This is a genomic window from Streptomyces shenzhenensis, from assembly GCF_021462265.1.
Classification (GTDB): Bacteria; Actinomycetota; Actinomycetes; order Streptomycetales; family Streptomycetaceae; genus Streptomyces; species Streptomyces shenzhenensis.
In genome coordinates this window covers 1-55647 of sequence record NZ_JAJONF010000044.1, presented here as the reverse complement: position 1 = coordinate 55647, position 55647 = coordinate 1, and the positions used below count along the sequence as shown (strand labels likewise).

The following is a 55647-nucleotide window of genomic DNA, read 5'->3' as shown; positions in this document are numbered from 1 at the left end:
GGTGCCAAGTGGCGCACGCACCCGATGCGTACGCCTGCGTATCGGTCCCCGACCCTCCCAGCGCCGGTGGGCAGTGGTCTCGCATCGACCCTCCCGCCACCCGAAGGAGTGAACATCGGAGGGGAGTTGGCGGGCAAGTTCCGGCGGCTCGCGCGGGGCCCTTTTCCGGCTGGCCGGTTGGACGCGGACGGCAGGCTTTGGCAGGATTCGCCACCGCACCTTCCCGGACTGTGCCATTCCACCCCAAAACAGTCGGCTGACCTGCAGGGCCATGGCAATTCCGGGGTGGTTGCCAGCCTTTGGCGAAGCCTGTGAAGGGGTCGTGCAGACTGGCCGAATGCGTACTGAAGTCGTTTCGGAACCCGGCGCCCCCGACCGCCCCAACGAGGACTTCGCCGGCATCGGACTTCCGGCCTCGGGACAGGGGGGCTGCGTGATCGTCCTGGACGGGGTCACCCCACCGCGGGGCGGCACCGGGTGTCTGCATTCCGTCCCCTGGTTCACCGCGCGGCTGGGCGGCGCCCTGACCGAACTGACCGTTTCGCGAGGAGATCTGACGCTCCGGGAGGTGCTCGAACGGGCGATCGGCCGCACAGCTGACGCACATGCGGACACCTGTGACCTTTCTCACCCGCGCACGCCCCAGGCGACGGTCGTGCTGAGCCGCTGGTCCGAGGACACCGTGGAGTTCCTGGTCCTGTCCGACTCGGCGCTGCTCCTGAGGGCCCCCGACGGCACGGTCACCCCGGTCCTGGACGACCGGCTGGACCGCGTGCCCCGCGCCTTTCTGGCCTCGGACGCGATCGCCGACGCGACGGTGCGCAACAAGGAGGGCGGCTTCTTCACGGCCGCCGCCGACCCGTCGGTGGCGGCCCGCGCGGTCACCGGCACCGTGCCGCGCGCCGAGGTCGGCGCGCTGGCCGCCCTCACGGACGGGGCGGCCCGCTGGACGGAGAAGTTCCGCGCGGGCGACTGGACGGCCCTCCTCGACGTCATACGCAAGGAGGGCGCGCGGGCGCTGGTCGACCGGGTGCGGGAGCTGGAGGCGGCCGACCGGCAGGAGCGGGTGTTCCTGCGGCGGAGCAAAACGCACGACGACGCGACGGTGGTCTACGTCGAGCTGTGAGGTCATGGCGCCCGGCGGCGGCTACTTCTCCATGACGCCGTTCAACTGGTGCAGCAGCCGGGCCAGTTCCGCGACCTCGGTGCGCTCCCAGTGGGCGAGCTGGCGGACGTAGCGGCCCCGGCGGGCCTCGCGGACCGTGCCGACCCGGCCCCGGCCCTCGTCGGTGAGGGCGACCAGCCAGGCCCGTCCGTCGGCCGGGTCGGGCTCCCGGGCGACCAGGCCGAGCTCCTCCAGGGCGCGCAGCTGGCGGGACATGGTGGCCTTGCCGACGCCGATGTAGGCGGCCAGTTCGGTGGCGCGCTGGCCGCCGCACTCGTCGAGCCGTACGAGCAGTCCGTACGCGGCCGACTCCAGGTCGGGGTGGACCTCCCGGGCCATCTCGCCCTGGCTGGCCCGGGCACGGCGCAGCAGCACCGTCAGCTCGCGTTCCAGGGCGAGGAATTCCTGGTCCGCGCCACTTGGCGTCAACGCGGTGGCGGCGCCCTGTCCGTCGCCCTTGTCGTCCTCGTGCACGTCAGCACCCCTGATCGGTTTCGCAGTCCTGAAAGTTTCCGTCAATCCCCGTCATCGCCGCAGCTCGCCAAGTATTCCGCAGGCTTAGACCAACGGCGGCCCCCGGACCCCCTTCCCCGGGGTCCGCCCCCTGCGTAGCGTCTGCACCCATGAATGGCATGCTCACGCCAATGACGGGCGTCGCGCCGTGTGACACGGCGTCGTGTCGCAGCGCGTAACGCTGCCGCCTCTGGCATATCTGGGACCCCACCTCACCCCACGGAGGCACGTCATGCCCGTGCACAGACCCGCCCCCACCCTCGTCACCGCCCTGCTGGCGCTGCTGCTCGCGGCACTCGCCCCGGTCCCGGCCCACGCCGACCCGGGCGGACCCACCGTCCCGGCCCACGCCGACCCGGGCGGACCCACCCTCCCGGCCCGCGGCTCGGCCTACATGGGCATGGGCGTGCCGTCCCACGACGGCCAGAGCGGCACGCCCAGAACCGGCCTCGCCACCCAGACCGAGGGCGTCGACGTCGCCAGCTACCAGGGCGACGTCTCCTGGTCGACCCTGCTGAGCAGCGGGGTCAGATGGGCGTACACCAAGGCGACCGAAGGCACGTACTACACGAACCCCTACTTCACCCAGCAGTACAACGGCTCCTACGACGTCGGCATGATCCGCGGCGCCTACCACTTCGCGACCCCGGACACCACCGGCGGCGCCGCCCAGGCCGACTACTTCGTCGACCACGGCGGCGGCTGGTCCAAGGACGGCCGGACCCTCCCCGGCGTCCTCGACATCGAGTGGAACCCGTACGGCGCGGCGTGCTACGGCAAGTCCACGAGCGGGATGGTCACCTGGATCACCGACTTCCTGAACAGGTACAAGGCCCGGACCGGCCGCGCCGCCGTCATCTACACGGCGACCAGCTGGTGGACCGACTGCACCGGCGACTACGGCGGCTTCGCCGCCACCAACCCGCTGTGGATCGCCCGCTACGCCGCGGACGTGGGCACCCTGCCGGCCGGCTGGTCGGCCTACACGATGTGGCAGTACACCTCGACCGGCCCGACGGTCGGCGACCACGACAAGTTCAACGGGGCACTGGACCGGGTCGTCGCACTCGCCAACGGCTAGTGCTGCGACCGGAAAGGTTCACCGGCTCGCGACGCCCGGCACGGCACCTCGCCGCGTTGTCGCATCACCCGAGTACATCCAGTACGCGGGCGATGCTCCGCCTTGCGATGCACCGCACCGGACGCCGCGAGCTTTCCGGCAAACCTTCCCGGCCACAGCACTAGCGCGGCGCCCGTGCGGCGGGGCCGGGGGTTGCCCCGGACAGACACGCGGGTTGTGCGGTTCGTCCACCGCGGGCCGGTGGGGCCGGTCGCGCCCACGCGGCGAAGCCGCACATCGACACAGCCCCGCCCCCCTTCGGGGCTCGGGTACGCGGCCGTAGGGCGAAGGCCCGGGGCTCCTCGCGGGGCCCCGGGCCTTCTGTCATCCGGCAGCGTCCGTCACGCCGCTACCGGAACCTCCGGCGCCGCGCCGTTCGTGGCGGGCGCGAGCGCCAGTTCCAGGACCTGGCGGACGTCGGTCACGGCGTGGACGTCGAGCTTGTCCAGCACCTCGGCCGGAACGTCGTCCAGGTCGGCCTCGTTGCGCTTGGGGATGATGACGGTCGTCACCCCGGCGCGCTGGGCGGCGAGCAGCTTCTGCTTCACGCCGCCGATCGGCAGCACCCGGCCGGTCAGCGAGACCTCGCCGGTCATCGCCACGTCCGTGCGGACCAGTCGCCCGGAGAGCAGCGACGCGAGGGCCGTCGTCATCGTGACGCCCGCGCTCGGGCCGTCCTTCGGGACCGCGCCCGCCGGGAAGTGGATGTGCACACCCCGGTCCTTCAGGTCACCGACCGGAAGCTCCAGTTCGGCGCCGTGGGAGCGCAGGAAGGACAGGGCGATCTGCGCCGACTCCTTCATCACGTCACCCAGCTGGCCGGTGAGGGTCAGCCCCGCCGCGCCCGTCTCCGGGTCGGCCAGGGACGCCTCGACGAACAGCACGTCGCCGCCCGCGCCGGTGACCGCGAGACCCGTCGCCACGCCCGGGACGGCCGTGCGGCGCTCCGCCGGGTCCTGGGCGGACTCGGGCACGTGGTGCGGCCGGCCGATCAGGGCCCGCAGGTCCTCGTCCCTGATGGTGAACGGCAGCTCGCGCTGGCCGAGTTCGTGCTGCGCGGCCACCTTGCGCAGCAGCCGTGCGATCGAGCGCTCCAGGGTACGGACGCCCGCCTCACGCGTGTACTCGCCGGCGAGCTTGCGCAGCGCACTCTCGTCGAGGATCACCTCGTCCTTGCCCAGGCCCGCCCGGTCCAGCTGACGCGGGAGCAGGTGGTCACGGGCGATGACGACCTTCTCGTCCTCGGTGTAGCCGTCCAGGCGGACCAGCTCCATCCGGTCGAGCAGGGCCTCCGGGATCGCCTCCAGGACGTTGGCGGTGGCGAGGAAGACGACGTCGGACAGGTCGAGTTCGACTTCCAGGTAGTGGTCGCGGAAGGTGTGGTTCTGCGCCGGGTCCAGGACCTCCAGGAGGGCGGCCGCGGGGTCGCCGCGGAAGTCGGAGCCCACCTTGTCGATCTCGTCGAGCAGGACGACCGGGTTCATCGAACCGGCCTCCTTGATCGCGCGCACGATCCGGCCGGGCAGCGCGCCGACGTAGGTACGGCGGTGACCGCGGATCTCGGCCTCGTCGCGGACGCCGCCGAGGGCGACCCGGACGAACTTGCGGCCCATGGCGTGCGCGACGGACTCACCGAGCGAGGTCTTGCCGACCCCGGGCGGCCCGACGAGGGCGAGGACGGCACCGCCGCGGCGGCCGCCGATGACCCCGAGCCCCCGGTCGTTGCGGCGCTTGCGCACCGCCAGGTACTCGGTGATCCGCTCCTTCACGTCCTCCAGGCCGGCGTGCTCGGCGTCCAGGATCGCCTTGGCGCCCTGGATGTCGTAAGAGTCCTCGGTCCGCTCGTTCCACGGCAGTTCCAGCACCGTGTCCAGCCAGGTGCGGATCCACGAGCCCTCGGGCGACTGGTCGCTGGACCGCTCCAGCTTGTCGACCTCCTTGAGGGCGGCCTCACGGACCTTCTCCGGCAGGTCGGCGGCCTCCACGCGGGCGCGGTAGTCGTCGGACTCCTCGCCGTCCTTCGCGGCGTCGCCGTTCAGCTCGCGCAGTTCCTTGCGGACCGCCTCCAGCTGACGGCGGAGCAGGAACTCGCGCTGCTGCTTGTCGACGCCCTCCTGGACGTCCTTGGCGATGGTCTCCGCCACGTCCTGCTCGGCGAGGTGGTCGCGCAGCTGCTGGGTGGCCAGCTTCAGCCGGGCGACCGCGTCGACGGTCTCCAGGAGTTCGATCTTCTGCTCGGTGGTCAGGAAGGGCGAGTAACCGGAGTTGTCGGCGAGCTGGGAGACGTCGTCGATGGCCTGCACCCGGTCCACGACCTGCCAGGCGCCGCGCTTGCGCAGCCAGGCGGTGGCGAGGGCCTTGTACTCCTTGACCAGTTCGGTGACATGACCGGGCACCGGGTCCGGGACGTTCTCGTCGATGCGGGTGCCCTCCACCCACAGGGCGGCACCCGGGCCGGTGGTACCGGCGCCGATGCGCACCCGGTAGCGGCCGCGGATCAGCGCGCCCGGGTCGCCGTCGGCCAGGCGGCCGACCTGCTCCACGGTGCCGAGCACACCCGTGCCCGGGTAGCTCCCGTCGACCCGCGGCACCAGCAGCACCTTGGGCTTGCCGGGCTCGGTACGGGCGGCGGCCTGCGCAGCCTCCACGGCGGCGCGTACATCAGGGTCCTTCAAGTCCAGCGGGACCACCATCCCGGGCAGCACGACCTCGCCGTCGAGAGGCAGCACAGGGAGGGTGAGTGATGCGGACGTCGAAGCCATGATCTCCCCTTCGGCAGTCAACTTGAGTTATGCCGACTCAATGCATGTGAGCCGCTGAATGTTCCCAGGGCCGCGTTCGCTGTCAGCGATCGGCTGCTGACCTGGAGATACCGGGCGTACGGCGGTTGCCCTCGCCCGCAAAAACAGTTGATCGGTCCGGGCTCATTCCCCGTACGGTCGGCCGGTGACCGACACCGACCGCACCGCGGCCCTGCTGGCCGCCTACGACGCCCAGATGCGCGCCGTCCAGCCCGTCCCCTCCCCCGGGATCACCTACGAGCACGACGGTCCCGTCCTCAGGGTCGTGGGCCAGCACCGCGGTTTCGTGACCGGGCCGCGCGACTGGGGCGGTGTGCGCGGCCCCGAGCTGGACGCACTGATCGCCCGGCAGCGGGACTTCTTCGCGGCGCGCGGGGAGGCCGTGGAATGGAAGACGCGCGGGCACGACGCCCCGGCGGACCTCCCCGACCGGCTGCGCGCGGCGGGCTTCGTGCCCGAGGACCGGGAGACGGTGGTGATCGCCGAGGTCGGCGACCTGGCCGTGGCTCCGCCTGCCCTCCCGCCCGGCGTGACCCTGCGCCGGGTCACCGCCGACGCGGACCTGGACCGCGTCGCCGCGCTGGAGACGGCGGTGTGGGGCGCCGACATGGCGTGGATCGCCGGCCACCTGAGGGGCCTGCTCGCGGTCGCCCCCGAGGACAACGAGGTGTACGTGGCCGAGGCAGCGGGACAGGTCGTCTCCGCGGCCTGGGTGGCCTTCCGGCCCGGCACGGACTTCGCCATGCTGCTTGGCGGCTCCACGCTGGCCGGGTGGCGCGGCAAGGGCGTCTACCGCGCCCTGGTGGCCCTGCGAGCGAGCCGGGCGGCGGCCCGGAACGCGCCCTACCTCCTGGTGGAGGCCTCGGACGACAGTGCCCCGATCCTGCGGCGACTGGGCTTCACAGCGGTCACGACGACCACGCCGTACGTCTGGACCCCGGCCCGCTGACGCATGCGCGACGCCCGGACAAGCGGCTTCCGTTCACCCCGTCGAGCGACGCCCCGGCCCACCGCCGCCGGCAACCGGATCAGCGGGCGGCCACCCACCTCGACGGGCAGGGCCGGCCCCGCAAGGCGAAGGCGAGGTCCGCTTCCCGACGTTCCCCGGCCTGTCCGCCGGCCGCCGGCCCGTACCGGCCGGCCGACCGACCGCACGGCGCGACGGCCGGGCGGGAAGGGGCTCTCGGCGTGCCGGAGTTGACGAAGGGGCCGGCGGCGGCGCGGGGCGCCTGAGTGCTCAGGAGGCGGCCGCGCGGGCGTCGGCCGGGGCCTGGGCCCGCTCCCGGTACCAGCGTCGCACCACCGGCCACAGGCCGGTGCCGATGGCCAGCGAGATCAGGTGGCCCCAGTTGGTCATCGGGTCCTGGAAGGCGATGAGGTCGGTGACGAGGCAGTAGCCGGCCAGGGCGAGCAGCGGCCAGCGCAGCCAGGGGGCGAGGAGGCCGGAGAGCGCGCCGACGCTGGCGGCCACGCCGAAGCTGATGCCGTAGTCGAGGCGGTGCAGCGAGGTCTCGGGGAGGTGGCCGGCCAGCACCGCGAGGCCGACCGGGACCTCGGTCGCGAGGGTGGCCAGGACGTGGCCCGCCAGGAAGACGAGGATCGCGCGGGCACCGCCTATCCGCCGCTCCAGCGCGGTCACGACGAGTACGAAGGCCAGGGCGTACGGCGAGAGCAGCCCGCCCGCGATCCACAGCGCGCTGGCCAGCAGGACGAAGACGGGGGTGCGCAGCAGGTGGGCGACGTCGGTGCTGGAGTCCTGGTAGACCGCGCGCACCAGGCCGGGGCTGGCGTGGCTCGCGAAGAGCGAGGTGAGGGCCAGGAGCGCCGTGTAGGCGAAGGTGACCGGCGTCCCGGTGGGGCTGGGCAGCAGACGCCAGGGGCGCGGACGCCGCAGGTACGCAGGGAGGACGGCGCCCGGTGTCCGCGGGACGGGCACCGCGACCTGGCCGCGCTGGCGGGGCACGCCGTCGAGCAGTGCGGCGACGTCCCCCGCGGGAAGGGGCTCGGGCGTGGGCGTCGATGCGACCCTCGCGGTCCGTTCCACGGTGAGGGGCTCCTTCCGTTTCACCCCACCCTTCGCCGTCCCACGGGACGCTGTCTGTGACCGAGGCCACCCGGCGCACGATTCACAGGATTTTCCGAAGAACCGAAGAACCAAGGACCGAGAGGGGACAGGAGGAACCATAGGAGCCGCAGCCGGTCCCCCCTGGGCGCGAAGCGCCGGACGGACCCTCGAACGGGTGACACCCGTGCGGCTGCCCGGCACCCGTAATTCGCGTGGCGGCAAAGCGCTGTTGGGGAAAGATGGCGGTCATGACGAACCCGGTTCCCGCGCCCCCTCCGGCCGCCACCGCCGACAGCGCCCCCGTGGTCCTGGACCGGCGCGACGGACCGTACGGCGAGGTGGTGCTGCGCAGGCACGGTGAGCTTCTGCAGATCATCGCCAACGGGTGCTTCCTGATGGACACCTCCGACGGGCGTTCGGAACGGCTGCTCGTGGACGCCGCGTTCGAGGCGCTGGACGGGCGCAGCAAGCCCGCGGTGCTGATCGGCGGGCTGGGCGTCGGGTTCTCGCTCGCCCATGCCGCGCGGGGCCCCCGCTGGGGGCGGATCACGGTCGTGGAGCGGGAGCCGGCGGTCATCGACTGGCACCGGGGCGGCCCGCTCGCCATGCTTTCCGCGGACGCCTTCGCCGATCCGCGCACGACCGTCGTCGAGAGCGATCTCGTCGCCTACGTCAATGAGACATCCGACACGTTCGACGCGCTGTGCCTGGACATCGACAACGGCCCTGACTGGACCGTCGACAAGGGCAACGAGGGGCTCTACTCACAGGCCGGACTCGCGGGCTGCGCAAGGGTGTTGAGGCCGGGCGGGGTACTGGCCGTCTGGTCGGCGCAGCCCTCTGCGGAATTCGAGGGATCCTTGTGGAATGCCGGGTTCCAGCGGGTGCGTACCGAAGAGGTCCCGGTTGCCCGGGGCGTTCCGGACGTCGTGCACCTTGCCGTCCGCCCTGGATAGCGAGTGCGCCTCCTGTCCCCGTAATGTGCATCCCTGACGCAGGTCATTCAAGCGTCAATCGCAGTCATGGGATCACCCCACTGGTTCCGGAAAGCACACAGGGGCGGGCGATGGAGCAGACACACACCTCCCACAACGGCACGGCGACGGCCACTCCTGGCGCCCAGCGCCGGGTTCTGGTCGTCGAGGACGACCCCACGATCGTCGACGCCATCGCGGTCCGCCTGCGCGCCGAGGGGTTCCTCGTGCAAACAGCGGGCGACGGCCCGGCCGCAGTCGACACCGCCGAGGCCTGGCAGCCCGACCTGCTGATCCTCGACATCATGCTGCCCGGCTTCGACGGTCTGGAGGTCTGCCGGCGCGTGCAGGCGGCCCGGCCGGTGCCGGTGCTGATGCTCACCGCGCGGGACGACGAGACCGACATGCTGGTCGGCCTCGGGGTCGGCGCCGACGACTACATGACCAAGCCGTTCTCCATGCGGGAGCTGGCGGCGCGCGTGCACGTGCTGCTGCGGCGGGTGGAGCGGGCGGCCGTCGCGGCCTCCACGCCCCGCTCCGGCATCCTGCGCCTGGGCGAACTGGAGATCGACCACGCGCAGCGCCGGGTCCGGGTGCGCAGCGAGGACGTCCACCTCACCCCCACCGAGTTCGACCTCCTGGTGTGCCTGGCGAACACCCCGCGCGCGGTGCTCTCCCGTGAGCAGCTGCTCGCCGAGGTGTGGGACTGGGCGGACGCCTCCGGCACCCGCACGGTCGACAGCCACATCAAGGCGCTGCGCCGGAAGATCGGCGCCGAGCGGATCCGCACCGTGCACGGTGTGGGCTACGCGCTGGAGACCCCGACGCCATGAGCGGCGGGCCGGCCGGACCGACGGGATCTCCCGGGGAGGACCCCTGGGGCGCCGTACGCCCGTTCTCGATCAAGACCAAGCTCGGCGCGCTGGTCGTCGTCGCGGTCCTGATCACCACCGGTCTGTCGATCGTCGCGGTGCACACCAAGACGGAGCTGCGCTTCATCACGGTCTTCTCGATGATCGCCACACTGCTCATCACCCAGTTCGTGGCGCATTCGCTCACCGCGCCGCTGGACGACATGAACGCGGTGGCCAGGTCGATATCGCAGGGCGACTACACGCGCCGGGTGCGCGAGAACCGCCGGGACGAGCTGGGCGACCTGGCCGAGACGATCAATGTCATGGCCGACGAGCTGGAGGCCCAGGACCGCCAGCGCAAGGAGCTGGTGGCGAACGTCTCGCACGAGCTGCGCACGCCCATCGCGGGGCTGCGGGCCGTCCTGGAGAACGTCGTCGACGGGTTCGCCGAGCCGGACACCGAGACGATGCGCACGGCGCTGAAGCAGACCGAGCGCCTCGGACGCCTGGTCGAGACCCTCCTCGACCTGTCCCGGCTCGACAACGGCGTCGTCCCCCTCAGGCAGCGCCGCTTCGAGGTGTGGCCGTACCTCTCGGGCGTGCTGAAGGAGGCCAACATGGTCGCCGGGGCGCGTGCGAGCATGGCCTCGGGCTCCGGGAACCACACCCGTACCGACGTCCATCTGCACCTGGACGTCTCCCCGCCGGAGCTGACCGCGCACGCCGACCCGGAGCGCATCCACCAGGTGGTGGCGAACCTCATCGACAACGCGGTCAAGCACAGCCCGGCGCACGGCCGGGTGACCGTGAAGGCGCGGCGCGGGCCGCAGCCGGAGTCGCTGGAGCTGGAGGTCCTGGACGAGGGCCCCGGCATTCCGCGCTCGGAGTGGCATCGCGTCTTCGAGCGCTTCAACCGGGGGGCCGTACGGCGGCCGCACGGTCCGGGCAGCGACGGCGGCACGGGACTGGGGCTGGCGATCGCCCGGTGGGCGGTGGATCTGCACGGCGGCCGGATCGGTGTGGCCGAATCCGAGCGGGGCTGCAGGATTATCGTCACTCTTCCGGGGCTTTCATCTTCGCCACGTTGACGTAAAGTTCGACCGGAGCCTCAAGATCCATCTGTGGTCGGCACGGCCGTCCGAGCAGCCGGACACGTGTGATCGGGTGCGGCCCCCTCGCAGGTCGCGCCGGGCGCCGGAGCGAGGTGGCCACCGGGACGGCGGAGCCATGTCTGGTGCAGTCCAATCGCAGCGCAACCACGCTTGTTTCCCGCCATATCAAGCCCTGAAACCCGGTTTTTGATGTGACTTACACGACGATGGACCTGCCCGACCTGACCTTCACGGTCTTGGAGGCGTAGCCTTTATTCCCGCTGTCCATCACCTTGTGAAGCGGAAGAGGGCGGTTGCCGCCGTGTCGCCACAGTCCCCCAGTAATTCGAGTATCTCGACCGACGCAGACCAAGCGGGCAAGAACCCCGCGGCCGCGTTCGGACCGAACGAGTGGCTCGTCGACGAGATCTATCAGCAGTACCTCCAGGACCCGAACTCGGTAGACCGTGCCTGGTGGGACTTCTTCGCCGACTACAAGCCGGGAGCGCCCGCCGCCTCGGCTCCGGCGGGTACCGCGGCCGCGGGGGCCGCGGGCACCACCTCCACGGCACCCACACCTGCCCAGCCGGCGGCTCCGGCGCCCGCCGCGGCCGCTCCCGCCGCCCAGGCGCCCGCGGCGCCGGCTCCGGCCGCGCCCGCCGCTCCCAAGGCCGCAGCACCCGCGCCCGCGCAGCCCGCGCCCGCCGCCGCTCCGGCCCCGGCCGCCGCGAAGCCGGCCGCCGCCGCGAAGGCCGCGCCCGCCGCCGCGGCCCCGGAGGGTCCCGAGCTGATCACGCTGCGTGGTCCCGCCGCGGCCGTCGCGAAGAACATGAACGCCTCGCTGGAGCTGCCGACGGCCACCTCGGTCCGCGCGGTCCCGGTGAAGCTGCTGTTCGACAACCGGATCGTCATCAACAACCACCTGAAGCGCGCCCGGGGCGGGAAGATCTCCTTCACGCACCTGATCGGCTTCGCGATGGTCCAGGCCATCAAGGCGATGCCGTCGATGAACTGGTCGTTCGGCCAGAAGGACGGCAAGCCGACCCTGGTCAAGCCGGCCCACGTCAACCTGGGCCTCGCCATCGACCTGGTGAAGCCCAACGGCGACCGCCAGCTCGTCGTCGCGGCCATCAAGAAGGCCGAGACGCTGAACTTCTTCGAGTTCTGGCAGGCCTACGAGGACATCGTCCGCCGCGCCCGCGACAACAAGCTGACGATGGACGACTTCACCGGCGTCACGGTCTCCCTGACCAACCCCGGCGGCCTCGGCACCGTCCACTCGGTCCCGCGCCTGATGCCCGGCCAGTCGGTCATCATGGGCGTCGGCTCCATGGACTACCCGGCGGAGTTCCAGGGCACCAGCCAGGACACCCTGAACAAGCTCGGCATCTCGAAGGTCATGACACTCACGTCGACCTACGACCACCGGGTGATCCAGGGCGCCGCCTCCGGCGAGTTCCTGCGCTCCGTCGCGAACCTGCTCCTCGGCGAGAACGGCTTCTACGACGACATCTTCGAGGCCCTGCGCATCCCCTACGAGCCGGTCCGCTGGCTGCGGGACATCGACGCCTCGCACGACGACGACGTCACCAAGGCCGCCCGGGTCTTCGAGCTGATCCACTCCTACCGGGTCCGCGGCCACGTCATGGCCGACACCGACCCGCTGGAGTACAAGCAGCGCAAGCACCCCGACCTGGACATCACCGAGCACGGCCTCACCCTGTGGGACCTGGAGCGCGACTTCGCCGTCGGCGGCTTCGCCGGCAAGTCGATGATGAAGCTGCGCGACATCCTCGGCGTGCTGCGCGACTCGTACTGCCGCACCACCGGCATCGAGTTCATGCACATCCAGGACCCCAAGCAGCGCAAGTGGATCCAGGACCGCGTGGAGCGCCCGCACTCCAAGATGGAGCGCGAGGAGCAGCTGCGGATCCTGCGCCGCCTGAACGCGGCGGAGGCCTTCGAGACCTTCCTGCAGACGAAGTACGTCGGCCAGAAGCGCTTCTCCCTGGAGGGCGGCGAGTCCGTCATCCCGCTGCTCGACGCGGTCCTGGACTCGGCCGCCGAGTCCCGCCTCGACGAGGTCGTCATCGGCATGGCCCACCGCGGCCGCCTCAACGTCCTCGCGAACATCGTCGGCAAGTCGTACGCGCAGATCTTCCGCGAGTTCGAGGGCAACCTCGACCCGAAGTCGATGCACGGCTCCGGCGACGTGAAGTACCACCTGGGCGCCGAGGGCACCTTCACCGGCCTGGACGGCGAGCAGATCAAGGTCTCGCTGGCCGCGAACCCGTCCCACCTGGAGACGGTCGACCCGGTCATCGAGGGCATCGCCCGCGCCAAGCAGGACATCATCAACAAGGGCGGCACGGACTTCACGGTGCTGCCGGTCGCGCTGCACGGCGACGCGGCCTTCGCGGGCCAGGGCGTGGTGGCCGAGACCCTGAACATGTCGCAGCTGCGCGGCTACCGCACCGGCGGCACGGTCCACATCGTCATCAACAACCAGGTCGGCTTCACCGCGGCTCCCGAGTCCTCGCGCTCCTCGATGTACGCGACCGACGTGGCCCGCATGATCGAGGCCCCGATCTTCCACGTGAACGGCGACGACCCCGAGGCGGTCGTGCGGGTCGCACGCCTGGCCTTCGAGTTCCGCCAGGCGTTCAACAAGGACGTGGTGATCGACCTCATCTGCTACCGCCGCCGCGGTCACAACGAGTCGGACAACCCGGCCTTCACCCAGCCGCTGATGTACGACCTGATCGACAAGAAGCGCTCGGTGCGCAAGCTCTACACCGAGTCCCTGATCGGTCGCGGCGACATCACCCTGGAAGAGGCCGAGCAGGCCCTGCAGGACTACCAGGGCCAGCTGGAGAAGGTCTTCACGGAGGTCCGCGAGGCCACCGCGCAGCCGGCCGCCGCGCCCGCCCACGAGCCGCAGGACGGCTTCCCGGTGGCGGTCCCGACGGCCATCTCCACGGAGGCCGTCAAGCGCATCGCCGAGTCCCAGGTCAACATCCCGGACTACTTCACCGTCCACCCGCGTCTGCTGCCGCAGCTGCAGCGCCGGGCGGCGATGATCGAGGACGGCACGATCGACTGGGGCATGGGCGAGACCCTGGCCATCGGCTCGCTGCTGATGGAGGGCACCCCGGTGCGGCTGTCCGGCCAGGACTCGCAGCGCGGCACCTTCGGCCAGCGCCACGCGGTCCTGATCGACCGGGAGACGGGCGCGGACTACACCCCGCTCCTCTACCTGTCCGAGGACCAGGCCCGCTACAACGTCTACAACTCGCTGCTCTCCGAATACGCGGTGATGGGCTTCGAGTACGGCTACTCGCTGGCCCGTCCGGACGCGCTGGTGATGTGGGAGGCGCAGTTCGGTGACTTCACCAACGGCGCCCAGTCGGTCATCGACGAGTACATCTCGGCCGCCGAGCAGAAGTGGGGCCAGACCTCCGGCGTCACCCTGCTCCTCCCGCACGGCTACGAGGGCCAGGGCCCGGACCACTCCTCGGCCCGCATCGAGCGCTTCCTGCAGCTGTGCGCCCAGAACAACATGACGGTCGCGATGCCGACCAGCCCCTCGAACTACTTCCACCTCCTGCGGTGGCAGGTGCACAACCCGCACCACAAGCCGCTGGTCGTCTTCACCCCGAAGTCGATGCTGCGCCTGAAGGCGGCGGCCTCGAAGGCGGAGGAGTTCACGAGCGGGCAGTTCCGCCCCGTCATCGGCGACGCGTCGGTCGACCCGGCCGCGGTCCGCAAGGTCGTCTTCTGCACCGGCAAGGTCTACTACGACCTGGAGAACGAGCGGCAGAAGCGCGGCGTCACGGACACCGCGATCATCCGTCTCGAGCGCCTGTACCCGCTGCCGGGCGCGGAGCTCCAGGCGGAGGTCAACAAGTACCCGAACGCCGAGAAGTACCTGTGGGTCCAGGAGGAGCCGGCGAACCAGGGTGCCTGGCCGTTCATCGCCCTCAACCTGATCGACCACCTGGACCTGGCGGTCGGCGCGGACATCCCGGCCGGCGAACGTCTGCGCCGTATCTCCCGCCCGCACTCCTCGTCCCCGGCGGTGGGTTCGGCCAAGCGCCACCAGGCCGAGCAGGAGCAGCTGGTGCGCGAGGTGTTCGACGCGTAGGCCTCGACCGGCACGGCGAAGGGCCCGGTCCCCGTTACGGGGGCCGGGCCCTTCGCCGTCCGCTGCGCCGTGGCCGACGGCTGCGGACCGGATGAGGATCCGCCCTCGGCGAGCGTGACTGGGGGCCCCACCCGTCGGCGAGCGTGATCACGCCCCGCGCATCGGCGAGCATGACCGCGCGTCTCGCCCATCTGCGAGCATGCCCGCCCGCCCCACCCACCGGCGAGCGGGGCTGCGCGCCCGCGCCACGCCGCCCAGCCCAGGCCCTGTCCCTCCGGCGTGGCCGATGGTGACGGCCTGGCGCGCGGCACCGCGCGCCGTCGGCCCGACCGGCGTACGGGCCACGGACATACGGTGACGGCCGGCGGCCGCCGCCTCGTCAACCTCGCGGGTGCCCTGCCGCGGGCCCGTGCCGTCGGTTCCACAGGTCTCGCACCGCCGTCACGTGCGCCTGTGCGCGCGCCGTGTGTCCCCGCGGCGCGGGATACTCGGCCATGCGCTCGTGCGTGGCGACGAGTTGGTCCACGAACCGGCGCCCCCGCTCGGTGAGATCGGGAGAATCCACCAGCCCGGGCAGCGCCGCCGCCACCTGGGCGCGGTAGCGCGCGTGCCGCGACCAGGCCGCCTCACGGTGCGCCGGGCGCTCGGCGCGCAGCGCGCACCGCTGGAAGAAGTCGGCCAGCGCGAGATGCGAGTACACGCCCTGCAGCAGGCCGTCGTACGGCCGTGGATCCGGGCGCCAGGGCGCGAAGTGGCGTTGCTGCGGCCCGGCTCGGTGCAGCACCAGCAGATCGCCGAGTGCGGAGAGTTTCGTGTGCTGGAGCTCGTGCACGAGGGTCGTGGCGAACGTGGCCGGAGTGGGTGGCCTGCTGCTGAGCAGCGCTCCGAAGGCCTCCCGACGGGTCCCGCTGCAACTGCCGGTCTCCCGGGCGTCCGGGCCGGGCCGGGGCGGGTCGGCGAGCGGGACCAGGCAGCGCAGCAGCGCGACGGCTTCGGCCACGCGGTGCTCGCCGCCCAGGCGCAGCACGTCGGCGGTCCCCGCCCAGGCCCGCGCCCACCGTTTCCGGTCCGACTCGTCGAGCACGGCCGGGCCGCTCAGTTCGTGGTGCCGGGGGCCGCCGTGCGCGCCGCGGTAGGGATCCAGGTCGTCCAGCGGGATGGGCGGGCCCCCGGGCAGCAGGCCGGGCAGGGCGTGTGCGGGCCTCCAGACGGGCGCCGCGGACCAGGCGCCGATGCCCTCCTCCACCTGGACCGTGACGTCCACCGCGTGCTTCTGGCGCAGCGTCATCCGGCCGTCCGCGCAGACGACGTCGACGGGGACGTCGCCCGGCTCTGCCGTGTGCAGCGCCCCGAGCGAAGGCAGCGTGAGCACGCCGTCCCAGGCGGTCAGCCGTACCGCGAAGGAGAGACCGGCGCGGGCGGCGGCCGCGGCGGCGAGCGCGCCGAGGTGGGCGAGGTCGCGTCCGAGTTCGCGGACGTGCCGCTCGGCCGGTCCGCCGGCCTGCGGTCGCAGTCCGCGCAGGCACTGGCGGACCCAGGGGCCGACGAGGGGGTGGAGGAGACGGGCCCGCGCGGGGGTCGTCGCGTAGGGCGGCGACGGGGTACCGCCGTCCCCGGCCGAGACGGCCCGGTCGGCGTCCTCCAGCAGGTGCCAGTCCTCCCGCATCCGCTCGCGAGCGCCGGCCGGAAGCACCGCGCCGTCCTCGACCGCGTCGAGCAGGACGCGCAGCATGAGCAGCCGCCGGGTGTCCTGATCGCGTACCAGAAGTGCCAGGGTGTCCGGGTCGCCTTCGGTACGGCCCAGTGCGGCCAGCGACCGGTCCGAGAGCACGGGAGACACCATGGTCAGGGCCCTTTCGTCTTCTTTCTCGGACACGGAGGCGGACGCGGAGGCAGACGCGGACGCGGAGGCAGACGCTGCCCGGGCGGTCACGGGGGCCGCCCGCGTCGCCCCGGTGAGGCGATCGCGCACATGCCGGATGAAGCGCTGCAGGTCCGCGCAGTAAACGGAGGGATTCGCGAAGCCGTGCCCGGCTCGGTAGCGGTGGGCGTAGTGGCCGCCACCGCAGACGTCGAGCAGCGCGCACGCCCGGCACTGTGCCGAGAGCGCCGCCGCGCCGGCCTGCCGAGCAGCCACCCCGGGGTGCCGCAACGCGTCGTCGAAACCGTGCCGGAACACGTCCAGGCCGGTCGCGGCGGCGCCTTCGTACGCGGACTTCAGCGAGTCGACCTGCTCGATGGAGCCGTCCGTCTCCACGACGACCGCGTCGAACGGGGCGAGCCCCAGCGACTCGGTGGCGGCCGGCAGGCCCAGCAGCAGCGCGATGCACTCCTCGAACAGCCGGACCCGCACCCGCCGCCGGCCGGACCGCCACCAGCGGTCGAAGACCGAGCAGAGCCAGTCGCCGTACCGGGTGGCCTCCAGGCGGGGCGGCGGGGCGGACCAGTTGCCGTGCGGCAGCAGCAGGTCGAGGGCCGGCGGGCGCAGGGCGAGCAGGGACTCGTACGTCTCCACCGGATCGAGGGCCGGGTCGACGACCGTGAGGACTCCCGCGTACGCGGCCGGGAACCGGTCGGCGACCAGCCGTGCGCCGCGCGCGGCGGCGGGCCAGGAGGGGCGTCCCGCATGGTCGACGCGGCGGGCGTTGTGCGCGGCCAGTCCGCCGTCCAGGCTGATGCCGACCCGTATGCCGTGCCGGGCCAGGGCGGTCATCCGGTCCTCGGTGAGGAGCGTGGCGTTGGTCTGGACGGTGGTGTGGACCGTGCATCCGGCGGGAACGAGGTCGCGTACGAGAGCGGTGAAACGGACCAGCGTGTCGACCCCCGCCAGCAGGGGTTCACCACCGTGCAGGACGAGCGAGACCGCCGTCAGCGCGTGGCCGCGGGCGTGCTCGGCGATCCGGTCGGCCGTGCGGTCGAGCACCGCGGCCGGGGCCGCCGCGGGGCGCGCGCGCCAGGTGTGGTCGGGGCCCTCGTACAGGTAGCAGTAGCGACAGGCCAGATTGCAGCGACCGTGCACCTTGACGATGAACTGCCGGAACGGCGAGGGCGGCCCGGTGCCGCCCTGCCCGCTCCCGGCACCAGGACCGGCCGCGGTCTCCGCGGACACGTCGGTCACCCCCCCCACGGCGTCAACACTTGTACGGTCGTCACGCCGCCTAGAAAGCGTTGTTGAACCCCCACAGCATCTCGGTCGGCCGTACCGCCCGTTCCCGGAGCTCCGCGAGCACCTCCCGCAGCACGGGATGGTCCACCTCTTTCAGCTGCGCCAGGTCCAGCTCCAGCAGGTCCGGCAGCGGCTCCACCGCCCCGGCCGCCCTGGCCGGCTCGGCCGTGTCGCCCGGCTCGGCCTCCGGCAAGGACTGCTCCCGTGCGTCCACCCCAGTCTCCCCTCGAATCGTGGCGCTGCTCAGTTGCTCAGTCCCGCTCCGGCTCCGCCAGGCGCCGCGCCGTCTGCCGCGCGGTGGGCTTCCCCGTGCCGACCCTGTCGTCGGGCAGCACGCACCACCGCGTCCGGGCGGACCGGTGGGCCTCGCGGGCGGCCGCCTCGTAGGACATACCCCGCCAGTGGCATCCCTGCGCACCCGTTCCACGGCTTCCTGGCACAGGAGGGCCGCCCCGGCGGGCCGCCCGAAGCTCAGGTACCCCCCGGACCTCCCGGCGTCCTGTTCCATCCCCGTCCCCTCGTTCCCCCGCTCACCCGAGCCCGTGTGCTCCCCACGCCGTACCGTTCGTGGATTCCCGTCCGCGGAGAAGGAGTCCTTCCCCCCGGGGGGCCGTGGCCTACCCTGCACCGGCGGCGCACCTTTGTCATCGGCCTAGTCTGGTAGACGTCCGGCACCGGGCACCCACACAGGCAGGCAGCAGGAGAGCGACCCATGTATTTCACCGACCGAGGCATCGAGGAACTGGAGAAGCGGCGCGGCGAGGAAGAGGTCACCTTCGAGTGGCTCGCGGAGCAGCTCCGTACGTTCGTCGACCTGAACCCCGACTTCGAGGTCCCGGTGGAGCGCCTGGCGACTTGGCTGGCCCGGCTGGACGACGAGGACGAGGAGTAGGAAGCCCCTGCCAGGTCGGGGGCCGGTGACTGGTCAGTCCCGGGGCAGCACCGTCTCGTACGACAGCTCCAGCGCCCCGTGCGCCATGAGCACCGCCCCCACCACGGTCCATCCCACGCTGCGCCGCCGCACCCCCCAGGCGGCGGCCGGCACCCCCACCGCCATTTCGGCCAGGGCCAGCCGGCGGGCCCTCGGCATGCCTTCATCGCCCGGCCGCGTCAGCGCACCGGCCCCTGCGGGCCGGGACACGGCCCTGTGTGCATCCGTCGACATGGACACACGGTAAGCACTTCATCCACTCACCGCGCGATATGCGGCTTTCTCGAACCCGTCTCCGGAACCCGCCGCGGGGTCGACTCGCACCCGATCGGCCACCCGCAAGGGTGTCTTGACTTCCCACGCCCACGATATATCGTGTTTTACGGGAGACGCGATATGGCGCGAGCCGTGCGATCGCGTTCCGTTCGTCCGCCGCGCCCAGCCGTCGTGTCCGGCCCGAGGAGGTCCGCACCATGTCCAAGTCCGAGTGGTCCGTCGCCGAGCCCAGGAAGCTCGACGTCGACACCCCCGTGAGCGACCTGCACGTCCGCATCGTCAACGGAACAGTCAACGTCGTGGGCACCGACGAGGGTTCCACCCGCCTGGAGGTCTCCGAGATCGAGGGCCCGCCCCTGATCGTCACGCACGAGGGCGGCACCCTCACGGTGGCCTACGAGGATCTGCCCTGGAAGGGCTTCCTCAAGTGGCTCGACCGCAAGGGCTGGCGGCGCAGCGCGGTGGTCTCGCTCGCCGTCCCGGCGGACACCCGCGTGGAGGTGGGTGTGGTCGGCGCGGCGGCCGTCGTCTCCGGGATCAGCGGTACGTCGGTGGTCAAGGGCGTCACCGGCGACACCACCCTGGTGGGCCTCTCCGGCGAGGTCCGCGCGGACACGGTGTCCGGAAACCTGGAGGCCCAGGCCGTCACCGGCAATCTGCGGTTCAACTCCGTCTCCGGCGACCTGACCGTCGTCGAGGGCTCGGGCCCCGCCGTGCGCGCCGACTCGGTCAGCGGCTCCATGATCGTCGACCTGGATCCGGACGGCCCGACCGACGTCCGGCTGACCAGCGTCTCCGGTGAGATCGCCATCCGCCTGCCACACCCGGCCGACGCCGAGGTCGAGGCCAACACCGCGAGCGGCACGATCTCCAACGCCTTCGACGGACTGCGGGTGCACGGCCAGTGGGGCGCCCACAAGATCACCGGCCGACTCGGCGCGGGCACCGGCAAGCTCCGCGCCACCACGGTGTCCGGCTCCATCGCCCTGCTGCGCCGCCCGCCCAAGGAGGACGACGACGAGCGGACGGCCTGGACGGCTGAGCCGCCCACGGGACCGGCACAGCCGGCCGCTCCCTCGGCACCCGCCACCGACCCCGGCCCCACGCCCCCGACCGACAGCACAACCGGCGGCACAACCGGCGGCACGACCGACAAGAAGGTGCTCTGAGATGCCTCCCGTCTTCGCCCACGGCCGCCTCCGCCTCTACCTCCTCAAGCTGCTGGACGAGGCCCCGCGCCACGGATACGAGGTGATCCGCCTGCTGGAAGAGCGCTTCCAGGGCCTGTACGCCCCGTCGGCGGGCACCGTCTACCCCCGCCTCGCCAAGCTGGAGGCCGAGGGCCTGGTCACCCACACCACCGAGGGCGGCCGCAAGGTCTACGCCATCACGGACGCCGGCCGGGCCGAACTCGCCGACCGCAGCGGCGAGTTGGCGGACCTGGAGCTGGAGATCCGCGAATCGGTCGCCGAACTGGCCGCCGAGATAAGGGCCGACGTGCGCGGCGCGGCCGGTGATCTGCGCCGCGAGGTGCGAGCGGCCGCCTCCGAGGCCCGGCACGGCGCCGGGAAGGAGACCGGGGAGTCCGGCGACCTCGGCGACAAGGAGTCGTGGCGGGCCGCCAAGGAGGAGATGCGCCGGGTCAAGCAGGAGTGGAAGGAGCAGGCCCGCCGCGCCAAGGACGAGAGCCGCCGGGCCCGTGACGAGGCCCAGCGGGCCCGTCGGCAGGCCCAGGAGGCCCAGACCCGGGCACGCGCCCAGGCCCAGGAGGAGATGCAGCGCATCGCCCGCCGGGTACAGGAGCACGTCCAGGACCACTTCTCGCGCGGCGACTGGCCGACGGGCGTCCGCGAGGGCCTCGCCGAACTCGCCAAGGAGTTCGGCGAGTTCGGAAAGGAGTACGGGAAGGACCACGGAAAGGAGTACGGCGGGGACTTCGGCTCCGGCGCCCGCCCCGAGCCGGATTCCCGAACCGGCCCGGACCTGCGCAAGCCTGCACCCGCACCGACACCGGCCCCGGAGTACTCGGGGACCCCGGAGGACTTCCCGGCGCAGTACGTCCCCGCGTGGGCGCACGGCGAGCAGACCGGCACCGGCGACCCGGCCCGCGACCTCGACCGGCTCCTGGACCGTTTCCGCGACGACCTGCGCGACGCGGCCCGCGACCACGGAGTCACCGCGGACCAGCTCCGCGAGGCCCGCCATCACCTGTCGGCGGCGGCGGCCCGCATCGGAGCGCTGCTGCGCGCCCCCAAACCCTGAGGAACGGCCGTATGGGTGCGGGCCCCGCGCCGCCCCACCCGGCCGGCCGTCCGTCAGGAATTGGTCAGCACGATCTTCCCGAACTGGTCGCCGGCCTCCAGCCGCTCGAAGCCCTCGCGGGCGCGGTCGAGGGGAAGCAGCTCGTCGATGACGGGACGTACGCCGGTGGCGGCGCAGAACGCGAGCAGGTCCTCCAGTTCGTCCTTGGTGCCCATGGTCGAGCCCACGACCTTCAGCTCGAGGAAGAAGATCCGGGTCAGCTCGGCGTGCGGGGGACGGTCGCCGCTGGTGGCACCGGAGATCACGATGGTGCCCCCGGGGCGCAGTGATTTCACCGAGTGGGACCAGGTGGCGGCGCCGACGGTCTCGATGACCGCGTCCACGCGCTGCGGCAGCCGGGCCCCCGGCGCCACGGCTTCGACGGCGCCCAGTTCCAGGGCCCGCTTGCGCCTCGCCTCGTCGCGGCTGGTGGCGAAGACCCGCAGCCCGGCGGCCTTGCCGAGGACGATCGCGGCCGTGGCGACACCGCCGCCCGCGCCCTGCACGAGGACCGAGTCGCCGGGGCGGACGCCGGCGTTGGTGAAGAGCATCCGGTAGGCCGTCAGCCAGGCGGTCGGCAGACAGGCGGCCTCGGCGAACGACAGTTCCCTGGGCTTGGGCAGGATGTTCCAGGTGGGCACGGCGACCTGCTCGGCGAAGGTGCCCTGGTAGCGCTCGGTGAGGATGGACCGGGGCTCGTCCGGCCCGACCCCGTGACCGCTCTGCCCGATCACGGAGTGCAGGACGACCTCGTTGCCGTCCTCGTCGACACCGGCGGCGTCACAACCGAGGATCATCGGCAGCCGGTCCTCGGGGAGACCGACGCCGCGCAGGGACCAGAGGTCGTGATGGTTGAGGGAGGCGGCCCGCACCTCGACGGTACTCCAGCCGGGCCGGGCCAGGGGCGCGGGGCGCTCCCCCAACTCAAGGCCGGAGAGCGGCTGGTCGCGGTCGATTCGGGCGGCGTAGACGGCGAACATAAGGCCGACGATAGGTTCCCGGAGCCGGGCACGAAACCGGGGGCCGCTGTGACACATCCCCTCTTGCGCACAGAACCTCGCACAGGACGCCCGCACAAGCGCCCCCGTAAGGGGCCGCGAGGCTGTGACATTTGCGGCTCCGCCGCGTGGGCGCGCTCAGCCCCCACCGACCGGCACCCGCAGACGGTCCTCTGCACCCCGATCGCGGGGGCCTGGGGCGGCAGCCCCCAGTACAACGGCTACCTATGCAGCCGCCCGAACGGGTGGGCGGGCGGGAAAGGAAATGGCCCCGCCCGAAAGGACGGGGCCATTCAGCGCAACGTCAGCGACGAGCAACCCCTTCGGCCCGCGCGGCAGCGGCCACTGCCGCGGTCACCGCAGGCGCCACCCGCTCGTCGAACGGAGACGGAATGACATAGTCGGCGGCGAGATCATCGCCGACGACCGACGCCAGCGCCTCCGCCGCCGCGATCTTCATGCCCTCCGTGATCCGGGAGGCCCGCACCTGGAGCGCGCCCGCGAAGATCCCCGGGAACGCCAGCACGTTGTTGATCTGGTTCGGGAAGTCCGACCGCCCGGTCGCCACGACGGCCGCGTACTTGCGGGCGACGTCGGGGTGCACCTCCGGGTTCGGGTTGGCCATGGCGAACACGAACGCGCCCTCGGCCATCGAGGCGACGGCCTCCTCGGGGACCGTACCGCCGGAGACGCCGATGAAGACGTCGGCGCCGGCCAGGGCGTCCTTCAGGGAGCCCTTGATCCCGGCCTTGTTGGTGAACCCGGCGACCTCGCGCTTGACCGCGGTGAGGTCGTCGCGGTCGGCCGAGATGACGCCCTTGCGGTCGGCGAGGGCGACGTCCCCGATCCCCGCCTCGACCAGCATCTTCGCGATGGCGACCCCGGCCGCGCCGGCGCCCGAGATCACCGCCCGCAGCTGCCCGATCTCCCGTCGGCTGAGCCGCGCCGCGTTCCGCAGCGCGGCCAGCGTCACGACGGCCGTGCCGTGCTGGTCGTCGTGGAAGACCGGGATGTCGACCCGCTCCTGGAGCCTGCGCTCGATCTCGAAGCACCGCGGTGCCGAGATGTCCTCCAGGTTGATCCCGCCGAAGGACGGGGCGAGCCGGACGACGGTGTCCACGATCTCGTCGACGTCGGTGCAGGCCAGGGCGAGGGGGACCGCGTCCACGCCGCCGAACTGCTTGAAGAGGATCGCCTTGCCCTCCATCACGGGGAGGGAGGCCTCGGGACCGATGTCCCCGAGGCCGAGCACGGCCGTACCGTCGGTGACGACGGCCACGACGGACGACTTCCAGGTGTAGTCGTTGACCAGCTCGGGCTGTTCCGCGATCGCGGTGCACACGCGCGCGACTCCGGGCGTGTACGCGAGGGAAAGGTCGTCCTTGTCACGGAGCGGCACGGTGGCCTGCACGGCCATCTTGCCGCCGCGGTGCAGCGCGAACACCGGATCGAAGGAATCGAGGGGCTCGGCCCCGCCGTCCTGGTCCGTAGTGCCCGACGCGCTGTCGCTGCGAGGATTGACGATCTCCGCTGCCACTTGTCTTACCCCTTAGGTATGCATGGTTTGAGGGTCGGCCACTCCCGGTGAGGGAGTGGGCGGGCACCGCGCAGGGCCCGATCACTGATACGTACGAGTGGCACGTACGAGCGCCTGCGCGACGGGCGCGCCGCACACGCGCCCTGAGCCCCGGATGAGGGGTGTAAAGAACCTTCTTACCGGACGGACAGCGCTCCCGACGAGTCGAATAGGCGCAAGGTCACATCACGGATGTCGTAGGTAACCGACAGATGAGCGGCCAGGTGACCGGCGGAAGGCCCCCGGGTAGGGCGTGGAATGAACCGGCGGTGAACCGAAGATCTTACGGCCAGAAGGTCGGATTCCCGCAGATGTGCGGGGCGGCAGGTCGAGGAAGGACCGGCCTGACGCGTCTCGGGGGTCACCCGTTATCCGATTTTGACATGGTCGCAGGTCTGTTTGGGCCAATCCCAATGGCAGGATGCCGTAAACCCACGAGGTCGCGACACCCGAAGGTGTGTGTTTCCGTCGACCCATCGGCACATCGGCATATCAGACGCATCGGTATATCGGCTTGTCCTACCCACCGCCGGAGGAACCCACCATGACCGCAAGCTCCACCCGTCGTACCACCGTCGCGCGCAACAGGACCGCCGCGTTCGGTGCGATCGCGGTCGCAGGCGCTTTGATCCTCACCGGCTGCGGCGACCAGACGGACAAGGGCAGCGACAGCGGCTCGTCCTCGTCGTCCTCGGCTCCGCTGGCGAGCAAGCTGCCCGCCGACATCCGCAAGGCCGGTGTGATCAAGGTGGGCTCGGACATCGCCTACCCGCCGGTCGAGTACATGCAGAGCGGCAAGGCCGTGGGTGTCGACCCGGACATCGCGGACGCGCTCGGCAAGCAGCTGGGCGTCCGGTTCGACTTCCAGAACGGCAAGTTCGACCAGCTCATCGTGGGCCTGCAGGCCAACCGCTTCAACGTGATCATGTCGGCGATGAACGACACCAAGGACCGCCAGAACGGCATCGACTCCGACACCGGCAAGAAGGTCGGCAACGGCGTCGACTTCGTCGACTACTTCACCGCCGGCACCTCGATCCTCGTCCAGAAGGGCAACCCGAAGGGCATCAAGTCCCTGGACGACCTGTGCGGCAAGGTCGTGGCCCTGCAGAAGGGCACCACCTCCGAGGGCATCGCCAAGGCGCAGAGCCAGAAGTGCACGAAGGACGGCAACAAGGCCATCGACCTCCAGACCTTCGACACCGACCCCGAGGCGCTGCTCCGTCTGAAGCAGGGCGCCTCCGTGGCCGACCTGAACGACTTCCCGGTGGCCGCCTACAACGCCAAGACCTCCGGCGGCGGCAAGGACTTCGAGGTCGTCGGCGAGCAGATCGAGGCCGGCCCGTACGGCATCGCGGTCAGCAAGGAGAACACCCAGCTGCGCGACGCGATCCAGGCCGCCATGGCCGCCATCGTCAAGAACGGCGACTACCAGAAGATCCTGGAGAAGTGGAACGTCACGCAGGGCGCGGTGACCGAGGCGAAGATCAACGGCGGCTCCTGAGCACCCGGGCACGACTGAAGGGCCGTCACTGTGACTGACACGGTCGACAAGACTCCGGCGCCGTCCGTGCCGCCGGAGCAGATCAAGGCCATCCCGGTGCGCCACTACGGGCGCTGGGTGTCCGGCGTCGTGGTCGTCGCCCTGGTGGTGCTGATCGGGATCGCCTTCTCCAACGCGAAGATCAACTACAGCGTCATCCCCGACTACCTCTTCGACCAGGGCATCGTCTCCGGCGCCTGGACCACGCTCTACATCTCTGTGCTTGCCATGGTGCTCGGCGTCGCCCTCGGCGTGGTCCTGGCCGTGATGAGGCTGTCGTCGAACCCGGTCACCAGCACGGTGTCCTGGTTCTACATCTGGTTCTTCCGCGGCACCCCGGTCCTGGTGCAGCTGCTGCTCTGGTACAACATCGCGCTCGTCTTCCCCATCCTGAACCTGGGGTTCTACAAGGACGAGATGAACCAGGTGATGACGCCGGTCCTCACGGCCCTGCTGGGGCTCGGCCTGAACGAGGCCGCGTACATGTCGGAGATCGTCCGGGCCGGCATCCAGTCGGTCGACGAGGGCCAGACGGAGGCCTCGCACGCGCTGGGCATGACCCAGGGCCAGACGCTGCGCCGGGTGATCCTCCCGCAGGCCATGCGGGTCATCATCCCGCCGACCGGCAACGAGTTCATCAACATGCTGAAGACCTCGTCGCTGGCCTACGCGGTCCAGCTTCCCGAGCTGATCAAGAAGGCCACGGACATCTCCAGCACCTCGCTGGCCGTCGTCGAGATGTACTTCGTCGCCTGCATCTGGTACCTGTTCCTGACCACGATCTTCAGCATCGTCCAGTACTACATCGAGCGCCGTTACGCCCGCGGCTCCTCGCGCAACCTCCCGCCCACCCCGCTGCAGCGGCTGCGGAAGAACCTGGGCCAGTGGGGTTCGTTCCGTCGCCCGGAGGTGGCCCGATGAGCGGTCTCGCGAAGGACATCACCCCGCCGAGCAGCGGCGCCCCGATGGTCAGGGCCGAGGGCGTGCACAAGTCGTTCGGTCTCGCGCACATCCTCAAGGGCATCGACCTGGAGGTGCTGCCGCGCGAGGTGTTCTGCCTGATCGGCCCGTCCGGTTCCGGCAAGTCCACGTTCCTGCGGTGCATCAACCACCTGGAGAAGATCAGCGCCGGCCGGCTGTACGTCGACGGCCGCCTGGTCGGCTACCGCCAGCAGGGCGACAAGCTCTACGAGCTGAAGGAGAAGGAGGTCGCGGCGCAGCGGCGGGACATCGGCATGGTGTTCCAGCGCTTCAACCTCTTCCCGCACATGACGGCCCTGGAGAACGTCATGGAGGCGCCGGTCCAGGTCAAGCGCGAGTCCAAGGCGGTGGCCCGGGAGCGGGCGCAGCGCCTGCTGGACCGGGTCGGCCTCGGCGACCGCACCGGCCACTTCCCGGCGCAGCTCTCCGGCGGCCAGCAGCAGCGCGTCGCGATCGCCCGCGCGCTGGCCATGCAGCCGAAGCTGATGCTCTTCGACGAGCCGACCTCCGCGCTCGACCCGGAGCTGGTCGGCGAGGTCCTGGACGTGATGCGGGACCTGGCCGAGGACGGCATGACGATGATCGTCGTCACGCACGAGATGGGCTTCGCCCGCGAGGTGGGCGACAGCCTGGTCTTCATGGACGACGGCGTGGTCGTCGAGTCCGGCCACCCGCGCGACGTCCTGACCAACCCCCAGCACGACCGGACGAAGTCGTTCCTGTCGAAGGTGCTGTAGCCGTACGGCACGAAGGGGCGGTACGAGTCTGCTCGTACCGCCCCTTCGCCGTCCGCCGCCGCCCCTGTGGCGCTTCGCTCACTTGACGGCCAGCAGCAGGGTGTCCGACGGCGAGCACCACACCGGCCGCGCCTCCCCGAACCCCTGCTCGCGCAGCACACGCGCGTGCCAGGCGGGCGAGGGCATGTCTCCCTCGGCGTGCTCGCCGTAGATCTCGAAGCGGCGGGCCGTCGGCCCGGCGAGCACCGGGTCCTGGGCCGCCAGCCGCCACCACTCGGCCCAGTCCAGCGCCCCCGCCGCCTTGGCCTGATCCATGCGGCGATGCCGCTGCGCGCGTTCCGCGGCGTTGATCCGGGGCGTGCTGTCGTCGATCATGTGGTCCGCGTTCATGAAGACACCGCCGTCGCGGACGAGTCCCGCGACCTGACCGTAGAGGGCCGCGAGAGGTTCGCTGTGCAGCCAGTGCAGGGCCGTCGCGGTCAGGACCGCGTCGTACGAGTCGTACGGCAGCCGCGCCGCCCACTGAGGGTCCTTGAGGTCGGCGGTGACGAGCGTGACCCGCTCGTCGCCCGCGAAGGTGCCCTCGGCGATGGCGAGGAGGGCCGGGTCGAGGTCGACCCCGGTGCTCACCGCGGCCGGGAAGCGGGCGAGCAGCCGGGCGGTGACGGTGCCGGTGCCGCACGCGAGGTCGAGGACGCGGGGGGCGGCGCCGACCAGCGCCTCCACCATGTCGAGCATGATCCGGAACCGTTCCTCGCGGTCCGGCATGTACCACTCCTGCTGCCGGTCCCAGCTCTTCTGCCAGGCACCCCAGTCGACGCCGTTCGTGGATGTCGTGGTCATCGGCGTGTCCGTCATCGGCAACCCTCCACCGCGCAAGTCCCGTAATACCCTGGAAGCACGACCAGCTGTTACCCGACCGCACGACCGACCATAGAGCGCCCGCGTAAGGACTACAAGTGGAACTGGCCTATTACTCGGATTACGCCGTCCGGCTCGTCAACAGCGAGGAACCGGGCCGGGGCAAGGACTCCTTGACCTCGGTGGAGGCCGTCCGTGATCTCTTCGGCGGCAACCAGCAGGCCGCCCGGCGCGCCACCGAAGCCGACCTCACACGCTTCCGCTCGGTCCGGGCCCGGCTGCGCGCGGTCTTCGAGGCGGCCGACAAGGGCGAGGAGACCCTCGCGGTGGACCTGCTGAACTCGCTCCTCCTGGAGTTCCCGGTCAGCCCGCAGATCTCCGGACACGACTTCCGGGACGAGGACGGCCGTCCGCTGTGGCACATGCACCTGGCCGACCACCCGTCCAACGCCACCGCCGGCTACACGGCGATCGCGGCGATGGGCCTGGCCTTCCACCTCACCGAGTACGGCGTCGACCGCCTCGGCCTGTGCGAGGCGGCGCCGTGCCGCAACGTCTACCTCGACACCTCGACCAACCGCTCCCGGCGCTACTGCTCGGACCGCTGCGCGACCCGCGCCAACGTGGCCGCCTACCGGGCGCGCAAGCGCCTGGAGGCGGAACGCCCCGGCCGGCCCGACCGGTCGGCCAGCACCGGCCTGGCGGCCGCGAGCGCCCAGCGCACCAGCGCCAGCGGCGAACGCTGATCCGCCCGGCGCGGCCGCCAGCGGAACAGGGCCCGGCCGAGGATGAGGTCCTCCGGCACGGTCCCGTAGTCCGTGCTGTCCCCGCCCGCGTACGCGTTGTCCCCGAGCACCCACCAGCCGCCCTCGCGCAGCTCCACGGCCCGCTTGACGACCAGCAGGTCCTGCTGGAAGGGGTGACGCAGGACGACGACGTCACCGGCCCGTACCCGGGCCCCGTACCGCACCAGGAGCTGGTCCCCCTGGTACAGCGTGGGCACCATGGACGGGCCGGTCACCTCGGCCAGTCCGAAGAGCACGGCGCCCCTCCCCCGCTCGGTCTCCTGCGACAGCTCCGGCATCGCCGGCACCTCCCCGGTCCGTTCCTCCACCAGTCTCAGTCTGACCCTGGACTTTTGTCCTAAGCCCATGGGGGCACTCGCGAAATCAGGCTTCCCAGGGAGTAATGTCCCACCTGAGAAGACGATCACGAGGAAGGAATGCTCCATGCTTTCCCGCCTGTTTGCCCCCAAGGTCAAGGTCAGCGCGCACTGCGACCTGCCCTGCGGCGTGTACGACCCGGCCCAGGCCCGCATCGAGGCGGAGTCGGTGAAGGCCGTGCAGGAGAAGATGGCCGCCAACGACGACCCGCACTTCCAGGCACGCGCCACCGTCATCAAGGAGCAGCGTGCCGAGCTCGCCAAGCACCACGTCTCGGTGCTCTGGAGCGACTACTTCAAGCCCCCGCACTTCGAGAAGTACCCGCAGCTGCACCAGTTGGTCAACGACACCCTGAAGGCCCTGTCCGCCGCCAAGGCGTCCACGGACCCGAAGACCGGTGAGAAGGCCCTGGAGCTCATCGCCGAGATCGACAAGATCTTCTGGGAGACCAAGAAGGCCTGATCTTTATTCATGCCTTCTGACCTGCGATTACCTTGGTTGCAGTGTCTCCGGTCCGCACCCGGTCCGCAGGCCGCCGAGCACGGCGTCCATGACGGATCGGGTGCGGTCTTCTGCACCCGGCCGCAGGGGCCGCAGATCCGCAGCGTGATGACGGCGGACGCGTGGCCGAGGCCGCCCGGACCTGCTTGACGCTCGGTCCGCCGGCGATGAGAGCGGCGGCGAGGCGACGCCTTCAACAACCTGGCCCTCGCACCCACCAGCCGAACTACCAAACCCGGCAAGGAAGTTCAGTTGGGGCTGCCGCCGCTCGGCGATCCGGGCCGACCACCAGGCCGCCACCGCACTTCGGAAAGCCGCCTACGCTGCATGCGATCTGAGCGGCCTCGCCATCACCCTGGCCTTCGCCGCGCTCCACTTGGCGCGGGCAGCCGCCAAGTGACACGAACAACGCAGCCGCGTGCAGCAGTCCGCAGCAGCTGAGCAGCCCTTCCGCCACCCACAGGCCGGTTACCAGGAGGCCGTCGCACCGGTCCCTGGCGGATCTCACCTGGTCGGCCTTGGCTACATCCCTCACCCGAGCCGAGACCGTCGACCACAGCCCCCGGCGCCCCTTGGCCGAAGTCGCCGCGCAACGAGCACCCGACACCGCCGGACAGCCACCCGGACACCCGGACACCCGCGCCCATCACACCCGCACCGCAGCCCACACCCATGACGGTGAGCGAACCGCCACTGGAACACAGCCGACACCGATAGCGAAGTCGGCCCTCAGCGACGACAGACGAGGATGCCGCCCAGGCACGTGACCTCGAACGCACCGTACCGGGCGATGTGATCGACGAGAATCGCGCGAGCCCGCTCGATCGTCGCCTCGAACGGCACGTCGTGCTGGTCCGCCCAGGCCCGGTAGGACGCCATGTGCGCGATGACCGGCTCGGGATCCTGGACCGAGATCGTGCCGGGCAGTTCGATCGTCTCGACGCGACCGAACTGCCCGCCCAGGAAGGCCCCGGCCTTCTCCAGAGAGAAGCGGGCGCTGAGCGAGATGCGGGCTGGGCCCCGTCCGGTGCCGAGGACGCCGCCTGCGGCCCGCTGCCACAGATCGTCGAGTTCGGCCTTGTCCTGGTCGCTGTTGGTGGAGGCGATCACCAACCCGTCACGGGCGACGACGCGGGACAGCTCCCGCACAGCCTGGGGGATATCGGGGACGTGGTAGAGCATGTGCAGCGCCAGGGCGGCGTCGACGCTCGCCGTGGCCAGCGGCAGGCGAGTGGCGTCCGCCACGGCGACGGGGCCGGGCACGCCCGCCAGGATGCCTGGAGCGATGTCCAGGCCGAGCGGAGCCAGATCGGGCCGGTCGTCGCGAAGTCGCTGGATGAACTTGCCATTGCCGCAACCGACATCGACCACACGCCCGCAAACACCTCTCAGCTGCTCGGCGACGATGCCTGGCAGGTCGTAACGGGGCGTCTGCCACTGGTAGAGCGACTGACGGGCGGCCAGATCCCGGTCACTGCTGTAGGCGCTCCCGGCCAGGCGGCTCCGGTCGGTGACAGCGGCGTCGTGTGCGGCGGACAGTTCGGTCACGTCGGCAGCTCCGGAGAGTGGGATGGGGGTACCTCCCACGCCTTCAGGGCAGTGGGGGAGGGTGAGGCCGCGAGGACGGCCGTGTGCTGGAGTCGTTCGCGCAGGTGCGCGGCTTGCGCGGCTCCACCGTACTGCGGCCCGCTCAGCTCACGGCCCAGAGCGGTGAGCCGGCGCACGATGCTGGCCGACATGCGCTCGGGCGGGGATTCTAGGACGAATCCAAGCATCGCCTCGGTGCCGTCCAGATCGCCCAGAAGCAGGTGACCACGAGCTAGATCGACGTGGGCGGCGAACAGGTCACCCACCGACTGGTCGTCGTCCTCGCCACTGCGGTAGAGCCGGATCGCGGTGTCCGCGCTGGCAATGGCCCGCTGGACGTGCTCCCGCCCGCCCAAGGCCAGGTGGCTCGTCCCGGCGTAGGCGAACTGCTTGGCGGCCGGGAAGGCGAAGAGGCCTGGCACCTCGTCGTGGCCGGGCATCGCTTCACGAGCGCGTTCGGCGTCCGCCAGCGCGGCCACAGCGCCCGCTCGCTCGCCGACTATGGCCAGTGCCCGTGCCTCCAGGCTCGCCAGCCGGGCTCCGATGGTGCCGCTGGCCCGATGGTGCCGGCCGACCTGCGCCAGCCGCGCCGCCTGCTCGTACCGCCCGGTCCAGTACGCGATCAGGGACTCCACCGCGCGCACCCAGGCCAGCATGCCCTCGTGCCCGACCGCTTCCGCGCAGGCCCGGGCTGTGCGGGTGTGGGTGGCCGCGGAGTCGTAGTCGCCCAGGTCCAGGCAGACATGTGCGGACAGCCCGCACAGCCGTGAGGCCGCGACGTACAAGTCGGTGGTCTGCCGTGGGCGCTGACGCCCGCGCAGTAACTCGAACACTCCGTCCCGCAGCCGTTTGATCTCGACATGCAGCTCCAAAAGCGGGTGGCTGACGTAGGCACGGGCAAGCCGGGCGACATCGGCCTCCGTCTGCTCGACCACGAACTCGTCGGCGTTGCGTTGCGCGACGAATCGGGCGAAGTCCGCCGACACCGCCGCGTCCGCAGAAACGACGCCCGCACCCGAGCGCGAAAGCACCACAGACAGCGCCATCGAAGCCCCTTTGGCGCTGTCTCCGCCCGGGCGGCTCTTGCTGACCGCGACAGCACGATCGAGCACTGCTGCGTCGACGCCGAACACCTGCGCCAGATGTTTACGGGTGTACGGGACGGGGATACGCGCCTCACGCACGTAACGCCCGATCTCCTTGCCGGTCTTGGCAGCACGCCCCTCCAGGGCGTTGTATTCATCGGCCACCCGCTGCTGGGTCCAGCCGCGCTCGGTACGCATCCGAACGAGCAACGCGCCGATCCCCGTGTTGCTCATCCGCTCTCCCTGAAGCACACATTTCCTGGCCCCCATAGTGGCCCCCGGGATGGCCCCCATGCTGGCTCCCGACCCGAACGAGCGACAGCGGTTGGCTGTTGGCCATGCCCAGCACAATGCCCGACGAGCCGGACACCCTCACGCCGGCCCAAGTCCTCGACGGCACCATCGAGCATGAAACGATGCTCTTCGACCGACGCCGAACCACCCCAAGCGCCGCCCGCTCCTTCGTCGCCGAGACCCTTACCCATTGGGGCCGGACTGAGCGCCTCGACGACATCCGGCTGTGCACGTCCGAGCTGACCGCCAACGCCGTCCTGCACGGAGCCCCTTCAGGCAGTCAAATCCTCGTACGCGTCGAAATGCACGCCATCGTGCTCCGCATCGAAGTGCACGACGGCGGCAACGGCAGACCTGAAAAGCGGGAAGCACGGACCACCGCCGACGACGGCCGCGGTCTTCTGCTCGTGTCCGCAGTCGCCGACCACTGGGGCGTGGAGGCGCGTCAGGGCCCCGGCAAGTGCGTCTGGGCCGTCTTCCACCAAAGCGCGGCGCCCACATGCCGATGCTCGCGAGTGCCAAGTCCCTGACCCCAGCCGCTGGCTTGATCACCTCTCTCGCCACCACCACATGGCGGGACACCACTTCAAAGGGCGCCACGCTGTGCTGCCTCCTGCTCGTGCCTCGCCCACCCGCAGTACGTACGAGACGACGGTCGTCATCGAGCAGCGCATGCGCGCCGTCGCCGACGCTCTGCGCCTCAGTCCCGCCACCGCGCCTCCGCCGGACATCGGGCCACGCCTGCGTCACATCACTCCAAGGCGGCCTTTCGTTTCGACAGCACCCCCTTACCGCAAACGCATCCCCTCAGGCCACCCCTGGACTCTGCTGCTCGGCCAGGGAACCCCGGTGGCCTCGTCCTGGACCCGGACCCGCTCTCCCGCAGCGCCACACCAGCAGCGATCGACGCCTACCTGCGCGCCACTCTGCGCCGGCACCTGCTCTGCGGCCACACCCAACCCGAATGAACCTCAACCCACCCCAGGAGGAAATCCCGTGACGACCTACCCCGTCTCACCGAACACCGTCCTCGCCAACGCCCTCCACCACGCCGAGGATGTACTGACGCCGCGCATCCTGGCCACCGCGCCGGAGCGAATCCTGCTGGTCGTCGGCACACAGATCAACGGCGCCCCGCACATCGGCACCTCCCTCGTGCAGTCCCTGGCGTTCGCCATGGCCGCCCGACTGCGCGACCGCTTCGGCATCCGCACCGAGGTCGTCTTCAGCGCTCTCGACAACGCTCCGTACGAGCTGACCACTGACCCGGTCAGCGGTCACCGCTACCAGCGCGCCTACGCCCAAGCCCTCGGCGGCGAGGCCCTGACCGACCTCGTCACAGCCCTCTACCAACCGCTGTTCGCCGCGCTGTCCCTGCGCCTGGGCATCCCGCACCGGGTCGAGACCTACAGCCGGCAGCAGGCCAGCGAACAGTTCCGTCGCACCTGGCTGCGGCTTCTGCCCCGCCTTGACGCCGCCCGCTGGTGGCTCGCCCCCTCCACCGGCACCCCACACCTGCGCGTGCCCTGCTCGAATCCCGGCTGCGGCTGGGCCGAGAAACACGCCGAACGCACCCGAGTCCATCTCACCGACCGCGAGACCGCGCACGTCACCGCCGTATGCCTCCACCACGGCCCCTACGAGGTGATCGTCACCCCAACCGGAGGTGCGTACCTCGACCTGGCAACCCTGTACCGCAACGCCGTCAAGGAAATCGCCCTGTCCAACCCCGACGGCACACTCCACGTCATGGTCAAGGGCGGCGACTGGGTCTTCGGCTCCCACCTGGTCGACGAAGCCCTCCAGGCAGTCGGGCGTACCCGTACCCAACTCCCCGCCCGCCTGTTCTGCCCGCAGGTCGTCACCGACACCGGTGCCAAGCTGTCCAAGTCGCTGATCCGCGAAGGCAGTGCGCCGCTACCTGAAGGCGCAACTGACTGGATGCTCGACACCCGTGCCTGGCCCGGCACCGTCGCGGAGTACGTAGAGCAGCTGCTGGCCATGACCGATACCTTGCTGTCCAACCCCCGACACTTCTTCCGCGCGTACTCGGCCGCCGAGATCGGCCGCATGATGACCGCACCAGCCAACAGGAGCGTTCCCGCCCCATGACCGACACCGCCGCCCGCACCCGCGAGCTCAACCTCTACCGCCAGTACTTCGACCTCGTCGCCGCGGGCACCAAGACCATCGAGGTGCGGGTGAAGTACCCGCACCTCGCCGACATTGCCGCTGGCGACACCATTCGCTTCCGTATCAAGGGCACCGATGACACCTGCGACGTGAAGGTCAAACGGGTCACGGAGTACGCCGATTTCGAGGCCCTGCTCGACGGCGAGGGACCGGCCAACGTCAATCCGACCGCCGCTCGGGAACAGCAGCTCAACAACATCCGCGCCATCTACCCGCCCGAGAAGGAAGCCCTTGGCGCTCTGGCCATCCAGATCGAACGTGCCGCTGATCATTAGGCCGAAGCTGTCCGCCAATGGGGCGGGGAAAGAACGTAACCGTGGCTAAGCCGCAGTCCGACGATCAGTCCGAATCCCTGCCGCCCGCCCTCGAATCCATGACCCTGCTGGTCGCCGCCGTCATCGTCCACGACAAGGCCACCAACCGCGTCGTCCTCCTCCAGCGCAGCCAGAACGCCAAGTTCGCCCAGGGCATGTGGGACCTCCCGGTCGGCAAGAGCGAACCCGGCGAGCCCATCACCGAAACCGCCGTGCGCGAACTGTACGAAGAGACCGGCCTGACCGTGAAACCGGAGGCCCTGAAGGTCGCCCACATCATCCACGGTGCCTGGGGCGTCGAAGCCCCCAACGGCTTCCTCACCGTCGTCTTCGCCGCCCACGAATGGACCGGCGAACCCGAAAACCGCGAGCCACGCAAACACTCCCAAGTGTGCTGGATGGATGCCGACGCCATCCCCGGAGACTTCGTGGAGGCCACCTCAAGCGCGCTCCACCGGTATCTCGCCGGAGGCCCCGAGGTCTCTCTTGACGGCTGGCGATAGAGATACCCACTGCCCACAGTGACTGAAGGGGAGATGTTGGATCTCCTCGTTCACTTCTATGCGACCGCGCCCGGCCAGCAGGTCGCCGAACACGGCGGCCGTGACGGTCCGGGTGCGGTCTTCTCGGCCCCGCGCGCCGGCGGTTCGTCCGGGTCCGGGAGCCCGGACCCCGTCGGTGACGCGGGCCGCGGCGCGGGCCTACGAGGCGGCGGCCAGTTCCTTGAGCGGGGCGCCGGTCAGGCGGCAGATGCGCCACTCGTCGAGGAACTCCGCACCGAGCGACCGGTAGAAGCCGACCGCCGGCTCGTTCCAGGCCAGCACCCACCACTCGAAGCGCTCGAAGCCGCTGCGCAGGCAGAGCGCGGCGAGGGCGGCGAGCAGGGCCCGGCCGTGGCCGCCGCCGCGGGCGTGCGGGCGTACGTAGAGGTCCTCCAGGTGCATGCCCCGGGTTCCGGTCCAGGTCGAGAAGCGCGGGAACCACAGGGCGTAGCCCACGAGTTCACCGGTGGTCTCGTCCTCGGCGACCAGCGCGTAGGCCGCGGGGTGGGCGCCGAACAGCGCCTCGCGGAGTTGTTCCTCGGTGGCCCGGGCCTGCTCCACGGCCCGTTCGTACGCGGCGAGCTCGCGGATCATGGCGCGGATCTCGGGGACGTCGTGCTCGGTGGCGGCGCGGATCATGCCACGGATCATGGGTCACAGGTCCGTTCCGTGTCCATGCCCGTCCGTCCTCATCCGCTCCCCCGGCGCCACGGCGACCAGGCCGAGACGGCCGGTGTGGCGCCGGAAGGAGACCGTCTTGGTCACGGCCTGAAGCAGGTTGGCGACGGCCAGCGCGGCCCACAGACCGGACAGTCCGGCCGCGTCGGCGACCGGTACGGACACGGCGGCCAGGATCCCGAACCACACCGCCGTCGACACCAGGCTCGGCCCGGCCCGCTTGAGCCCGACGAGCCCGAAGCCCGCGACCGCCTGCAGGGCGTCGGTGATCACCACGGCCAGGACCAGCGGCAGCAGCCGGATCACCTGGTCCGCCACGGCCGGGGTCCCGGTGAACAGGTGCAGCACCCGGTCCCGGAACAGGAGCAGTGCGGCCCCGAGGACGCCCACCGCGCACAGCGCCACCCGCATCCCGGCCCACACGCTGCCACGGATCCGTGCCGCGTCCCGGGCCCCGGCGTACCCGGCGACCAGCGGAACCGTGGCCTGCCCGACCGCCACCGCCGCGGTGAAGACCACGTTCACCAGCGCCTCGCAGACACCGTGCACGGCGGCGCTGTCCGTGCCGAGCCGCGCGGCGGCGAAGGTCAGCACCCCGAGCACCGAGAACTTCACCAGCACGGTCGCGCCGAGCGGGATCCCCACCCGGGCCAGCCGCAGGATCAGCCGCGGATCCGGCCGGCCGGGGCGGATGCTCCGGCCGGCCAGGACGGTACGGCGGCGCAGCGCCCGCTGGTTGAGAACGGCACCGACCAGGGCGGCGGCGAACACCGCCAGGCCGGCGCCGGTCAGGCCGCGGCTCGGCAGCGGCCCCGGACCGCCGACGAGCAGCACCGACAGCGTCACGGAGACCGCGGTGCCCACCAGTCCGGACCGCATCACCTGGGCGGAGTGGCCGAGGGCGACCAGCACGGACGTGGCCGACGAGCCGACCGCGATCAGCAGCACCGCGCCCGCCAGCAGCCACGGGAACCCACCGAGCGCGGCGAGGACCTCGGGCCGGACGCCGAACGCGCCGCCGAGCAGCGGCACCGCCGCGACCGCCGCCGCACACCCCCCGCCCACCGCGAACGCCAGCCACATGTCGCCGCGCACCAGCGGCAACAACTCCTCGGGGTCGTCCCGGTGCGGTGCGACGAACGGCATCACCCCGCGCAGCGCACCCGCCACCGCGGCCGTGGCCGGGCTGAAGACGGCCGCCGTGACGGCGAACGCGGCCAGGGAGACGGTGGCGTGACGGCCCAGGAGCGCCGTGTCGACGAGTGAGGCCGCCGCCGCGGCGAGCGTGGACACGTACAGCGGCAGCGCCGCCCTGGCGATGGCCGTGGCCGCGCCGCGACCGCTCACGCCCGCGTCGCGGCCCGGTCGGCTCCCCGGCCGTTCACGGGCGCACTCTCGATCACGAAGTCCATCGTTGGTGAGCCGGTCGGGCTTTTCGGGTCTGTTTTCCGCCAAGTCGGCGGGGCCCATGGGGTTGCGGAAGGGAATGACGAAGGGCTCTACCGCTCGCCGTCGTCGTCCTCACCGGCCTCCAGCAGGCCGGCCGCCGCGCCCACGATCCGGGGGTCCGGGCTGCCGACGACCTCCTCGTCCTTGTCGGCGTAGTCGAAGCGGGCCAGCACGCTGCGCATGGCCTCGACCCGGGCCCGCTTCTTGTCGTTGCTCTTCACCACGGTCCAGGGCGCGTGTTCCGTGTCCGTCTCGCGGAACATCGCGACCTTCGCGGCCGTGTAGTCGTCCCAGCGGTCCAGCGAGGCCAGGTCCATGGGGCTCAGCTTCCACTGCCGTACCGGGTCGACCTGGCGGATGGTGAAGCGGGTCCGCTGCTCGCTGCGCGAGACCGAGAACCAGAACTTCACCAGGTCCATCCCGTCGTCCACCAGCATCCGCTCGAACAGCGGGGCCTGGCGCATGAAGCGCCGGTACTGGTCGTCCGAGCAGAAGCCCATGACGCGCTCGACCCCGGCCCGGTTGTACCAGGAGCGGTCGAACATCACGATCTCACCGGCGGTCGGCAGGTGTTCGACGTAGCGCTGGAAGTACCACTGCCCGCTCTCCCGCTCCGTGGGCTTCTCCAGGGCCACCACCCGCGCGCCACGGGGGTTCAGGTGCTCCGTGAAGCGCTTGATGGTGCCGCCCTTGCCGGCCGCGTCCCGGCCCTCGAAGACGATGACGATCCGGCGTCCCGTCTCCTTGACCCAGGTCTGCAGCTTCAGCAGTTCTATCTGCTGGAGCCGCTTGTGCCACTCGTACTCCTTGCGCTCCATCCGGGACGCGTACGGGTAGTTCTCCCGCCAGGTGTCGATCGGGGATCCGTCCGGGCGGATGAGCACCGGGTCGTCGGGGTCGCTGTAGTCGACCTTCAGATGGGCCAGGCCGGCCAGGTCGGACAGCAGGTCCGGCGTCGTCATCCAGTCCTCCTCAGCAGGTCAGCGGGCCTGCGGGTCAGTGGGGTCAGTGGAACTGCGGCACGATCAGGTAGATGCCGTACGCCACCACCGCCACGCAGGCGAGGAAGCACAGCCCTGCCTGGGCGACCCCGGCGGCGCGGGTGCCGCCCTGCTCCTTGGCACCCTCGTGGCGGGCGAGCCCGAGGACACCGAGGGCGAAGACGACCACCACCGCGAACGTGACGCCGATGCTCACCGCGGTGACCTGGCCGAGCGCGGTCCAGTCGATGTTCATGGGAACTCCTCACTCAGGCGGCGGTGCCGGCGCGGGACGGGGACGTGCCGCGGACGGCGACCTCGTGGCCGTCGTTGACGTTCTTCGCGTCGATCGGGTGACGTCGCGACAGCATGACGATGCCCGCCGCGAGCGCGGCGCCGAACAGGGCGACCACGACCGTGCCGAGGTCGCCGCCATGCTTGACCGCGTACGCGGAGATGCCACCGACCAGCGCCGCGCAGGGCAGCGTGATCACCCAGGCGGCCACCATGCGGCCGGCGGTGCCCCAGCGGACCTCCGCGAGCCGCCGGCCGACACCCGCGCCGAGGATGGAACCGGAGGCGACCTGCGTGGTGGACAGCGCGAAGCCCATGTGGGCGGAGGTCAGGATGACGGCCGTGGAGGCGGTCTCCGCCGCGAAGCCCTGCGGGGACTGGATCTCGGTCAGGCCCTTGCCCATGGTGCGGATGATCCGCCAGCCGCCGATGTAGGTGCCGAGGGCGATGGCGAGACCGGCGGTGAAGATCACCCAGACCGGCGGACCGGCGTCGCCCGGGAGCGCGCCGACGGAGATCAGGGTCAGGGTGATGATGCCCATGGTCTTCTGGGCGTCGTTGGTGCCGTGCGCGAGCGAGACCAGCGATGCCGACCCGATCTGCCCGAGCCGGAAGCCCTTGGTCACGGAGTCCGCGCGGCCGCGGGCGGTGAGCCTGTAGGCGCAGTACGTGGCGACCAGCGCGGCGACGCCCGCCACCACCGGCGAGGCGAACGCCGGGATGATGATCTTCTCGACGACCTTGTCGAAGTCGACCGCGCTGGAACCCGCACCGACCCACACGGCTCCGATCAGCCCGCCGAACAGGGCGTGCGAGGAACTGGAGGGCAGCCCGACCAGCCAGGTCATCAGATTCCACAGGATCGCCCCCACGAGACCCGCGAAGATCATCGCCGGGGTCACCCTGGCGTCGTTCACGATGCCGCCGGAGATCGTCTTGGCGACCTCCGTGGAGAGGAAGGCTCCGACCAGGTTCAGTACGCCGCTGATCAGGACCGCTGTCTTCGGTTTGAGCGCGCCGGTCGCGATGGACGTGGCCATCGCGTTCGCCGTGTCGTGAAACCCGTTGGTGAAGTCAAACGCGAGTGCGGTGACGATCACGACCGCCACGAGGAACGTGATGTGGTCCATTCTTTTATGCAAACAAGCTCGGGCCAATTGCGCGAGAAGCGGAAGCGAACTCAGGTCCAAAAACAACCCCCCGCCGTGGGTGCGCTGTGCATGCCATGCTTGACGGGTGACCCCCCTGGAGGACCTGAGGCGGCTGCGCCGGGCACGCGACCGGATGGACCGCGAGTACGCCGAGCCGCTCGACATGGCCGAGCTCGCCCGTACCGCCCTCATGTCCCCCGGTCACTTCCAGCGCAGCTTCCGCAAGGCCTTCGGGGAGACGCCGTACAGCTACCTCATGACCAGGCGGGTCGAGCGGGCCAAGGCGCTGCTGCGGCGCGGCGACCTCACGGTGACGGAGGTGTGCATGTCGGTCGGCTGCACCTCGCTGGGCTCCTTCAGTTCACGGTTCACCGAGCTGGTCGGGGAGACGCCGAGCGCGTACCGGGCGCGGGACCACGAGGAGAGCACGGTGATCCCGTCGTGCGTGGCCCGCACCTTCACCCGCCCACGCCGCAGGCCGTACTGACCGCCGGCGACGGGCGTGTGAGGCCTCCTGAGGGCACGGCAGGGTGTTTCCTCCTAGCCTGACCCCATGGACGTAAAACTCGCGCAGTGTTTCATAGCCGTCGACGACCACGACAAGGCGCTGGCCTTCTACCGTGACGTTCTCGGCCTGGAGGTCCACAACGACGTGGAGTTCGAGGGGATGCGATGGGTGACCGTCGGGTCGCCGCAGCAGCCGGGCGTGGAGATCGTGCTGGAGCCGCCGGGCGCCAACCCGGACGCCTCCCCCGCCGACCGGCAGGCGATGGCCGAACTGCTCGCCAAGGGCATGCTGCGCGGGGTGATCTTCTCCACCACCGACTGCGACGCGCTGTACGAGCGGGTGCGGGAGTACGGCGGTGACGTGATCCAGGAGCCGATGGACCAGCACTGGGGGGTGCGGGACTGCGCGTTCCGGGACCCGGCCGGGAACCTGTTGCGTTTCACCGAGCGGCGGCCGGCCGAGTAGCGCACTTACGATCACCGCATGACCATCCGCTGGACGTACGCCTTCGCCGACCGCCCCGCCGCGCACCTCGCCGTCGCCCAGGCGTTCTGGACGGCCGTCACCGGCACCTTCCTCTCCGCACCCCGCGGCGAGAACGACGAGTTCGTGACGCTGCTGCCGGCCTCCGGCGTCGACGCCTGCGTCAAGCTCCAGGGCGTCTGGTCCGGCCCCGGCGGAGCCCACCTGGACCTCTGCGTCGAGGACGTGCCGGGCCTGCTGAAGCGGGCCCGGGAACTCGGCGCCGAGACGGTCGCCGAGCACGACCGCTGGGCCGTCCTGCGCTCGCCCGGCGGGCAGGTGTGGTGCGCGGCGCCCTGGCAGGGCGAGTCGGTACGGCCGCCGGTCGTGGCGGGCAGCCGGCTCGACCAGGTCAGCCTCGACATCCCGCCGTCCGCGTACGAGCCGGAGACCGCGTTCTGGGCGGAGCTGACCGGCTGGGAGCTGCTGACCGGCTCACTGCCGGAATTCCGGGTGCTCCGGCCGCCGGCCGGCCTGCCCGTGCGGATCCTGCTCCAGCGGCTGGACGACGAACAGCCGGCCGCCGCCCACCTCGACCTGGCCTGCGCGGACATCCCGGCGACCCGCGCCCGGCACGAGGAACTCGGCGCCGTGCACGTGGCCGACGGCCGCCACTGGACGGTGATGCGCGACCCGGCGGGCGGCACCTACTGCCTCACCGGCCGCGACCCGGAGACCGGCGGCCTCCCGGGCCGGGGCTGAGCGCTCCGCCGGAACAGCCGCATCGGGTCGTCAGGCGTCCGCGGCCCCGTAGCGGCCGCTCGCGCCCACCCGGTGGTGGCCACCCGTCGGGACCCGGCCCCGCGCCCCTTCGCGGCGCCGGCGGACCGTGGTGGGGTTCACCCGGCCTGTTCAGCCCCAGGGCTCCACGTCCACCACGGCCGTGACCGGTATCGGTCCGTACACGTGCGGGAACTCCTCATCGCCGGGCGTCGGCGCCTCCCACCTCACCGGGGCGCCGACCCGGGCCGGGTCCACGACCAGGACCACCAGCTCGTCCGGGCCGTCGTAGGAGCCGTACAGGAAGGCCGCGACACGCGGGAGCTGGTCACGGGTGGAGCAGTGGATGAAGCCCTCCTCCTGGAGGGTGCGGCCACGGGTGGACATCTCGTAGCCGCCCCGCGCGCGGGCCTCTTCCCACAGGGAGCGTTCGGTGATGTGCAGGATGTTCGGGAGCGCCGTCATGCGGACACGCTACGGCGTGGGCCGTCCCCCGGCTGATTCGGGCGGCGGAGACCTGGGCGGTGCCGTCTCCTGCGGGCCCTGCGGCCCAGGCCCGGGGTACGCGGCGCAGTCGGGGTTGCGGCAGGGACCCGGTCCCCAGACCGGAACCCAGGCGCCCAGCGTCTTGTGCCGCCCCACCACACGCTCGACGGGCTGTCCGCAGACCGGACAGACCTGGTCCTGGGCGTCCATGCCTCCAGCGTAGGCCGGGTCCGGCAGCCGCGCCCGCCGCCGGCCACCCGCCGGGAGGCCGCCCGGGCGGGAATCGGCGGGCCCCGCGCACCGTGGGGATGCGCGGGACCCGTCGGACCGGAGCCCCCGGTGCACCGTGCGGGGTCAGGAGCCGCACGGTCCCGGGGGCTCCGGGGTCTTCACCTGCTGCGCCGGGTCACGAACTCGGCGAGCGCGAGGAGGCCGGCGGCCGCCTCCGGGTCGGGCACGGCGCGGGCGAGCTCCTGCATCGCCCGTGCCATCCGGTCGGCCGCCTCGGCCTGCGCCCAGTCCCGGCCGCCCGCCCGCTCCACGGCCAGCGCGGTCCGCGCGATCTCGTCCGCGTCGGCCCGCACATGCGGCTTGGCGTACAGCTCGGCGAGGTCGGCGGCGGCCGGGGTACCGGAGGTGAGGGCCGCGACGACCGGCAGCGACTTCTTGCGGGCCGCCAGGTCCGCGCCGGCCGGCTTGCCGGTGCGCCGGGGGTCACCCCATATCCCGATGACGTCGTCGATCAGCTGGAAGGCCAGCCCGGCCTGGCGGCCGAAGCCGTCGAGCGCCGCCACCTCCGCCGCTCCCGCCCCCGCGTACAGCGCGCCCAGGGCGCAGGCACAGCCCAGCAGGGCCCCGGTCTTGGCCTCGGCCATGGCGAGCACCTCGTCGAGGGCGACCTCGTCGGGCGCCCGGCCCTCCAGGGCCGTGTCCGCGTGTTGTCCCGCGCACAGTTCGAGGACGCAGTCCGCGAGCCGGGCGGCGGCCGCCGCGGAGGCCGGGTGCGGGTCCTCGGCGAGCAGCCGGAGGGCCAGCGCCTGGAGGGCGTCCCCGGCGAGGATCGCGTCGGCGTCGCCGAACACGGTCCATGCGGTGGGCCGGTGCCTGCGGGAGGTGTCCCGGTCCATGACGTCGTCGTGCAGCAGTGTGAAGTTGTGCACCAGTTCCACGGCGGCCGCGGCCCGTACGGCGGCCGTGCGAGCAGCCGGACCGCCGAGCGCGTCGGCGGCGGCGAGGACCAGCGCCGGTCTGATGGCCTTGCCCGCGTCGCCGTCCGCCGGAGTGCCGTCCGCGTGTTCCCAGCCGAAGTGGTAGCGCGCTATCCGCCGCATCGATCCGGGCAACGACGCCACCGCGGTGCGCAGTTCGGGGTCGACGGACGCCCGGACCCGTTCCAGTATCACCGCCGCCTCGGACCCGTCGAGCGGCTCCGACCTCCCCGGCGGCAGCTGCGTGGCGCGCTGCTCCCGCTCCGTCACGAACTCAGCCATGGCCTCCCTCTCGCGGAGTGCGCGTACGGTGGCGTCTCCGCCACGGCTCGGCACGTACCCCGAGGGTGTACCCGCCGCGGAGGGCGGGGACACGGCGACCAGGTGCGGAAACGTCACCTCCACCGGCCGATCTCGACGTTCTCCAGCACTCCGAGGGCGTCCGGGACCAGAACGGCGGCCGAGTAGTAGGCCGTGACCAGGTAACTGATGATCGCCTGTTCGTTGATGCCCATGAAGCGGACCGAGAGGCTCGGCTCGATCTCGTCAGGGATTCCGGACTGCCGCAGTCCGATGACGCCCTGGTCGTCCTCGCCGGTACGCATGGCGATGATCGAGGTGGTCCGGGCCTCGGTGACCGGGATCTTGTTGCAGGGGTAGATCGGGACCCCGCGCCAGGTCGGGATGCGGTTGCCGCCGATCTCGACGGTCTCCGGGACCAGTCCGCGCTTGTTGAGCTCACGCCCGAAGGCGGCGATGGCGCGCGGGTGGGCGAGGAAGAGCCTGGTCCCGCGCCGACGGCTGAGCAGCTCGTCCATGTCGTCCGGGCCGGGCACGCCGTCGTGCGGCTGCAGCCGCTGGTCGTACTGGCAGTTGCTGAGCAGGCCGAACTCCCGGTTGTTGATGAGCTCGTGCTCCTGGCGCTCCTTCAACGCCTCGACGGTGAGCCGCAACTGGTGCTCGGTCTGGTTCATCGGCTGGTTGTAGAGGTCGGCCACACGGGTGTGGACGCGCAGCACGGTCTGGGCGATGCTCAGCTCGTACTCACGCGGGCGGGCCTCGTAGTCGACGAAGGTGTGCGGGATGTCCGGCTCGCCGCTGTGGCCGGCCGCGAGGGCGACCTCCTTCTCGCCGTACTTGTTGGTGCGCTGCTCGGGGATCGCGCGCAGGTGCCGAAGGTGCTCGCGCAGTGAGTCGGCGCGCTCGGCGACCTGCTCGAAGTCCTGCCGGGACAGGGTCAGCACGGTGCAGGCCGTGTCGGCGCGGGCGGTGTACTCCCAGATGGCGTCGGGGTCGATCAGGCCCTGCTCGCCGAAGTAGGCGCCGTCGGCGAGGACGCCGAGCACCGCGTCGTCGCCGTAGGGGCCGGTGCCGACCTTCTCGACGCGGCCGTGGGCCAGCAGGTGGACCTCGTCCGCGCCGTTGCCGAACGAGGCGATGACGTCGCCCGGGGCGAAGTCGCGCTGCCGGCAGCGCTGGGCCAGCTCGGCCAGCACCTCCTCGTCCTCGTAGGAACGCAGGACGGGCAGCTCGCCCAGCTCCGCGGGGATGACCTCGACGCGGCCGCCGGTCTTCAGGAAGGTGATACGGCCGTCGCCGACCGTGTAGGTGAGCCGCCGGTTCACCCGGTACGTGCCGCCCTGGACGTCGACCCAGGGCAGTGTCCGCAGCAGCCAGCGGGAGCTGATCTCCTGCATCTGCGGCGCGGACTTGGTGGTGGTGGCCAGGTTCCGCGCTGCCGCCGTGTCCAGAGACTGCTGCGGCTTGCCCTGATCCGTGCGGACCTCTTCGCCTACCGACATAAGGAAACGCCCTCCCATACCTGCGCGGACGCCGAACTGCCCGCGCATCGGTCTCGCGGACCACCTTGTCATCACGGAGAGTGTCCAGACCATTACCCGAAAGAGCGGGAATAGATCATCGCACCGCTGGGCATGCCGGCACATCACCTCATCCACCACCCCGCGGCATGCCGGTCTGTCCGGATCGACTCGCACAGGATCCGAACTAGTTCGAACCGGTATGGCCGGATAAGCGCGGCTTCTGTAGAACGTCCAGACGATCTGGAAGATCCAGGTACCGAGACAGTTCAGGCAGTTGGGATGCGAAGGAGGCGGCCATGGCCCCACCCATGTCCGCGGGTGCTTTCCTCGACGCGTTGCGGGCCGAGGGCGTCAGAGTCGTCGAGGTCGGCGACTGGCGGGAGCACAACCGGAACCACAAGGGCCCCTGGGGGCCCGTCCACGGCGTGATGATCCACCACACGGTGACCAACGGCGCCGAAGCCACGGTCCGGATCTGCCGCGACGGCCATCGGGACCTCCCCGGCCCGCTGTGCCACGGCGTCGTCACCAAGGACGGCACGGTGCACCTCGTCGGCCACGGCCGCGCCAACCACGCGGGCCCGGGCGACGACGACGTGCTGCGCGCGGTGACCGCCGAGAAGGCCCTGCCCCCGGACAACGAGGCGAACACCGACGGCAACCGGCACTTCTACGGCTTCGAGTGCGAGAACCTGGGCGACGGCCAGGACCCGTGGCCCGACGCCCAGCTGGAGGCGATCGAGAAGGTGGCCGCGGCGGTGTGCCGGCAGCACGGCTGGTCGGAGCGGTCGGTGATCGGGCACCTGGAATGGCAGCCGGGAAAGGCGGACCCGCGCGGCTTCTCGATGGCCTGGCTGCGCGAGCGCGTCAGGGACCGGCTGAAGTGAGCCCGCGCGGCCGCCCCGGGCGACAATGACGACGTGACCAGCGCCGACATACTCACCCCCCGGCTCCCCTCGCCGCTCCAGGAGGTGTCCGACGACCGTTTCGCCCGCCACGGCGTCCGTCTCCTCCTCAAGCGGGACGACCTGATCCACCCGGAGCTGATCGGCAACAAGTGGCGCAAGCTGGTCCCGAACATCGAGGCGGCGGCCGGCCGGCCGGTCCTCACCTTCGGCGGCGCGTACTCCAACCACCTGCGCGCGACGGCCGCCGCGGGCCGTCTCCTCGGCTTCCCGACGATCGGGGTGGTGCGGGGCGAGGAGCTGGGCGGCCGGCCGCCGAATCCCTCGCTCACGCGGTGCGCGGCCGACGGGATGCGGCTGCACTTCATCGACAGGTCGACATATCGGCGCAAGGCCGAGCCCGAGGTGCTGGCCGGCCTGCTGCGGGCGGCGGGGGCCGAGGGCGCGTACGTGGTGCCGGAGGGCGGCACCAACGCGGCCGCGGTGCGCGGCTGCCGGGCCCTCGGTGCGGAGCTGCGCGGGCGGGCCGACGTGGTGGCGACCGCCTGCGGGACCGGAGGCACACTGGCCGGCCTGGCGGCCGGACTGGGCGCGGAGCAGCGGGCGTTGGGGGTGCCGGTGCTGAGGGGCGGGTTCCTGGCGGGGGAGATCCTGCGGCTGCAGGAGGAGGCGTTCGGGGGACGGCGCGGGCGGTGGTCGCTCGACGAGCGGTTCCATTTCGGCGGGTACGGGCGTACGACACCGGAACTCGACGCCTTCGCCGAGGACTTCGGGGAGCGGCACGGGGTGCGGGTGGAGCGGCTGTATGTCGCCAAGTTGCTGTACGGACTCGTCGAGCTGGCGCGGGAGGGCGGTCTGGGCCGGGACGTGACCGTGGCGGCGGTGCTGACGGCCTGACCGGCGTGCGGGAGCCCCGCGCGGTCAGGGCCGGATCTCGGGCCGGCCGGCCCCGCGGCGCGGCCGACGCACCAGGGGTGCCGGGACGGCCGCGGGCAGGCGCGGCACCGCGGGACAGCCGCACCGGCCGTGCGCCGGCTCACCCGGCCTCCCGGTACGCGGCCGCCTCCTCCAGGTCCAGCCGGCGCAGCAGGGTCCGCAGCATCTCGTCGTCGATGTAGCGGTGGTCGCGGAGCCGGACGAAGACCGCGCGTTCGGCGCTGATCATCTCGCGGGAGAGGCGGCGGTAGGTGTCGTCGACGGACTCGCCGGTGATCGGGTTGGTCTGGCCGAGGCGTTCCCAGACGGCGTTGCGGCGGCGCTCCAGGACCATGCGCAGGCGGTCGGCGAGCGGGGGCGGCAGTTCGTTGCGGTCGTCCGAGAGGAGTTCGTCGAGGCGGGCCTCGGCCGCGCGCGAGGCCTGGGCCTGGGCGTTCGCCTCGGCCAGGGTCTCCGCCTGCGGGTCGCGGCCGGGGAATCTCAGCCGGCGGATCAGCGGGGGCAGGGTCAGGCCCTGCACGACCAGCGTGCCGATGACGGTGGTGAAGGTCAGGAACAGGACCAGGTTGCGGTGCGGGAAGGGGGCGCCGTGCACGGTGACCGGGATCGAGAAGGCGATGGCCAGGGAGACCACCCCGCGCATCCCGGCCCAGGAGGTCACCATCGCGCCTCTCCAGGTCGGGTTCGCCTCCCGTCCGCGGATCCGCGCGGAGAGTATCCGGGGCAGGAAGGCCGCCGGGTAGACCCAGGCGAAACGGGCCGCGACGACCACCAGGAAGAGGGCGACGGCGTACCAGGCGGCCGCCACGCCCTCGTACTGGCCGAGCCCCCTGAGGACGATCGGCAGCTGCAGGCCGATCAGGGCGAAGACCGCCGACTCCAGGATGAAGGCGACCATCTTCCACACCGCTTCCTCCTGGAGCCGGGTGGCGAAGTCGACCTCCCACGCACGGTGGCCGAGGTAGAGGGCGACGACCACGACGGCGAGGACGCCGGAGGCGTGGAACTGCTCGGCGACGCCGTAGGCGACGAAGGGGATCAGCAGGGACAGGGTGTTCTGGAGCAGCGGTTCCTTCAGATGGGTGCGCAGCCCGTGCAGGGGCGCCATCAGGATCAGGCCGACGCCCACCCCGCCGACCGCCGCGAGCAGGAACTCCTCGACGCCGCCGGCCCAGGTGGCGCCCGCGCCGACGGCCGCCGCGAGGGCGACCTTGTAGGCGGTGATCGCGGTGGCGTCGTTCAGCAGCGACTCGCCCTGCAGGATCGTCGTGATCCGGGACGGCAGCCCGACCCGGCGCGCGACCGCCGTCGCCGCCACCGCGTCCGGCGGGGCCACCACCGCGCCCAGCACGACGGCGGACGTCAGCGGCATGCCCGGGACCAGCAGGTAGACCGCCCAGCCGACCACGAAGGTCGCGAAGAGCACGTAGCCGACCGAGAGCAGCGCGACCGGCCGCAGCTGGGCCCGCAGGTCCAGGTAGGAGCTGTCGGACGCCGAGGTGTAGAGGAGCGGGGGCAGCAGCAGCGGCAGGACCACCTCGGGGTCGAGGGTGTAGTCGGGGATGCCGGGCACGTACGACACCACCAGCCCGACCGCTACCAGCAGCAGGGGCGCCGGCACCGGAGTACGCCGGGCCGCGCCGGCGATCGCGGCACTCCCCGCCACCAGCAACAGCAGTGGCATCACGTCCATCGTCCTCGCCCGCCCTCATTTTTCGCGCGGCCACCCGCACACCCGACGTAATCTGGCAATCATGAAACAGTGCACGCACCGCGACGCGCTGCCGCTCCCGGAACCCGAGCCGTTGAACGAGACCTGCCCGGAATGTCTCGCCAAGGGCTGGCACCCGGTACAGCTGCGGCTCTGTCTGACCTGTGGCCACGTGGCCTGCTGCGATTCGTCGCCGGGAAGACACGCGACAGGCCACCACGAGACGTCGGGTCACCCGGTGATGCGGACGTTCGAACCCGGCGAGGACTGGCGCTGGTGCTTCGTCGACCACGTCCTCGTGTGACACTGCACTACGGATGCCGAAGACGACGGCACCGACGGTTCGACGGTTCGACGCCGGGGTACGTCAATCCGGCGCGCGCTCTTCCCAATTGGGCAAGGCAGACCTCTAGACACGGAGCGTATTCACAGGTTTACTGTGAGTGACGCCAGGGGGTTGGGGTCCCGGGGACAGAAAAGTTCGGAGCGCGGTAGCGTCACCGCTGAACCACGTAGTGCGTTACCCCCGGGGGGCGACCCTCGGCCCCGAAAAGCTTGTACCACCATGGAGGTGAGGGTGTCCCAGATCGCAGGCGAGCCCGCGACCCAGGACTTCGTGGAAGTCCGGCTGCCGGCTGCGGGTGCCTACCTGTCGGTGCTGCGCACGGCCACGGCCGGTCTCGCCGCCCGCTTGGACTTCACCCTGGACGAGATCGAGGATCTGCGCATCGCGGTCGACGAGGCCTGCGCGATCCTGCTCCAGCAGGCCGTTCCCGGCTCGGTGCTCAGCTGTGTCTTCCGCCTCGTCGACGACTCGCTGGAGGTCACGGTCTCCGCCCCGACCACGGACGGGCACGCCCCGTCGCGCGACACTTTCGCCTGGACCGTGCTGTCGGCCCTGGCCGGCAAGGTCTCGTCGGCCGTCGACGAGGACAAGACCGTGTCGATCAGCCTCTACAAACAGCGCGGCGCGGGACCCGGGCCGGCGTGAGGAACGGGGACGGGCCGGTGCGGGACGAAGAGCGCGGCACACGGGAGCTGCCGGCCGGGGGCGAAGGCCCCGGGGCCGGCCCCTGCCGCATGGCTGACGGCATCGACGGCATCCCGGAACAGGCCAGGCCGCACCCGGAGGACCCCTCCGCGCCGGCCGGTCTGGAGGGTGCCGCGCAGAGCGCGCCCCCGGAAGGGCGGAACGGGGTCACGGCCCCGCACCGAGCCGGGGCGCAGGCTCGCGGAAGGGCGACGGGCGGGACGATGAGCGAGCACGAGCGATACGCCGAGGACGAGGCGCTGGCCGCGGAGGTAGTGCAGGCGACCCGGCACGCACCTCAGGACCGCAGCGGCGCACGCGCCCTGTTCATCGAGCTGCGCGGGCTGAAGGAGGGCAGCGCCGAGTACGCGGAGCTGCGCAACCGGCTGGTCCGGATGCATCTGCCGCTCGTGGAGCACCTCGCCCGCCGGTTCCGCAACCGCGGCGAGCCGCTGGACGACCTCACCCAGGTCGCCACCATCGGCCTGATCAAGTCGGTCGACCGGTTCGACCCCGACCGGGGCGTGGAGTTCTCCACGTACGCCACCCCGACCGTGGTCGGTGAGATCAAGCGGCACTTCCGCGACAAGGGCTGGGCGGTCCGCGTCCCGCGCCGCCTCCAGGAGCTGCGCCTCGCACTCACCACCGCCACCGCGGAGCTCTCCCAGCAGCACGGCCGCTCCCCCACGGTCCACGAGCTGGCCGAGAAGCTCGCCATCTCGGAGGAGGAGGTCCTGGAGGGCCTGGAGTCGGCCAACGCGTACTCCACGCTGTCCCTGGACGTCCCCGACACCGACGACGAGTCCCCGGCGGTCGCCGACACCCTCGGCGCGGAGGACGAGGCCCTGGAGGGCGTGGAATACCGCGAGTCCCTCAAGCCCCTCCTCGAAGACCTCCCGCCCCGGGAGAAGCGGATCCTTCTCCTGCGCTTCTTCGGCAACATGACGCAGTCCCAGATCGCCCAGGAGGTCGGCATCAGCCAGATGCACGTCTCCCGGCTGCTGGCGAGGACCCTGGCCCAGCTGCGCGAGAAGCTGCTGGTGGAGGAGTAGGCGGGCGGCCCACCCGCAGATCAGCTACTACGCCCGGGCCCCTTGATCCCAAGGGCCTGGGTGGTAGCGGAGTTCACCAGCAGCACCAGCGAAGCCACGGCGACCACGGCCAGCACGATCCCCACCGGAATCGCCATGCTGTCGGCCTGCAGCAGGTTGTACGCCACCGGCAACGCCATGATCTGCGTGATCACCGCCGGTCCCCGGCTCCAGCTCCTCCGCAGCAGCAGCCCCCGCGCGGCCAGCAGCGGCAGCAGCGCCAGCACGATCACGGTGACACCCCCCGTGACCGCCTGCCCCCGGTCGTCCGGATCCCCGGTCAGCCCGAGCACCAGCATCCACACCCCGCCGGCCACCAGCGCGAGCCCTTCCAGCCCGGCCAGCGCAGCGGCGTACGTCAGCCGCCGCGGACGGGGGCCTTCGGTTCCGTCGGCCTTCACAGCCGTAGACGCATCGCTCACCCCAGCAGGGTAGCCCTCGGCCGGCAGCCGTAAGTGTTCAGGCTCACGCCCCTGTCTCTTACCGGATCCCTAACTCGGTCTGGGCCCGGTACTTTCCAGTAGGTACGCTGCAATCCATGCGTGCACTTCTCGTGGTCAATCCGGCGGCAACCACCACAAGCGCACGTAGGCGCGACGTCCTCATCCACGCGCTCGCGAGCGAAGTGAAACTGGAGGCGGTCACCACCGAGTACCGCGGCCACGCCCGCGACCTGGCGCGGCTCGCGGCGGAGAGCGACGACATCGACCTCGTCGTGGCGCTCGGCGGCGACGGCACGGTCAACGAGGTCGTCAACGGCCTCCTCCACAACGGTCCCGACCCGGACCGGCTGCCCGGTCTCGCCGTGGTCCCCGGCGGCTCCACCAACGTCTTCGCCCGCGCCCTCGGCCTGCCCAACGACCCGGTCGAGGCCACCGGCGAACTGCTGGACGCACTGCGCGAGCAGCGCGAGCGCCTCGTCGGCCTCGGTCTGACCGCCGGCACGCCCGGCACCGAGGACGAAGCGGTCCCGGCCCGCTGGTTCACCTTCAACGCGGGGCTCGGCTTCGACGCCGGCGTGGTGGGCCGGGTCGAGCAGCAGCGCGAGCGCGGTAAGAAATCCACACACGCGCTGTACGTTCGCCAGGTGGTCCGGCAGTTCCTCGGCGAACAGCACCGCCGGCACGGCCCTATCACGCTTGAGCGGCCCGGTGCCGACCCGATCGACGATCTCGTCGTGGCGATAGTCTCGAACACCTCGCCCTGGACGTATCTCGGCAATCGCCCGATGTACACGTCACCTAAGGCCTCGTTCGATAAAGGCATCGATGTGCTCGGTCTCAGCCGCCTGTCGACCGCCGCGGTTGCCCGGTATGGCACGCAGTTGCTCACTTCGTCCCCCGAGCGCGGACCCCACGGCAGGCACGCGGTGTCGCTGCACGACCTGGACCAGTTCACCTTGCATTCGAAGGTCCCCCTCCCCCTTCAGATGGACGGCGACCACCTGGGACTGCGAACGAGCGTGACGTTCACAGGCGTACGCAGTGCACTGCGTGTGATTGTGTGAGTGGAAGGGCCTAAAGTCCTTTCACTCGAACGTTTAGGCCAGGATCCACCCCATGGAAGTACGGCTGTGACCCAGTCGACACCGAGGAATCAAAAAAAACTTTCCGGAAGGGGTTGTATCCGCCGCTGAGGTTTGCGAGGCTCTACGTGGCGATCGGGACGGCCCGCAAGACCGGCCTCCACTGATCACCGGAATCCCCCTTCAACTCACAGGACCCCTGCCAGGGAACCTGGCGGTCGGCCCTTCACTTGTTGAGGGATTCGTGAAAGCGTTCACATTCACAAGCAACGTGCATGTAATACCAAGGAGAGGTAGCAGCCATGGACTGGCGTCACAACGCCGTTTGCCGCGAGGAAGACCCCGAGCTCTTCTTCCCCATCGGCAACACCGGTCCTGCGCTGCTGCAGATCGAGGAAGCCAAGGCCGTCTGCCGTCGCTGCCCCGTTATGGATCAGTGTCTGCAGTGGGCGCTTGAGTCCGGTCAGGACTCCGGCGTCTGGGGTGGTCTCAGCGAGGACGAGCGTCGCGCGATGAAGCGCCGTGCCGCCCGCAACCGGGCCCGTCAGGCCACCGCCTGACAGTCCCACCCCTGTGACAGCCTGAGCTTGGCGGCGCGTACAGCGAGTACGCATCTCCCGCCCCCGAGCCGCAGCGCGCAGTACCCCCGATGCGCTTAGAAACAGCAGCAACGAGCGAGCAGCCCCGGACCCACCAGGTCCGGGGCTCTTTGCTGTCTCCAGCGCCCCGACGCGTGTCACTTCTGCGGCCGCACCGGCACGTCGAGGATCACCCGGGTCCCCCGCTCCGGTGCCGGCACCATGTCGAACGTGCCGCCCAACTCGCCCTCCACCAGGGTCCGTACGATCTGCAGGCCGAGGTTTCCGGAGCGCTGCGGATCGAAGCCCTCGGGCAGGCCGACGCCGTCGTCCTGGACGGTGACGAGCAGCCGGGCCTCCTTGGTGGTGCCGCCGCGGACCGCCGTGACCTCGACGGTGCCGGTGTCGCCCTCGCGGAAGCCGTGTTCGAGGGCGTTCTGCAGGATCTCGGTGAGAACCATGGACAGCGGGGTGGCGACCTCGGCGTCCAGTATTCCGAAGCGGCCGGTGCGCCGGCCGGTGACCTTGCCGGGCGAGATCTCGGCGACCATGGCGAGCACCCGGTCCGCGATCTCGTCGAACTCCACGCGCTCGTCCAGGTTCTGGGAGAGCGTCTCATGCACGATGGCGATGGAGCCGACCCGCCGTACCGCCTCCTCCAGGGCCTCCCGGCCGCGCTCGGACTCGATGCGCCGGGCCTGCAGCCGCAGCAGCGCTGCGACCGTCTGGAGATTGTTCTTCACCCGGTGGTGGATCTCCCGGATGGTCGCGTCCTTGGTGATCAACTCACGCTCGCGGCGTCGCAGTTCGGTGACGTCCCGGAGCAGCACCAGGGAACCGATGCGGGTCCCCTTGGGCTTGAGCGGGATGGCCCGGAACTGGATGACGCCGTCCTCCGACTCGATCTCGAACTCGCGCGGCGCCCAGCCGCTGGCGAGTTTGGCGAGCGCCTCGTCCACCGGCCCCATTGTCGGGGCGAGTTCGGCGGTGGTCTGGCCGAGGTGGTGGCCGAGGAGGTCGGTGGCGAGGCCGAGGCGGTGGTAGGCGGAGAGGGCGTTCGGGGAGGCGTACTGGACGATGCCGTCGCCGTCCACCCGGATCAGGCCGTCGCCGACCCGCGGCGAGGCGTCCATGTCGACCTGCTGGTTCGGGAAGGGAAACGATCCGGCAGCGATCATCTGCGCGAGGTCGGAGGCGCTCTGCAGGTAGGTGAGCTCAAGGCGACTCGGAGTGCGCACGGTCAGCAGGTTGGTGTTGCGGGCGATGACTCCGAGGACCCGGCCCTCGCGCCGCACCGGGATGGACTCGACCCGTACGGGGACCTCTTCGCGCCACTCCGGGTCGCCCTCGCGGACGATGCGGCCCTCGTCCAGGGCGATGTCCAGCATGGGCCGGCGGCCGCGCGGCACCAGGTGGCCGACCATGTCGTCCTGGTAGGAGGTGGGGCCGGTGTTGGGGCGCATCTGCGCCACCGAGACGTACCGGGTGCCGTCCCGGGTGGGGACCCACAGGACCAGGTCGGCGAAGGAGAGGTCGGAGAGCAGCTGCCACTCCGAGACCAGCAGATGGAGCCACTCCAGGTCGGAGTCGTCGAGGGCGGTGTGCTGGCGGACCAGTTCGTTCATGGAGGGCACATCTGTGAGCGTACCTGGCGGTATGTGGATGGCCGAAAAACAGCGGGCCGGGAAGCGGTCCGGGGAAGAACGCCGGGCCCGGAAACACCCGCGGGCCGCGGCGCCTGAGAGGGACCCTCAACCCTCCCGGCACCGCAGCCCGGAGCAGCAACGGCCGTGGGGTGTGCGGTCCCGGTCGGCCGAAGGTGAGGAGCCGGGGCAGTCAGGGCAGAGAGCTCCGGTTCCTCGGTCCGCCTTCCTGTGCGGGGAAGGCGGAAGAGTGTGACTGTGCGGTACGACGGGTGTCGTACTCATTCAGCACTCGCACGCAATTCTGGACTAGACCACGGTGTGTGTCTATGCGTTGGAGACTGTTCACAGTTGATCCGATCGCAGAGTAGCCCGCCGGGGGCGGCCGTGGGGCCGGATGTCCTGGGCAATTTTCCGCGACGCGGCGAGGGTGCCGCGAGGGGCGGGGCAGTTTTCCGCAATTCACCCCATCTGATGCATTCACGTAACCTCGCGCCTGCCCCCTTTCGCTGCGCCCGACCTGCGGGAACAGGGGTCGGTTCTGTTAGATTGATCCCGTCAGATTGGTCTAAACCACGTAGACTTTCCCGATCCTCCAGCCCTCTTGAGAACGGCAGGCCCAGCGTGGAAGTT

General features: G+C 71.1%; 54 protein-coding genes and 1 pseudogene. 29 read left to right on the top strand and 26 right to left on the bottom strand.

Annotated features, from left to right (window positions below):
* Positions 1-337 precede the first annotated feature (337 nt).
* Positions 338-1126, top strand: a complete 789-nt coding sequence (locus LQ326_RS37415) for a protein phosphatase 2C domain-containing protein (RefSeq protein ID WP_234543525.1) — start codon at positions 338-340, stop codon at positions 1124-1126.
* 21 nt (positions 1127-1147) lie between these two features.
* On the opposite strand, the gene LQ326_RS37410 is transcribed toward LQ326_RS37415, so the two are convergent.
* Positions 1148-1639 (bottom strand): MarR family winged helix-turn-helix transcriptional regulator, encoded by a 492-nt coding sequence (locus LQ326_RS37410; protein ID WP_234543524.1) that lies wholly within the window; start codon positions 1637-1639, stop codon positions 1148-1150.
* Positions 1640-1910: 271 nt separating this feature from the next.
* Between LQ326_RS37410 and LQ326_RS37405 the strand changes: the two genes are divergently transcribed.
* Complete coding sequence (locus LQ326_RS37405) at positions 1911-2759, top strand: lysozyme (protein ID WP_234543523.1); 849 nt, start codon at positions 1911-1913, stop codon at positions 2757-2759.
* Positions 2760-3139: 380 nt separating this feature from the next.
* Here the strand turns inward: LQ326_RS37405 and lon are convergent, their stop codons facing one another.
* Entirely contained in the window at positions 3140-5560 is a 2421-nt protein-coding gene (gene lon, locus LQ326_RS37400; protein WP_234543522.1) for an endopeptidase La, read from the bottom strand.
* 235 nt (positions 5561-5795) lie between these two features.
* On the opposite strand from lon, the gene LQ326_RS37395 reads away from it, so the two are divergent.
* On the top strand, positions 5796-6548 hold the full coding sequence (locus tag LQ326_RS37395) for a GNAT family N-acetyltransferase (RefSeq protein WP_234543550.1): 753 nt from the start codon (positions 5796-5798) through the stop codon (positions 6546-6548).
* Positions 6549-6836: 288 nt separating this feature from the next.
* On the opposite strand, the gene LQ326_RS37390 is transcribed toward LQ326_RS37395, so the two are convergent.
* Entirely contained in the window at positions 6837-7643 is an 807-nt protein-coding gene (locus tag LQ326_RS37390; RefSeq protein ID WP_234543521.1) for a rhomboid-like protein, read from the bottom strand.
* Between the two features lie 260 nt (positions 7644-7903).
* On the opposite strand from LQ326_RS37390, the gene LQ326_RS37385 reads away from it, so the two are divergent.
* The 4 genes from LQ326_RS37385 to LQ326_RS37370 all read left to right on the top strand — a co-directional run bounded on the left by LQ326_RS37385 (position 7904) and on the right by LQ326_RS37370 (position 14727).
* A complete protein-coding gene (locus tag LQ326_RS37385) occupies positions 7904-8620 on the top strand; it encodes a spermine/spermidine synthase domain-containing protein (RefSeq protein WP_491074091.1) in 717 nt (238 codons plus the stop codon).
* A gap of 110 nt (positions 8621-8730) precedes the next feature.
* Positions 8731-9471, top strand: a complete 741-nt coding sequence (locus tag LQ326_RS37380; protein ID WP_181808117.1) for a response regulator transcription factor — start codon at positions 8731-8733, stop codon at positions 9469-9471.
* Entirely contained in the window at positions 9468-10580 is a 1113-nt protein-coding gene (locus LQ326_RS37375; protein ID WP_234543519.1) for a HAMP domain-containing sensor histidine kinase, read from the top strand. The genes LQ326_RS37380 and LQ326_RS37375 overlap by 4 nt, the downstream gene beginning before the upstream one ends.
* Positions 10581-10905: 325 nt before the next feature.
* Positions 10906-14727, top strand: a complete 3822-nt coding sequence (locus LQ326_RS37370; RefSeq protein ID WP_234543518.1) for a multifunctional oxoglutarate decarboxylase/oxoglutarate dehydrogenase thiamine pyrophosphate-binding subunit/dihydrolipoyllysine-residue succinyltransferase subunit — start codon at positions 10906-10908, stop codon at positions 14725-14727.
* Positions 14728-15106: 379 nt separating this feature from the next.
* On the opposite strand, the gene LQ326_RS48475 is transcribed toward LQ326_RS37370, so the two are convergent.
* The 4 genes and pseudogenes from LQ326_RS48475 to LQ326_RS37350 all read right to left on the bottom strand — a co-directional run bounded on the left by LQ326_RS48475 (position 15107) and on the right by LQ326_RS37350 (position 18285).
* Positions 15107-16015, bottom strand: a complete 909-nt coding sequence (locus LQ326_RS48475) for an aKG-HExxH-type peptide beta-hydroxylase (protein WP_308402101.1) — start codon at positions 16013-16015, stop codon at positions 15107-15109.
* Between the two features lie 645 nt (positions 16016-16660).
* Positions 16661-17836: pseudogene (locus tag LQ326_RS37360) on the bottom strand (FxsB family cyclophane-forming radical SAM/SPASM peptide maturase); the annotation flags it as partial.
* Between the two features lie 49 nt (positions 17837-17885).
* A complete protein-coding gene (gene fxsA, locus LQ326_RS37355; protein WP_234543517.1) occupies positions 17886-18107 on the bottom strand; it encodes an FxSxx-COOH cyclophane-containing RiPP peptide in 222 nt (73 codons plus the stop codon).
* A 37-nt stretch (positions 18108-18144) separates the two neighbouring features.
* Positions 18145-18285, bottom strand: a complete 141-nt coding sequence (locus LQ326_RS37350; RefSeq protein WP_234543516.1) for a hypothetical protein — start codon at positions 18283-18285, stop codon at positions 18145-18147.
* 320 nt (positions 18286-18605) lie between these two features.
* On the opposite strand from LQ326_RS37350, the gene LQ326_RS37345 reads away from it, so the two are divergent.
* A complete protein-coding gene (locus LQ326_RS37345) occupies positions 18606-18785 on the top strand; it encodes a DUF6104 family protein (protein WP_023586593.1) in 180 nt (59 codons plus the stop codon).
* A gap of 33 nt (positions 18786-18818) precedes the next feature.
* Here LQ326_RS37345 and LQ326_RS37340 read toward each other — a convergent pair whose 3' ends face one another.
* Entirely contained in the window at positions 18819-19058 is a 240-nt protein-coding gene (locus LQ326_RS37340) for a hypothetical protein (RefSeq protein WP_234543515.1), read from the bottom strand.
* Positions 19059-19297: 239 nt separating this feature from the next.
* Between LQ326_RS37340 and LQ326_RS37335 the strand changes: the two genes are divergently transcribed.
* Both LQ326_RS37335 and LQ326_RS37330 read left to right on the top strand, forming a co-directional pair.
* Positions 19298-20269, top strand: a complete 972-nt coding sequence (locus LQ326_RS37335) for a DUF4097 family beta strand repeat-containing protein (RefSeq protein WP_234543514.1) — start codon at positions 19298-19300, stop codon at positions 20267-20269.
* A gap of 1 nt (position 20270) precedes the next feature.
* Entirely contained in the window at positions 20271-21362 is a 1092-nt protein-coding gene (locus LQ326_RS37330; protein WP_234543513.1) for a PadR family transcriptional regulator, read from the top strand.
* A 53-nt stretch (positions 21363-21415) separates the two neighbouring features.
* On the opposite strand, the gene LQ326_RS37325 is transcribed toward LQ326_RS37330, so the two are convergent.
* Entirely contained in the window at positions 21416-22381 is a 966-nt protein-coding gene (locus LQ326_RS37325; protein WP_234543512.1) for a zinc-binding dehydrogenase, read from the bottom strand.
* 322 nt (positions 22382-22703) lie between these two features.
* On the bottom strand, positions 22704-23936 hold the full coding sequence (locus LQ326_RS37320; RefSeq protein ID WP_234543511.1) for an NAD(P)-dependent malic enzyme: 1233 nt from the start codon (positions 23934-23936) through the stop codon (positions 22704-22706).
* A gap of 583 nt (positions 23937-24519) precedes the next feature.
* Here LQ326_RS37320 and LQ326_RS37315 point away from each other — a divergent pair.
* The 3 genes from LQ326_RS37315 to LQ326_RS37305 are packed head-to-tail and all read left to right on the top strand — an operon-like array spanning position 24520 to position 27236.
* On the top strand, positions 24520-25479 hold the full coding sequence (locus LQ326_RS37315) for an ABC transporter substrate-binding protein (protein WP_234543510.1): 960 nt from the start codon (positions 24520-24522) through the stop codon (positions 25477-25479).
* Positions 25480-25509: 30 nt separating this feature from the next.
* The gene (locus tag LQ326_RS37310; protein WP_181802903.1) at positions 25510-26439 is read left to right on the top strand and encodes an amino acid ABC transporter permease; all 930 of its coding nucleotides are present in this window, start codon (positions 25510-25512) and stop codon (positions 26437-26439) included.
* Positions 26436-27236 (top strand): amino acid ABC transporter ATP-binding protein, encoded by an 801-nt coding sequence (locus LQ326_RS37305; protein ID WP_308402099.1) that lies wholly within the window; start codon positions 26436-26438, stop codon positions 27234-27236. Before LQ326_RS37310 ends, LQ326_RS37305 begins: the two co-directional genes overlap by 4 nt.
* 78 nt (positions 27237-27314) lie before the next feature.
* Here the strand turns inward: LQ326_RS37305 and LQ326_RS37300 are convergent, their stop codons facing one another.
* A complete protein-coding gene (locus tag LQ326_RS37300) occupies positions 27315-28094 on the bottom strand; it encodes a class I SAM-dependent methyltransferase (RefSeq protein ID WP_234543509.1) in 780 nt (259 codons plus the stop codon).
* A 101-nt stretch (positions 28095-28195) separates the two neighbouring features.
* Here LQ326_RS37300 and LQ326_RS37295 point away from each other — a divergent pair, with 101 nt between their 5' ends.
* Positions 28196-28843 (top strand): CGNR zinc finger domain-containing protein, encoded by a 648-nt coding sequence (locus LQ326_RS37295; RefSeq protein WP_234543508.1) that lies wholly within the window; start codon positions 28196-28198, stop codon positions 28841-28843.
* Here the strand turns inward: LQ326_RS37295 and sodX are convergent.
* On the bottom strand, positions 28729-29181 hold the full coding sequence (sodX, locus tag LQ326_RS37290) for a nickel-type superoxide dismutase maturation protease (protein WP_234543547.1): 453 nt from the start codon (positions 29179-29181) through the stop codon (positions 28729-28731). The two genes, LQ326_RS37295 and sodX, sit on opposite strands and share 115 nt — an antisense overlap.
* Positions 29182-29326: 145 nt before the next feature.
* On the opposite strand from sodX, the gene sodN reads away from it, so the two are divergent.
* Positions 29327-29722 carry a superoxide dismutase, Ni gene (gene sodN, locus LQ326_RS37285; protein ID WP_020130742.1) on the top strand — a complete coding sequence of 132 codons (396 nt, stop codon included), beginning with the start codon at positions 29327-29329 and terminating at the stop codon, positions 29720-29722.
* A gap of 768 nt (positions 29723-30490) precedes the next feature.
* Here sodN and LQ326_RS37275 read toward each other — a convergent pair.
* Positions 30491-31309 (bottom strand): class I SAM-dependent methyltransferase, encoded by an 819-nt coding sequence (locus LQ326_RS37275; RefSeq protein ID WP_234543507.1) that lies wholly within the window; start codon positions 31307-31309, stop codon positions 30491-30493.
* Positions 31306-32667 carry an NsdA family TPR-like regulatory protein gene (locus LQ326_RS37270; RefSeq protein ID WP_234543506.1) on the bottom strand — a complete coding sequence of 454 codons (1362 nt, stop codon included), beginning with the start codon at positions 32665-32667 and terminating at the stop codon, positions 31306-31308. Before LQ326_RS37270 ends, LQ326_RS37275 begins: the two co-directional genes overlap by 4 nt.
* Before the next feature lie 116 nt (positions 32668-32783).
* Between LQ326_RS37270 and LQ326_RS37265 the strand changes: the two genes are divergently transcribed.
* The 4 genes from LQ326_RS37265 (at position 32784) to LQ326_RS37250 (ending at position 35737) form a co-directional block, all read left to right on the top strand.
* Positions 32784-33257, top strand: a complete 474-nt coding sequence (locus LQ326_RS37265; RefSeq protein ID WP_234543505.1) for an ATP-binding protein — start codon at positions 32784-32786, stop codon at positions 33255-33257.
* 466 nt (positions 33258-33723) lie between these two features.
* Positions 33724-34839: a hypothetical protein gene (locus tag LQ326_RS37260; RefSeq protein ID WP_234543504.1), complete on the top strand. Its 1116-nt coding sequence runs from the start codon at positions 33724-33726 to the stop codon at positions 34837-34839.
* Positions 34836-35195, top strand: a complete 360-nt coding sequence (locus LQ326_RS37255; RefSeq protein ID WP_234543503.1) for an ASCH domain-containing protein — start codon at positions 34836-34838, stop codon at positions 35193-35195. The genes LQ326_RS37260 and LQ326_RS37255 overlap by 4 nt, the downstream gene beginning before the upstream one ends.
* Before the next feature lie 17 nt (positions 35196-35212).
* The gene (locus tag LQ326_RS37250) at positions 35213-35737 is read left to right on the top strand and encodes an NUDIX domain-containing protein (protein ID WP_234543502.1); all 525 of its coding nucleotides are present in this window, start codon (positions 35213-35215) and stop codon (positions 35735-35737) included.
* A gap of 198 nt (positions 35738-35935) precedes the next feature.
* On the opposite strand, the gene LQ326_RS37245 is transcribed toward LQ326_RS37250, so the two are convergent.
* The 5 genes from LQ326_RS37245 to LQ326_RS37225 form a co-directional block, all read right to left on the bottom strand.
* Entirely contained in the window at positions 35936-36415 is a 480-nt protein-coding gene (locus LQ326_RS37245; RefSeq protein WP_234543501.1) for a GNAT family N-acetyltransferase, read from the bottom strand.
* Positions 36416-36430: 15 nt separating this feature from the next.
* Positions 36431-37801: an MATE family efflux transporter gene (locus LQ326_RS37240; RefSeq protein WP_234543500.1), complete on the bottom strand. Its 1371-nt coding sequence runs from the start codon at positions 37799-37801 to the stop codon at positions 36431-36433.
* Positions 37802-37953: 152 nt separating this feature from the next.
* The gene (gene ppk2, locus LQ326_RS37235) at positions 37954-38865 is read right to left on the bottom strand and encodes a polyphosphate kinase 2 (protein ID WP_234543499.1); all 912 of its coding nucleotides are present in this window, start codon (positions 38863-38865) and stop codon (positions 37954-37956) included.
* 43 nt (positions 38866-38908) lie between these two features.
* Positions 38909-39139 (bottom strand): hypothetical protein, encoded by a 231-nt coding sequence (locus LQ326_RS37230; protein ID WP_234543498.1) that lies wholly within the window; start codon positions 39137-39139, stop codon positions 38909-38911.
* Between the two features lie 13 nt (positions 39140-39152).
* Complete coding sequence (locus LQ326_RS37225; protein ID WP_234543497.1) at positions 39153-40307, bottom strand: inorganic phosphate transporter; 1155 nt, start codon at positions 40305-40307, stop codon at positions 39153-39155.
* 154 nt (positions 40308-40461) lie between these two features.
* Between LQ326_RS37225 and LQ326_RS37220 the strand changes: the two genes are divergently transcribed.
* From LQ326_RS37220 to LQ326_RS37210, 3 genes are all read left to right on the top strand, one after another.
* Positions 40462-40815 carry a helix-turn-helix transcriptional regulator gene (locus LQ326_RS37220; protein WP_181808045.1) on the top strand — a complete coding sequence of 118 codons (354 nt, stop codon included), beginning with the start codon at positions 40462-40464 and terminating at the stop codon, positions 40813-40815.
* A 66-nt stretch (positions 40816-40881) separates the two neighbouring features.
* Entirely contained in the window at positions 40882-41301 is a 420-nt protein-coding gene (locus LQ326_RS37215; RefSeq protein WP_234543496.1) for a VOC family protein, read from the top strand.
* 18 nt (positions 41302-41319) lie between these two features.
* Complete coding sequence (locus tag LQ326_RS37210) at positions 41320-42060, top strand: VOC family protein (RefSeq protein ID WP_234543495.1); 741 nt, start codon at positions 41320-41322, stop codon at positions 42058-42060.
* A 150-nt stretch (positions 42061-42210) separates the two neighbouring features.
* Here LQ326_RS37210 and LQ326_RS37205 read toward each other — a convergent pair whose 3' ends face one another.
* From LQ326_RS37205 to LQ326_RS37190, 4 genes are all read right to left on the bottom strand, one after another.
* Positions 42211-42543: a DUF952 domain-containing protein gene (locus tag LQ326_RS37205; protein WP_234543494.1), complete on the bottom strand. Its 333-nt coding sequence runs from the start codon at positions 42541-42543 to the stop codon at positions 42211-42213.
* 9 nt (positions 42544-42552) lie between these two features.
* Positions 42553-42774 carry a hypothetical protein gene (locus LQ326_RS37200; protein ID WP_234543493.1) on the bottom strand — a complete coding sequence of 74 codons (222 nt, stop codon included), beginning with the start codon at positions 42772-42774 and terminating at the stop codon, positions 42553-42555.
* 179 nt (positions 42775-42953) lie between these two features.
* Positions 42954-44054, bottom strand: coding sequence for a family 2 encapsulin nanocompartment cargo protein polyprenyl transferase (locus tag LQ326_RS37195; RefSeq protein ID WP_234543492.1), 1101 nt, complete (start codon positions 44052-44054; stop codon positions 42954-42956).
* Between the two features lie 113 nt (positions 44055-44167).
* The gene (locus LQ326_RS37190) at positions 44168-45574 is read right to left on the bottom strand and encodes a family 2B encapsulin nanocompartment shell protein (protein ID WP_234543491.1); all 1407 of its coding nucleotides are present in this window, start codon (positions 45572-45574) and stop codon (positions 44168-44170) included.
* Positions 45575-45891: 317 nt separating this feature from the next.
* On the opposite strand from LQ326_RS37190, the gene LQ326_RS37185 reads away from it, so the two are divergent.
* Both LQ326_RS37185 and LQ326_RS37180 read left to right on the top strand, forming a co-directional pair.
* Positions 45892-46482 carry an N-acetylmuramoyl-L-alanine amidase gene (locus tag LQ326_RS37185; protein WP_234543490.1) on the top strand — a complete coding sequence of 197 codons (591 nt, stop codon included), beginning with the start codon at positions 45892-45894 and terminating at the stop codon, positions 46480-46482.
* A 33-nt stretch (positions 46483-46515) separates the two neighbouring features.
* Positions 46516-47397: a 1-aminocyclopropane-1-carboxylate deaminase/D-cysteine desulfhydrase gene (locus tag LQ326_RS37180; RefSeq protein ID WP_234543489.1), complete on the top strand. Its 882-nt coding sequence runs from the start codon at positions 46516-46518 to the stop codon at positions 47395-47397.
* A 139-nt stretch (positions 47398-47536) separates the two neighbouring features.
* Here the strand turns inward: LQ326_RS37180 and LQ326_RS37175 are convergent, their stop codons facing one another.
* Positions 47537-49129: a Na+/H+ antiporter gene (locus LQ326_RS37175; protein ID WP_234543488.1), complete on the bottom strand. Its 1593-nt coding sequence runs from the start codon at positions 49127-49129 to the stop codon at positions 47537-47539.
* Positions 49130-49190: 61 nt separating this feature from the next.
* Between LQ326_RS37175 and LQ326_RS37170 the strand changes: the two genes are divergently transcribed.
* The 3 genes from LQ326_RS37170 (at position 49191) to LQ326_RS37160 (ending at position 51229) form a co-directional block, all read left to right on the top strand.
* The gene (locus LQ326_RS37170; RefSeq protein ID WP_181805639.1) at positions 49191-49451 is read left to right on the top strand and encodes a UBP-type zinc finger domain-containing protein; all 261 of its coding nucleotides are present in this window, start codon (positions 49191-49193) and stop codon (positions 49449-49451) included.
* A gap of 273 nt (positions 49452-49724) precedes the next feature.
* Positions 49725-50138, top strand: a complete 414-nt coding sequence (locus LQ326_RS37165; protein WP_004925829.1) for an ATP-binding protein — start codon at positions 49725-49727, stop codon at positions 50136-50138.
* Positions 50135-51229 carry an RNA polymerase sigma factor SigF gene (locus LQ326_RS37160; RefSeq protein ID WP_234543487.1) on the top strand — a complete coding sequence of 365 codons (1095 nt, stop codon included), beginning with the start codon at positions 50135-50137 and terminating at the stop codon, positions 51227-51229. Before LQ326_RS37165 ends, LQ326_RS37160 begins: the two co-directional genes overlap by 4 nt.
* Before the next feature lie 20 nt (positions 51230-51249).
* Here LQ326_RS37160 and LQ326_RS37155 read toward each other — a convergent pair whose 3' ends face one another.
* Positions 51250-51690, bottom strand: a complete 441-nt coding sequence (locus tag LQ326_RS37155) for a hypothetical protein (protein WP_234543486.1) — start codon at positions 51688-51690, stop codon at positions 51250-51252.
* Positions 51691-51806: 116 nt separating this feature from the next.
* Between LQ326_RS37155 and LQ326_RS37150 the strand changes: the two genes are divergently transcribed.
* Both LQ326_RS37150 and LQ326_RS37145 read left to right on the top strand, forming a co-directional pair.
* Positions 51807-52775: a diacylglycerol/lipid kinase family protein gene (locus tag LQ326_RS37150; protein WP_234543485.1), complete on the top strand. Its 969-nt coding sequence runs from the start codon at positions 51807-51809 to the stop codon at positions 52773-52775.
* 320 nt (positions 52776-53095) lie between these two features.
* Positions 53096-53353: a WhiB family transcriptional regulator gene (locus LQ326_RS37145; protein ID WP_010353616.1), complete on the top strand. Its 258-nt coding sequence runs from the start codon at positions 53096-53098 to the stop codon at positions 53351-53353.
* Positions 53354-53529: 176 nt separating this feature from the next.
* On the opposite strand, the gene LQ326_RS37140 is transcribed toward LQ326_RS37145, so the two are convergent.
* Entirely contained in the window at positions 53530-54996 is a 1467-nt protein-coding gene (locus LQ326_RS37140) for a sensor histidine kinase (protein WP_234543546.1), read from the bottom strand.
* Positions 54997-55647: the final 651 nt, after the last annotated feature.

Coding starts and splice junctions, on each gene's coding strand:
- LQ326_RS37315 (WP_234543510.1), top strand. CDS start 24,520: ATGACCGCAAGCTCCACCCGTCGTACCACCGTCGCGCGCAACAGGACC.
- LQ326_RS37245 (WP_234543501.1), bottom strand. CDS start 36,415: ATGATCCGCGCCGCCACCGAGCACGACGTCCCCGAGATCCGCGCCATG.
- lon (WP_234543522.1), bottom strand. CDS start 5,560: ATGGCTTCGACGTCCGCATCACTCACCCTCCCTGTGCTGCCTCTCGAC.
- LQ326_RS37185 (WP_234543490.1), top strand. CDS start 45,892: ATGGCCCCACCCATGTCCGCGGGTGCTTTCCTCGACGCGTTGCGGGCC.
- LQ326_RS37175 (WP_234543488.1), bottom strand. CDS start 49,129: ATGGACGTGATGCCACTGCTGTTGCTGGTGGCGGGGAGTGCCGCGATC.
- LQ326_RS37270 (WP_234543506.1), bottom strand. CDS start 32,667: ATGAGCAACACGGGGATCGGCGCGTTGCTCGTTCGGATGCGTACCGAG.
- LQ326_RS37140 (WP_234543546.1), bottom strand. CDS start 54,996: ATGAACGAACTGGTCCGCCAGCACACCGCCCTCGACGACTCCGACCTG.
- LQ326_RS37325 (WP_234543512.1), bottom strand. CDS start 22,381: ATGTTCGCCGTCTACGCCGCCCGAATCGACCGCGACCAGCCGCTCTCC.
- LQ326_RS37195 (WP_234543492.1), bottom strand. CDS start 44,054: ATGGCTGAGTTCGTGACGGAGCGGGAGCAGCGCGCCACGCAGCTGCCG.
- LQ326_RS37170 (WP_181805639.1), top strand. CDS start 49,191: ATGAAACAGTGCACGCACCGCGACGCGCTGCCGCTCCCGGAACCCGAG.
- LQ326_RS37205 (WP_234543494.1), bottom strand. CDS start 42,543: ATGACGGCGCTCCCGAACATCCTGCACATCACCGAACGCTCCCTGTGG.
- LQ326_RS37265 (WP_234543505.1), top strand. CDS start 32,784: ATGCCCGACGAGCCGGACACCCTCACGCCGGCCCAAGTCCTCGACGGC.
- LQ326_RS37250 (WP_234543502.1), top strand. CDS start 35,213: ATGGGGCGGGGAAAGAACGTAACCGTGGCTAAGCCGCAGTCCGACGAT.
- ppk2 (WP_234543499.1), bottom strand. CDS start 38,865: ATGACGACGCCGGACCTGCTGTCCGACCTGGCCGGCCTGGCCCATCTG.
- LQ326_RS37385 (WP_491074091.1), top strand. CDS start 7,904: ATGGCGGTCATGACGAACCCGGTTCCCGCGCCCCCTCCGGCCGCCACC.
- LQ326_RS37210 (WP_234543495.1), top strand. CDS start 41,320: ATGACCATCCGCTGGACGTACGCCTTCGCCGACCGCCCCGCCGCGCAC.
- LQ326_RS37405 (WP_234543523.1), top strand. CDS start 1,911: ATGCCCGTGCACAGACCCGCCCCCACCCTCGTCACCGCCCTGCTGGCG.
- LQ326_RS37305 (WP_308402099.1), top strand. CDS start 26,436: ATGAGCGGTCTCGCGAAGGACATCACCCCGCCGAGCAGCGGCGCCCCG.
- LQ326_RS37340 (WP_234543515.1), bottom strand. CDS start 19,058: ATGTCGACGGATGCACACAGGGCCGTGTCCCGGCCCGCAGGGGCCGGT.
- LQ326_RS37395 (WP_234543550.1), top strand. CDS start 5,796: ATGCGCGCCGTCCAGCCCGTCCCCTCCCCCGGGATCACCTACGAGCAC.
- sodX (WP_234543547.1), bottom strand. CDS start 29,181: ATGCCGGAGCTGTCGCAGGAGACCGAGCGGGGGAGGGGCGCCGTGCTC.
- LQ326_RS37230 (WP_234543498.1), bottom strand. CDS start 39,139: ATGAACATCGACTGGACCGCGCTCGGCCAGGTCACCGCGGTGAGCATC.
- LQ326_RS37150 (WP_234543485.1), top strand. CDS start 51,807: ATGCGTGCACTTCTCGTGGTCAATCCGGCGGCAACCACCACAAGCGCA.
- LQ326_RS37190 (WP_234543491.1), bottom strand. CDS start 45,574: ATGTCGGTAGGCGAAGAGGTCCGCACGGATCAGGGCAAGCCGCAGCAG.
- LQ326_RS37145 (WP_010353616.1), top strand. CDS start 53,096: ATGGACTGGCGTCACAACGCCGTTTGCCGCGAGGAAGACCCCGAGCTC.
- LQ326_RS37200 (WP_234543493.1), bottom strand. CDS start 42,774: ATGGACGCCCAGGACCAGGTCTGTCCGGTCTGCGGACAGCCCGTCGAG.
- LQ326_RS48475 (WP_308402101.1), bottom strand. CDS start 16,015: ATGACGCTGCGCCAGAAGCACGCGGTGGACGTCACGGTCCAGGTGGAG.
- LQ326_RS37335 (WP_234543514.1), top strand. CDS start 19,298: ATGTCCAAGTCCGAGTGGTCCGTCGCCGAGCCCAGGAAGCTCGACGTC.
- LQ326_RS37215 (WP_234543496.1), top strand. CDS start 40,882: ATGGACGTAAAACTCGCGCAGTGTTTCATAGCCGTCGACGACCACGAC.
- LQ326_RS37375 (WP_234543519.1), top strand. CDS start 9,468: ATGAGCGGCGGGCCGGCCGGACCGACGGGATCTCCCGGGGAGGACCCC.
- LQ326_RS37300 (WP_234543509.1), bottom strand. CDS start 28,094: ATGACGGACACGCCGATGACCACGACATCCACGAACGGCGTCGACTGG.
- LQ326_RS37380 (WP_181808117.1), top strand. CDS start 8,731: ATGGAGCAGACACACACCTCCCACAACGGCACGGCGACGGCCACTCCT.
- LQ326_RS37220 (WP_181808045.1), top strand. CDS start 40,462: ATGGACCGCGAGTACGCCGAGCCGCTCGACATGGCCGAGCTCGCCCGT.
- LQ326_RS37415 (WP_234543525.1), top strand. CDS start 338: ATGCGTACTGAAGTCGTTTCGGAACCCGGCGCCCCCGACCGCCCCAAC.
- LQ326_RS37255 (WP_234543503.1), top strand. CDS start 34,836: ATGACCGACACCGCCGCCCGCACCCGCGAGCTCAACCTCTACCGCCAG.
- LQ326_RS37225 (WP_234543497.1), bottom strand. CDS start 40,307: ATGGACCACATCACGTTCCTCGTGGCGGTCGTGATCGTCACCGCACTC.
- LQ326_RS37345 (WP_023586593.1), top strand. CDS start 18,606: ATGTATTTCACCGACCGAGGCATCGAGGAACTGGAGAAGCGGCGCGGC.
- LQ326_RS37330 (WP_234543513.1), top strand. CDS start 20,271: ATGCCTCCCGTCTTCGCCCACGGCCGCCTCCGCCTCTACCTCCTCAAG.
- LQ326_RS37350 (WP_234543516.1), bottom strand. CDS start 18,285: ATGTCCTACGAGGCGGCCGCCCGCGAGGCCCACCGGTCCGCCCGGACG.
- sodN (WP_020130742.1), top strand. CDS start 29,327: ATGCTTTCCCGCCTGTTTGCCCCCAAGGTCAAGGTCAGCGCGCACTGC.